Genomic DNA, 57,671 nt, shown 5'->3' with positions numbered 1-57,671 from the left:
TAAGGAAGCAGCATCTTCTGTTATTGATTAATAAAAAGATATGTTTTCAAACGATAAGAACATTGAAACAATAGCGCAACTAGGAGAAGTGCTTAAAAATTACATCGGGCTTCAGACAGAATATGTGAAGCTCGATGTAGTTGAAAAAGTCGTTAAGCTCTTAACGGCTATCACTTTAACAGTTGTTTTTATTACACTATTTCTTATTGCTTTGATTTATTTTTCATTTGCTGCAGCCTACGCTTTAGAAGCTTTATTAGGATCACTTATTTGGAGCTTCTCAATTATTGGTTGCACTTATGTTGCAATATTTTTCTTTACCCTAATTTTCCGTCATACGTTGATAGAAAAGCCTTTAGTAAAATTCTTAGCAAGTTTGCTATTAGCTAAATAATCAGAACAAGTATATGGGTTTAAACATATTTTCCTCGAATACAAATGAATATCGCTCTTTGAAAGATATTCGCTTGCGTAAAGCTGAGCTTAAATCTGAAATTTTGAAGGATAGCAGCAAGATGCAAACTATTTGGAATAGTCTTGTTCATACACCTAAAGACAACACTACCCCTACACAACGCTTTACCAATATGTTTACTACAGGTGCAAACGTTGTAGATGGTTTAATGCTTGGCTGGAAACTTTATCGAAAGTTTGGCGGGCACAAGAAAATAAGCAATAATAAAAAAGGTTTCTTCGGCTGGAAGAAAAAGAAATAGTATTATCACACCACACTATAATAAAAGTAAAAGTGGATTGCTCTTCTAAGGAATGGCAATCCACTTTTATATTGTATAATAAATAGCCCTAAACTATTCTGCTGGCTTCATATTAGTATATACATTTTGTACATCATCGAAATCTTCAAGACGTTCTACCATCTTATCAATTGTAGCACGCTCTTCTTCCATAACCTCCTTTAAATCGTTAGGAATGCGAGTAAATTCGGCTGAAGTAATTTCGAAACCATTTTCTTCTAAGTGTTTTTGGATTTCACCAAAGCTTGTTGGCTCACCATAGATAGTGATTTCGTTTTCTTCCTCATCTTCATCAAACTCATCTTCTACGCCATAGTCGATCAGGTCAAGAATTAGTTCTTCCATATCCACCCCCTCTTTTTTCTTAAAAGAGAATACAGCCTTATGGTCGAACAAGAAACTCAAAGACCCCTGCGTTCCCATGTTACCATTAAACTTGTTAAAAATAGAACGAACCTCACCTACTGTTCGCGTTGTATTATCCGTCAAGGTTTCCACAAACACAGCTATGCCGTGAGGACCATATCCTTCATAAGTTACTTCCTTATAATCGCTCGTATCCTTACCCAGTGCGTTCTTAATAGCACGCTGAATATTATCCTTAGGCATATTCTCACGCTTACAAGTTGCTATGATAGCACGCAAACGTGGATTATTCTCAGGTTCAGGGCCACCTGCTTTAACGGCGATAGCTATTTCCTTACCTAACTTAGTAAATGTACGAGCCATGTGGCCCCAACGCTTTAGTTTTGTCGCTTTGCGATATTCAAATGCTCTTCCCATGGGAATAAAAAATATTATTTTATTAACGGAGTTCTGCTCCGAGTTTTGTTGTTAAGTTCTTAATTAATTTTTGCATGATAGCATCAATAGCTTTATCATTTAAAGTTTTTGTTGCATCTTGAAGAATGAAATTAACGGCATAACTCTTCTTGCCTTCTGGTAAGTTCTTACCCTGATATACATCAAATAATTCTACCTTTTTTAACAATTTCTTCTCTGTTTGACGAGCAATCTCTTCAATTTGTGCAAACTCTACGGCGTTATCTAGCAACAATGCCAAATCACGACTAACCGCAGGATATTTAGAAAGTTCCTCAAACTGAAGCTTATTCTTACGAATAATTTTCATTAGTTCAGTCCAGTTAATCTCTGCAAAGAACACCTTTTGAGCTATTTCCATACGCTTCAATAAAGCAATACTCAATATACCCATTTCCACAATTAGCTTACCACCTCGTGTTTTTAGTGCAATTGCTTTATCAAATATATTATTATCTGAAGCCTCACTTACAAGTACTCCTTGCTGAACACCTACACGGCGAAGAATATTCTCTACATACGCTTTCAGTTCATAGAATGTACTTTCCTCATTAGGATGTACCCAAGAACCTTCAATGTGCTTACCTGTTAGCCACAATGCCATGTGATATTCCTGATTGTATGCCTTTATAGGACTATCTTCTGTATATTTATCTTGTGTGAATTTGTAAACATTACCCACCTCGAAGAAGCGAAGATTAGTAGCCTTACGGTTAATGTTATGTGCAAGGCTCTCGAGTCCACCAAACAATAAAGTTTGGCGCATTACACCAAGATCAGCCGATAGAGGGTTCATTATCTTTACAGCCTCTTCCCAAGGATACTTATTCAAGCCAGTTTGCTCGTAATAAGAAGCTTTCGTCAATGAGTTATTCAATATTTCAGAGAACCCTGCACCTACCAGTTGTTCGCTCACTACGTTCTCGCGATGATAGTTCTTATCAGCTTCTTCAGCTATTGTCAAAGACGATTTTAGTGTAGTAGGGATCTCTACATTGTTATATCCATAAATACGCAAAATTTCTTCTACCACATCACAAGGACGCTTCACATCTACACGATAAGCAGGAACAAGAAGATCAAGCCCCTCTGTATCCTCTTTATCTATCTCCATTTCAAGAGAAGTTACAATATTTTTTATCGTATCTGTGCCAATCTGCTTTCCTATCAAGCGATCACAATATTCATAATTCAATCGAACTGGAAAATCAGCCATCGGAGTTGGATACTCATCGCAAATCTCCATACTTATCTTACCACCAGCCAATTGCTTACATAAGATAGCAGCTTGTTTCAAAGCGTAAACCGTTCCATTAGGGTCAATACCACGCTCAAAGCGGAAACTAGCATCAGTAGATAAACCATGACGGCGAGCACTTTTTCTTATCCATGTTGGATGGAAATAAGCACTCTCCAAGACCACATGTTTTGTAGTTTCGTAGGTTCCACTACCCTTACCACCGAAAACACCAGCAATACACATTGGCTCTTTCTCGTTGCAAATAGCCAAATCGTGTTCACCAAGGGTGTGTTCTTCACCATCAAGGGTAATAAATTTTTTACCTTCGTTTTTATCTTTTACTATAATGTGGTTACCACTTACCATATCTGCATCAAAGCAGTGCATAGGTTGCCCATAGGCCCACATTATATAATTAGTAATATCTACAATATTATTAATAGGGCGCAAACCTATTACGTTCAACTTGTCTTGCAACCATTTTGGACTTTCTTTCACTTCGCAATCAGTTACACTCAAACAAGCATAACGGCGACAAGCATCCGTATTTTCGATGGTAACCTTAATAGGCAAGTCGTGATTATCTACATAAAAAGCATCACATGAAGGGCGATGTAAGCTAGTTTCATAACCATTTTGCTTTAACCATGCGTACAAATCGCGCGCCACACCATAATGGCTCAACGCATCGGCACGATTAGCAGTAATATCAATATCAATTACCCAATCACTATCTAGTTGGTAATATTCTGCTGCGGGCTGACCTACAGGAGCATCTTCAGGCAATACAATGATACCATCATGCGAAGTACCTACACCAATTTCGTCTTCGGCACATATCATACCAAGGCTCTCTACACCACGAAGCTTACTTTTCTTGATAACAAACTCTTTATCGCCATCATAAAGCACACACCCCAAATCGGCTACTATCACTTTCTGCCCAGCGTCCACATTAGGAGCACCACAAACTATCTGCTGCGCTTCACCCTTACCGAGGTCAACAGTAGTAACATGTAAGTGATCAGAATTTGGGTGCATTTCACAAGTAAGCACCTTTCCAACGAATAGCCCTTTTAGTCCACCACGAATGGTTTCTACTTCATCCAATGAACCCACCTCCAAACCAGTTGAGGTTAAAGCCTCAGCAAGCTTTTCTGGGGTTAAACTAAAATCTACATATTCCTTTAGCCATTTGTATGATATCTTCATTATCTATAGATGTATTATTAATTTCGAAATTCATGCAAAATTACTAAAAAAGTCAGATATAGCAAAAATTGTATGACATATCCTTCAATTTTCTTTCTATAGATTTGTCTTATCATTTTTTTCTGTATCTTTGCGTTAAAAACAATCTATTTTATAACAATGAAAAGATACTTATCCCTTGCACTTACTGCTATAACACTAATAGCAAACGCACAAAGTACAGAAAACAAATGTACAGCCGACTTCCAGTTTACAACCATTAAAGCAAATGCTATCTCTCCTATCAAAAACCAATATAAGAGTGGTACTTGTTGGTGTTATGCCACACTAGGCTTCTTTGAAAGCGAGATTATCAAAGCCACTGGCAAGACCTACGATTTAAGCGAGATGTTTGTTGCCAATAAAAATTATCTCGATGAAGCTATCTTTCATACACGCATGCACGGTAAAAGTCGTTTCTCTGAAGGCGGTAGCGCCGATGACGCTCTCGAAATGATCCAAACCTACGGTGTTGTACCCGAAGATGCAATGGCAAAACCGGGATCATTGGTAGGAGATAGCCTTGCTAACTTTGGTGAATTTTTCCCTTGTCTTGAGAAATATGTTGCCACAATAGCCGAAGAAGAACATGAAGAGTTGAGTCCTGCGTGGCAAAATGGTGTACAAGGCATTATTGATGCTTATATGGGAAAATGTCCCGAACAGTTTACCTATCAAGGCAAACAATACACCCCAAAATCATTTGCAGCATCGCTTGGACTAAACTGGGATAACTATGTAAGCATTACTAGTTTTACGCATCACCCTTTCTACAAACCATTTGTAATCGAAGCACCTTATAAATGGCGTATGAAACAAAGCCACAATGTGCCATTATCGGATATGATGAAGATTATCGACGATGCCATTGATGCTGGTTACACCATTGCTTGGGGCGGTGATGTTAGCGAAGATGGCTTCACACGCAACGGCTTAGCAATCGATATAGATAACAGTAAAATGCAATCAATGATAGGATCGGATGCAGCACGCTGGCTCAAGCTCTCTAAAACAGAACGTGCTAATAAGATTGCTGCATTAGGTGCCAACACACCTGAAGTTACCGCTACGCAAGAACGCCGCCAAAAACGTTTTGATAATTGGCGCATGACATACGATCATGTTATGGTGATCTATGGCAAAGCAAAGGATCAAAATGGAAGAATATACTATATGGTCAAAAATTCATGGGGTACTAATAACAAATACAATGGCACGTGGTATATGTCGCGCAACTTCATTGCAGACAACACCGTGTATATTTTCCTCAACAAAAATGCCATTGGAAAGAAGATGTTACAGCAGATCAATCTTTAATATATAGGGCGGTAAAGGAGTTATCATTGCATAAATATTTTCTAGCAATGATGCTCTTTTTCCCTTACTTATACCTACCTTTGTGCTCAGTTTATATGAATTTAGGATAAAGAAAAATGGACACAAATTCTTCTCATGCCAATAAAGCCAACAAGTTGTCTTTATTAGGCATTATGGTTACGCTAGGTATTGTATTTGGTGATATTGGTACCTCCCCACTCTATGTAATGAGTACTATTGTGAGAGCCTATCCACAGTTTGATACCAATTATATTATAGGTGCTGTATCATGCATTATTTGGACACTAACCCTACAAACTTCTGTAAAGTATGTGCTAATAGCACTAAAAGCCGACAATCATGGTGAGGGGGGAATATTAGCACTCTATGCACTGCTACGAAAGCATCGTCGCCGCTGGCTCTATATTGCAGCTATCATAGGGGCAAGCACCTTAGTAGCCGATGGCATTATTACCCCTTCCATTACGGTAGTCTCGGCTATAGAAGGTTTACAAGCCTTCTCACCTGAAACGCCAGTCATTCCCATTTGCATCGCTATTATCTCTGTACTATTCTTCATTCAGCAGTTTGGTACTAACTTAATAGGAAAATCGTTCGGTCCTATTATGTTCGTATGGTTTTCAATGTTAGGACTTGTGGGTATTATCAACTTGCCTCACCACATTGGTATCTTGAAAGCCTTTAATCCTTATTATGCTTTCGAATTATTACTGCATAACCCTGAATGGTTCTTAATACTTGGAGCAGTATTCCTTTGTACTACGGGTGCTGAAGCATTATATTCTGACCTTGGGCATTGTGGCAGAAAAAACATTACTATCAGTTGGCTTTTTGTTAAGTCAATGCTTATCCTCAACTACCTTGGACAAGGAGCATGGATCATTGCACACAGAAATTTGATTACCGATGGTATCAACCCTTTCTATGCCATTGTCCCAAAAGAGTTTCTAATGGTGGGCATTATCATGGCTACACTGGCTGCCGTTATTGCTAGTCAGGCTTTGATAAGCGGATCGTTTACTATCTTTAGTGAGGCTATGAACCTTAATTTTATGCCACGCTTAAGAATAAAATATCCTACCCAAATTAAGGGTCAACTGTATATCCCACGTGTAAATGCTTTCTTATACCTTTTCTGTATCATTACCATTTTGGTGTTTGGTTCTTCTAGCAAGATGGAAGCTGCTTACGGACTATCTATCACGATTACAATGCTTATGACCACCTTACTCCTAGCGTTTTATCTACGTATGAAAGGGACTAAAAAAGCCATTGTCATAACCTTTGCCAGTGTATTCCTTACCATTGAAAGCTTCTTCTTTATAGCCAATCTTTTTAAGTTCTTCCATGGCGGATGGTTTACCATTATGCTGGCAGGTATTCTTTTTGGCACTATGTATATATGGTACACTGCACAAAGAATCAGAAATAGCTATATGGAGTTTCATCCTATTAAGCAATATTTTGATATTATATCCGACTTAAAGCACGATGACACGCTACCTAAGTATGCCACCAATCTCGTATATGTCAGCAAGTCGGATAGCGCTGATATGATTGAGAATAAGGTTATTTATTCCATTATCCATAAACAACCCAAACGTGCTGACCACTATTGGCTATTCCACTTTGAGTATGTCGACGAACCAGAAACACTTGAATATACTTTTGAGCCACTCATAGAAGATACGCTTTTCCGCATTAATGTGCGCATTGGTTTCCGTGTGCAACCCTTCCTCACCGTTTATTTACGTAAAGTGATTGAAGATCTTGTAGCTGAAAAGAAATTTAATATTATCAGTGGTTACAAGTCGCTAGCAAAACGCAACATGGCAGGCGATTTCCGTTTTATCATCGTCCATCGCATTTTTTACGCAGCAAGTTCTAAAAACAAGATGCAAAACTTTATGATGATGCTTTATGCTATTATAAAGCATATTGGTATTCCTGATGTAAAATCATTGGGTCTTGATACTAGCAACACAACGGTAGAGAATGTTCCGCTCATCGTTAATCACATCTCAAGACATATACATACGCTAAAGAAGCAAGAAAAAGTTTAGCAAAATAAGCAGAAATAACAAGTAAAATCCCTATCAGCGGAGTGTTTTTAACCACCTGACTTCGTCATTGCGTCACCCAAAAATCCTCATCAAATAGTTTAGCTATTTTCTGATGCCTTGTCATCAGCATTGTTTGTGTATAAACCTCCTTGTTCAGAGGTAGCTTGATTTGTATCGTTGTGATTGTCTTTGCCAATGCAAGCACCTTGTCTACGCTCATCTTAATCTCTGAGGTCTTCAGCATACGCTCCAATTCCTTGTATACTTTCAAAGCCACGAAACAGATACATATATGGGCCTCGATTCGTTTGCGTGTAAAATGGAACATGGGACGTATCTCTATCTTTGATTTTGCTATACGGAAAGCCCTTTCTACATGCCAAAGGTTGTGATATGCCGTGTATACATTCTGTATCGGCATATCCGTATTGGTGATATATCCTTTTAGGCCGTCCCATTTGGAGTCGTCGGCAACACGGTCATAGTTGATGGCGACTTTCACTTCACCATCCATGGATAAAAACTTATTGTAGCCTCTTTTGTTGATGTTGCCTTTAGTGAGCGCACCATGCTTGTAAGCTTTTTCTAACCTGCGTATACCTTTTTCGCGGTTATAGGCATCTTTCTTTGCACGATCATCAGTATAGCCGACCAAGAGACGCCGTCCGCCTCCTTTGTCATATTCAACCATCTGGCAGTCGCGCTTGGGCTGTTCCAGTATCCAGTTCTTGACCTCCTGACTTTCATTCTTTATCTTCGCACCTATTATATACTTGTAGCCATGCGATTCAAGTTCCGCTATGTTGGCATTGTTCATCAGACCGGAATCTGCCACCACAACGAAGTTTTCCAATCCGTATTTGCTTACAAACTCGTTTATCGTCGGCAGCATCGTATGACCCTCATATTTGTTGCCTTCATGGATGCAATAGGCAAGCGGATAGCCACCAAGGCTGACAAGCAGTCCAAGTATGATTTGAGGATTACTGTGACGTCCCTCTTTCGAGAAACCTGTCTTTCGTAATTCATCCTCATAATCTGCTTCAAAGTAAAGTGTGGTGACATCATAGAATAACACGCCGATATTGCCACCAAACAGTTTAGCGGTATGGTGCACACTTATATCCTGTACAATTTCGTGCTGATGGTCGCTAAGCTTGTCAAGATAGCGATAGATTTTTGAGAGATCCACATCTTCGTCAAAATGGTTTTTCAGGTATTCAACCGTGGCAGCCTTGCTCGTCGGATATGCCAGGCGGGCTTTCACGAGCTTGCGGAACACTTCGTCGTCAATACGGTTGAAGCCAATCCTGTCAAAAGTGCGGTCCAATATCAAGTCGCATCCGTTGAGAAGGATATTGCTGACATTGGACAGAACACGGCGAACCTCTTCACGCTCGCGGTCGCAGGCCTCACGTTCCTCGCCGAATAGATCAAGCTGGGGATGGCGGCGTAAATTCTCTCTAGTAATCCATTCTTTTGCTTCATTCACAAGATTTTCGACCTCGTCTTCATTATATGCTACTCCAATTGTGGCAAGTTCCTTCATTTTACCTCCAATTTTCTCGACAACAATAACTCCAATATTGCCGGAACGATGTCTTTTCTTTCTGACAAACATAGTTAAAAAACCTTTTGCGTCACCCAAAAACAGGTGACGCAAAGATACAAAACTTTGTTTATCAATTAGTTGTAAAATACGTATTTTTTGAGTGACGAAGTCAGGAAAAAGTTTAGCAAAATAAGCAGAAATAACAAGTAAAATCCCTATCAGCGGAGTGTTTTTAACCACTCACCTGATAGGGATTTTCTTTATAACGTTATGACCCTTTTAAGAGCCAATATCGACTTTATTCTGACAAAGGCACAGCAAAATAGCCTTTCTTACCTGTTGGGTAAATACCCTGAATGTAGAGAACAGGATCTTTGCTTGTCGACGACTTCTTCACAATAGCTTGCAAATCGTCAATGGTCTTAACAGGATTGTCGTTTACATTCTGAATAATATAACCACGAGGAATACCTGCTTGTTTCAACGCACCACTGCTTACCTTCATTACTTCTAGTCCATAGCTAATACCAAGTTGTTGTTTTAGAGTCTGACTAACAGGACGGAACTGACCACCTAACACATCAATATCAGCTTGCTCAAGAAGTTTTGTAGTACCTTGTGCATTTTTTAGAACGATTGTCTTTGTGATACTTTTCTTATTGCGAAGATAGGTAATATTAGCCTTATCGCCAGGACGTTTCGCATTGAGTGCCTGCTGTAACTCTGCCATCTTGGTTACCTTTGTGCCATCAAATTGGGTGATAACATCGCCTTTCTGCAAACCTGCTGAAGCTCCATTACCTTCTTCATCTACCTTATCAACGTAAACTCCCTCATTGGTACCCAAATCCACTGTCTTGCCTTCTTCCTTCTGAGCGTTGATATAGTTGAGAACGTCGCCACCTTGAATACCTAGCATCACACGCTGTACACTGCCATACTTTTTTATATCCTCTACCACCTTTGTCATAATAGAAGTAGGAATAGCAAAACCATAACCACTATACGAACCTGTCTGAGAATAAAGCATAGCATTAATACCCACTAGCTCGCCTTGCGTATTGACAAGTGCACCCCCAGAGTTACCCGGATTAATGGCTGCATCGGTCTGTATAAAACTCTCTATACCACCATGTGTAGCACCAAGACCACGCGACTTAGCACTTACAATACCTGCTGTAACTGTAGAACTTAGGTTGTAAGGATTGCCTACAGCGATAACCCACTCGCCTACCTTCAACTTCTCGGAATCGCCAATAGGAAGAGCTGGTAAGTTTTTTGCATTGACCTTTATAAGCGCAAGATCGGTTTGCTTATCTGTTCCTACTATCTTCGCATTATACTCACGATTGTCGTTGAGGGTTACGGTGAGTTCGTCGGCACCTTCCACAACGTGATTATTAGTTACTATATAGCCATCCGATGATATGATAACACCACTACCTGTAGCTTGTCGTTTAGGAGTTTGTATTTGCTGACGACGTGAACCACCTTGTCCACCTTGGAACTGATCGAAAAAGCCGAAAGGATCGAAGAAGCCACCAAACGGATCTTCTTGCACATCAACGGTCTTCGTCTTTGAGTTCTGTACATACTTAATATGAACTACTGCAGGGAGTGCTTTCTCCGATGCGTATGTTAAATCGACTGGTTGACCAGGTCCGGCTGTTACTGAAGAAAACACTGGAGCGGCATAAACCTTCATAAATGCGCCTGTTGATAAGGCGAGGGCGGTAACACAAGTTGCGCCTACAAGAATTTTTGATAAGTTCTTCATCTTAACTCTATCTTTTTTATTTGTTATTTTCGATATTTATTTTTTCGTACTTCGAACGCGTTATACCTCAATTGCTGGGGTTTGATAATGCAAATATAAAGGTAAAAAACGTAATAAGCCTAAAAGCATACTTGTATTTATTCGATTTTAACAGTTTGAATTTAACAATTAACGGCATTTAAAGTACACAAAAGATAATTTTAAATTCGTTTATACTTGCTATTATGTTAATAAAATAGCGAAGCCACCTTAATATATAAGTAAAAAATTAAGTTAACACAAGATGCGAACAAAAGAAAAACAAAATATGTATAAACAAAAATTCGCCGCCATTCCTTTGTGAAATGACGGCAAACCGAATAATATATCTTCTTGCACATTATAGCGTGCTACTGATTGAATAGTAATTTGTTATGGATTAACCGTTTGCACCAAACGAACACCGTAACCACCATCATTAGTATTATAGGTAAGTGTGATAAATTCGTCTCGATTAAAATTAATGTGTCCGATATACGAACCATTTGAAGTAGTACTCCAATAATTAAGATGTGAGTTTAGCTCAACAACAGAAACGGTTGATCCACTTGAATATACATTTCTAGAACCATTTGCAGGGAGAAATACTGCTCCTGAATTAAGAAACTTAGTTTTTGATAGCAAGTTATTTTTGCCGTTAATAGCAAGATTTTTCCTATTTTTCAGAGGCAAGACTTCCCTTTGATTGTAAAACTAATTCTTAACCTCTATCCCATACATCAGCTTTTTAATTGCAAAAGGCTACCTTTTATGATGTAAAAGGTCATCTTTTACGCATTAAAACATCACCTTTTGCATTGTAAAACATCACCTTTTGCAACTATATGTCTATCAGTTTGTTATAGCTAATATTTTAACGAGAAGCACTTTTTATAAAGTAAAATTATTTCATAAGCTAGACCTCTCAATGACTCAGCAGGAAAAAGGTAGGAGAATTATCTATACTTGCTAAACAGTAGAGAGATAGTACCCTTATCCAATTGATCAGATGTGTTGTTATCCAATTGGATAACAACTTCGTCCATAACATCCATAACAAACATATAGAGACAGATAATTATCATTTATCCATTGGATAAGGGGACGGGTAATTATCAACTCTCAATTTTCGGATCAGCGGATAGAAAACGGAATACTTTATAATATTCCGCTTGATGCTTTTTCTATAAATAGTAAGCTTACTTCGTAAGATTAAAACCTACACGCATCCCATCATAGTTCTTTGACAGATCACCAATAGTAGATAAAGTAGCATTTCCACTAAATTTAGCTACAGTTTGGAATAAAGTTAAAATTTTCTTTGATTCAAAAGTCAGCTCTATTCCATTGGTATTCTCACGTACATAACCGTTTAAATTAAACAGCAAAGTATTCAATGTAAGCATCTGTGTTGATTCATTCAATACCCAAGTACCAACTAAAGGTTTACCGTCTATTTTTGCTTTGAATGTTTTATTTTTATTAAAAGTAAACACGGTATTACTACTTGTAATACCTACTTTCTTATATTGTGTCATCAAATTACTCTTTATCTTTGCTGCTGCAACCTCTCCACCAACACTTAGTAACAGGTTGTCTGAAACAAAAGATATACCCGGCTCATTATACTTCCATGTACCTACAAGACTTTCTGCTGTAATTTTATTGAGACCTGTTACTGAACCTAAGACATCTCCAAGTGTTGATCCCTTTGTTGCTGAACTGAGAATATCTCCCAAGATACTATTCGACTTTTTCTTAGTACTAGTAGTTGATGTACTTTGCGCAAGAGTAGTTTGCACACCTAATGTTACTGCCAAAGCAGTTGCCATAAATACTTTTTTCATTTGCTTATTCTTTTATTTTTTATAACTTCTCTAATAATTATACAAAGATAATAGAATTATCTTACCCAACCAATAAATATTTATGTATTGGCATTTATTAGCACTTATACTTCCTTTTTTGTGGCACAAAGTTTGTATCTTTACATACATAACAACAAAATAGATAAAAAATATTTATAACAGAATATGGAAAAAATAGAAACTCCTGTCCTTTTGCTTACTGGTTATCTTGGAAGCGGAAAGACTACTCTCGTAAACAGAATACTCTCAAATGAGAAAGGAATAAAATTTGCCGTTATTGTTAACGACATAGGTGAAGTAAATATTGATGCTAACCTTATAGAAAAAGGTGGTATTGTAGATGAGAAAGATGATTCTTTGGTAGCACTCCAAAATGGATGCATCTGCTGCACACTAAAAATGGATCTTGTACAACAGCTTAATGAAATCATATCACAACATAAATTCGATTATATTGTTATCGAAGCTAGTGGAATTTGTGAACCTGCTCCTATCGCTCAAACCATTAGTGTATATCCACAGATGTACCCAGATATGGCAAAAGAAGGTGTTGCAATAATAGACTCTATCGTTACCGTTGTGGATGCAAAACGTATGTGCGACGAATTTTCTGCAGGCAATACACTTATGAAGAAAGATCTTGGCGAGGACGATATCGAAAACTTGCTTATCCAGCAAATAGAGTTCTGCAATACTGTATTACTAAATAAAGTGGATGAAGTAAGCAAGACAGAACTTCTAAAAGTAAAAAACATCATACATGCGCTTCAGCCTAATGTAGAAATTATTGAATGCAATTATGGAGATGTAGAACTATCTAAAATTATAAATACAAAGGCTTTTGATTTTGATAAGGTGGTAACATCACCAGCATGGATAGCCGCCATTGAAGGTGAAGAAACTCACGATCATGGTCATAAAGACGATGATCACGATGAACAACATCATAATCATGAGAATAACCATCATCATGGACATCACCACCACCATCATGGAATAGAAAATGAAGAAAGCGGAGAGGCTTTAGAATATAACATTCAGACCTTTGTATATTATGCTCGACCAGCTCTCGATATAAATTTCTTTGATGACTTTGTGGCTCGCAAATGGCCTAAAGAAATTATCCGTTGTAAAGGTTTATGCTATTTTGCTTCAGAACCCGATATTTGCTACGTTTTCGAGCAAGCAGGTAGGCAAGTAGAATTACGCAATGCTGGTCAATGGTATGCTACAATGCCACAACAAGAACTCAACGAATTACTCAAAAACAATCCTAAAGTTGCTAAAGACTGGGAAGAACCTTATGGAGACCGCATGCAAAAGCTAGTTTTTATAGGTCAAAATCTTGATGAAACTGCAATCCGCAAAGAATTAGATCTTTGCTTGAAAAAAGAGGTAAAATAGTAGTTGATACTATCAAATATAGTTAGAAGCCCCTTAAATGCTAATGCGTTTAAGGGGCTTCTATCTTGTATGCACAACAAATTAATAAAGGATGACTTGATCACCAATATGCAATCCATTCTCTGCTAGTTGCTTATTCTTTTTTACCAAACTCTTCAAGCGTATACCATATTTCTGCGCAATATCGTATAAACTCTCTGCTCGGCGCACCGTATAAAGACGACCTTTGAAGCTTTTCGGTGCTTTTTTCCTCTTCTTTTGTAACCAAATAAACTCACCTGGTTGTAATTTATCCTTCTTCTTACGCTCATTGTATTTAGCCAACTTATGTGCACTAATCTTCAATTCTCTCGATAATGACTTAAAGGTATCCGATGGGCGAACAACAATATAGTAATTATCATTATACTTATGTAGAGTATGAGCTCCTCTCTCCATAACCATATCATTACCATTAAAGATTGGTTTTCTACTAGAAGGATTAGGCTTATCACCGCTATGCTTCACCATAAAGCTATCATAACTAGTAGCATTATCATATTGATACAACTGATAAAGCTCTATAATATTAATAAGATACTGCGCATAAGAAGGATTTGTAGCGTAACCAGCTTTCTTCAATCCGTATGCCCACCCTCTATAATCGGTACGACTCAACTGGAACAAGCTGCTATAACGAGGACGATTTTTTAAGAAAAGACAATGGTCTTCATAACTTTCCAAAACGGTGTTATACGCTCTGAAACATTCCCCTCGAGCATCATCATCATGATAAACAGTTCTACCTGTCCAACCATGACATTTAATACCAAAGTGATTATTACTACGTTGTGATAAATTACTCATACCAGCACCGCTCTCTAATAACCCTTGTGCCAAAGAGATACTTGCAGGAACACCATACTCTAACATACCCTGAATAGCCACATCCTTATACTTGTTAATATATGACTGGTAAGTTTGATTCCACTTTATTTGCTGCGCAAATGCTGAAAAACAACTTAAACAAAAGGAAAAAGCTATTAAAAGAAATCGTCTCATCAAGAAATAATTATAGTTATCGTTACAAAATTACAAGAAAACAAATACATTCTACACACTATTTGTCTTAAAAACTCACAAACATTTAAAAACTTATGCTTATCTTTGCCTATTATGAAGGTTAAGATTTCATTAGGATCGAATATAAATCAAACAGATAATATTTGTAAGGCTAAGAAACTACTCGCAAATATATTTCCAGATATTCAGTTTTCAAAAACTATCTGGACTGATCCTATTGGTATTAAATCCGACAAATATCTCAACTGTACAGGTAAACTAACTACTACCCTATCGAAAAAACAACTCATCTTAATACTCAAAAAGATAGAGCAAACAATGGGCGATAATCATACCAACCATAAGCTTGGAAAGATTATAATAGATATAGACCTTAACATTTATGGAACAGAACTTGTAAAGCCCATTATTTGGCAAAACAATCACTCTGACGTACATGCGAAAGCATAATAGAAATGATCTCTTAATAGTTCTATATAAAAAAGGTTGCAAATCAATAGATTTACAACCTTCTTCTTTATATCGTTTTAACCGATATTTATTTTACCTTATCAACGATAGCCTTGAAAGCCTCCTGATTGTTAGCAGCGAGGTCAGCAAGCACCTTACGATTGATTTCGATACCGTTTTTGTGAAGAGCTCCCATCAATTGGCTGTAGCTCATATCATATAGACGAGCAGCAGCGTTGATACGCTGAATCCACAAAGCACGGAAATTACGCTTCTTATTACGACGGTCACGATAAGCATAAGTCAAACCTTTTTCATAGGTATTCTTTGCTACCGTCCAAACGTTCTTACGAGCACCATAGTAACCCTTGGTTTTCTTAAGAATCTTAGTTCTCTTTGCCTTAGAGGCAACATGATTCACTGATCTTGGCATAGTTTTTCTTTCCTTTTAAATGTTGTTTGACTAAATAATTAACGAAGATTTAGCAAGTCGCGTACCTGCTTTAAGTTTGTCTGATCTACCAAGGTAGTACCAACAAGATTTCTCTTCTGCTTCTTTGTTTTCTTAGTCAAGATATGACTATGGAAAGCGTGACGACGTTTGATCTTTCCAGAACCGGTGAATGTGAATCTCTTCTTTGCGCCGGAATTTGTCTTTTGCTTTGGCATTTTTTAAAATTTTAAAAATTAATATTTATTACTCTGTGGCAACGTATATACCAGGACGTTACGCACAAGTCGTCTGCTTATTCCTCACTACAAATAGTCAGAAACTTGCAAACATTTTTATTCTTCTACATTTAATTTCTTAAGAGCATCAGCACCATTCTTTGCATTAGCAAATAAGCCTCCGTCTGTAGCAGCCTGCTCTTTGTTAGCTTCTGCTGCCTGCTTAAACTCGGCATTAGCTCCTTCGCGATCACGTTTCTGCTGGCTCTTCTTGACCGTTCCTGTTTTCTTTGGTGCTAGGTATAAGAACATCTTCTTTCCTTCAAGCTTTGGCAACTGTTCTACCTTGGCTAGCTCTTCTAGATCGTTTGCAAAGCGCAGCAATAACACTTCACCCTGTTCTTTGAAAAGGATAGAACGACCACGAAAGAAAACATAAGCACGAACCTTATTTCCTTCATTTAAGAACTCTTGGGCATGTTTAAGCTTAAATTTATAGTCGTGCTCATCAGTCTGAGGTCCAAAACGAATTTCTTTAATTTCTTGCTTCACCTGCTTCTGCTTCATCTCTTTCTGATGCTTCTTCTGCTGGTAAAGGAATTTAGAATAGTCGATAATTCGACAAACTGGTGGTTGTGCATTTGGAGATATTTCTACAAGATCTACACCCTCATGCTGAGCTAATTCTAAAGCTCTACGTGTAGGCATTACTTCTGCACCATCATCACTAAGAACACGTACCTCTTTAACGCGAATTTGCTCATTCACGCGGTACTGCATTTTCATTTTGTCATTCTTCATTCAACTATTTTAAATTGTTTGTTTTGTATTAAACGGCTGCAAAGTTACCCATTTTCAGCGGATTACCCAAATAATTCTACCTTTTTTCGTCTAAAAAAATATAACTTAAAGCTGATTAGTGGCTATATATCCTTTCTAAAAACATTTTATATCTGAATTAAAAGCATTCTTTTAAAACCCGTTGGCGGGATTAAGCTAGTGCATACTTGACTCTTCCAATGGGTTTATTATTAATGTGATTTAAATATTGCATTGCGGTAAACGCATTGATATTTCCTGTGCCATACGTTTTCTTATGGTATTTGCATATAAGTTATGCATACGGATTATTAAACTTAAAGTTTTTGATATCAATAAGTTACAAATAAATTATTGTATGTACAACTTTTCTTTCATATAAATTTATCTATTAGTTTAATTCCGCCAACGGATTAAATTTAGTAACTGTCTATATGGTGTTTGCGTAACTAAGACCTTATAATAGCTAAAAAGTGGTAGAATAAACTTCAACTTTTTTCTACCACTTTCTACTACATTACTTTGAATAAATATTTAGTTATATTTTTTTCAAAAGTTCGCCTAAACCTTGTAATTGTTCTTGCCAAGCTGCTATCTTGCGATTTACTTTATTGACATCAAGATTAACGTTTAGCTCTGGAGTATCACGTTCTTGCTGTAAAAGTTGGATATATTGAGAGACAAGCCCCATCTTACGTTGAACTGTCTTCTTCTTTGGATAACCGCGTTTTTCCATTTCTTTCTGATATTGATCAGATACTTGATTGATATTGCGACCAACTTCCTCATATTTTGACAACCATGCTTGGTAAACAGCACTAACTTTCATGTTTTCAACCTTTGTTTCCTGTATAGGCTCATACTTCTGAGCCATAGCCATCATAGGCATAGCCAATAGGGCTAAAATAATTATTTTTTTAACTCTCATAATTATTATCTTTAAAATGTAATTTGCTTGCAAATATAAAGTAAATAGAAAAAAGAGCCAATTTTTTTTTGTACTTTTGCCTTTTATAAATGATATTTGATCGTTTATGAGTAAGGTTAAGGAGAAAAACAGAAAGTAAGACAATTTTTATGCAAAAATATATTGAGGTAAAAGGTGCAAAGGTTAACAACCTAAAGAACGTAGAGATAAAATTACCACAAGGAAAATTTATAACTATTACGGGAGTCTCGGGATCTGGAAAATCATCATTGGCTTTCGACACCTTATATGCAGAGGGACAGCGTCGTTATGTAGAAAGTTTATCAGCTTACGCTAGACAGTTTTTAGGACGAATGGCTAAACCTGAGGTAGATTTTATTAAGGGTTTGCCCCCTGCTATTGCTATTGAACAGAAAGTAATATCAAGAAATTCACGATCGACCGTGGGCACATCGACCGAAATATATGAATACCTACGCTTGCTATTTGCTAGGATTGGGCGCACCTATAGTCCCATAAGCGGAGCTGAAGTGAAACATCACTCTGTGGAAGATGTAATCGAAAAGGTAAAGGAATATCCTGAAGGCACTAAATTTTGTGTGTTAGCACCACTGCATGTGGCAGATGGAAGAACCCTTGAGCAACAGTTAGAAATGGAGATGCAAGAGGGGTACAATCGCATTTATATAGATAATAACTTTACACGTATAGAAGATTGGCTAGAAGTTAATAAAGAAAATATTGGCAAGGAAAAGGAAATTTTCTTAGTGATAGACCGGCTTTCTATAGATGGCACAAAAGATAGCATTTCGAGACTGACTGATTCATGTGAAACAGCATTTTTCGAAGGGCATGGATTACTCCATCTTTTGGTACTTCCGTCAAATATTACTTATGATTTCTCAACACGCTTTGAAGCTGATGGTATTACCTTTGAAGAGCCTAACGATAACATGTTTTCATTTAACTCTCCACTAGGTGCTTGCCCTACTTGTGAGGGATTTGGTAGCGTGATAGGTATTGACGAGCGTCTAGTAATACCCGACTCTTCGTTATCTGTATATGATGGTTGTGTGCAGTGCTGGCATGGAGACAAGATGAAGCAGTGGAAAGAAGAGTTTTGTCGTCGCGCTGCTAAGGATCATTTCCCTATTTTTGAACCATACTATAAACTCACTATAAAGCAGAAAGAGCAGTTGTGGAAAGGCTTACCTTGCGAAAAAGGTATGGATATTCATGATAAGTTTTGTATAGATGCTTTCTTTCAGATGTTGAAAGAAAATCAATATAAAATACAATATCGTGTAATGCTGAGTCGCTATCGCGGTAGGACGGTTTGCCCTGATTGCAACGGTACACGATTGAAGAAAGAGGCAACATGGGTGAAGATAGCAGGAAAGGCAATTACCGACTTGATAGATATGCCAATAGTAAAGCTTAAAGAATGGTTTGACAAGTTGGAGCTATCGACTAGCGAACAAGAAATAGGTAAGCGATTGTTAGCCGAAATAACAAGTCGATTACATTTTTTGTTAGATGTAGGGTTGGGATACCTTACACTTAATCGACATTCTAACTCTTTAAGTGGTGGTGAAAGCCAGCGTATTAATCTGACTACATCTTTAGGGTCAACATTAGTAGGTTCACTTTATATTCTTGACGAGCCTTCTATAGGATTGCATAGCCGTGATACAGAAAGGCTTATTCATGTATTAAAGGAACTACAAGGTATTGGCAATACAGTGATAGTGGTAGAGCATGATGAAGAAATTATGCGTGCAGCCGATTATTTAGTAGATGTTGGTCCTAATGCTGGCAAATTAGGAGGAGAAATAGTCTTTGAGGGAAATGTTTCGTCTCTTGATGAAAAGTTGTCGGATAAGCAATCTATTAAACAATTATTAGAGCAATATCCACAATCGCACACTATTCAATATTTAACACACAATGAAGTGATAGAAGTGCCTAAGACGCACAGAGCATGGAATATGTCAATAGGCATTAAAGGTGCTCGTATGAATAATTTAAAGGGTATAGATGTAACGATACCATTGAACATATTTACCGTAGTAACAGGAGTGAGTGGTAGTGGAAAATCCTCACTCATTAAAGGAATACTTTATCCTGCTTTGAAACGAAGACTTGACGAAGTTGCAGATATGCCTGGTGAGTTTTCTAGTTTGGAAGGAGATTGGAAAAAGGTAAAGCATGTGGAATTTGTAGACCAAAATCCTATAGGAAAAAGTACCCGATCGAATCCTGCTACATACGTGAAGGCTTACGATGAAATACGTAAACTATATGCAGAGCAGCAGCTATCCAAACAAATGGGCTACACACCACAATTCTTCTCATTTAATGCAGAAGGTGGAAGATGTGAAGAATGTAAAGGTGCTGGTGTAACTACTGTTGAGATGCAGTTCATGGCTGATCTAGTGCTTGAGTGCGAGGAGTGTCATGGTAAACGTTTCAAAAAAGAAATCCTTGATGTGGTGTTTGCGGGAAAGAATATCTATGACATCTTAGAAATGACAGTATCAGAGGCTATAAGTTTCTTCACCGAACAGAAAAAGAAAACTGTAGTAAAACGTTTACAACCTTTAGAAGATGTGGGACTTGGCTATATTAAACTAGGACAAAACTCATCAACCCTCTCTGGTGGTGAGAATCAACGTGTTAAGTTAGCTTACTTCATAGGTCAAGAACAAATAGAACCCACCCTATTTATCTTTGACGAACCCACCACTGGTTTACATTTTCATGATATCAAACGTTTACTTTCTGCTTTCAATGCTCTCATTGAGCGTGGACACTCTGTTGTTGTGATAGAGCATAATCTTGATGTAATAAAATGTGCAGATTATGTTATAGACCTTGGTCCTGATGGAGGTGAAAAAGGCGGAAACCTCGTTGTTGAGGGGATACCAGAGGATATTGTAAAATGCAAGGCTAGTTTAACTGGTAAATATCTAAAGGAGCTATTGTAAGTGATGATATACCCTTAGAAACACCATCTTAGGTATTTAGGGATTAGGATGCTATTAGCTAGAAGTACTTATGCAGATACTACAAAGAAGAAACTCAAACAGATTTGTCTGCTTACCTATGATATGGGGCTTGACTACAATAACAATGCTGCCTTACTCCGTACTTGTATTGTGGTATAGCAATGCTTTATAATGTAAAGAATATTCAAAGTTACTATTCAATACATAAGCGTTTACATCGTAATACACCACCTTTTACAACACAAAAGATGATGTATTACGTATGAAAAGGTTATCTTTTGCACCGCAAAAGACGACCTTTTTATAACACAATGAATATCAAGCTGTTACAAGGTATAAAAGCAGACAATTAAGAAACCTTATTTGTCCTATTTTTTCCTTTGTTAGCCTTACTATTCAACCTATTGATATTGCTATAATAAGTTGGTTGTTAATAAATTGCCTATCAAGTAATGAAAGCAAATTTTGGCGTAGCATTACCTTTATGACAAATGTGCAAGTGCTGTAAGAATACAAACCTGTGCAACGGTTCAATAGGAAAAAGAAGAGATAGAAGTATGAGTTATGAGGAATATTAAGGATTATCTGATACCAATAATATTGTATACATTTATGTTGTAAGAATACAAAAATAGGATATATCAAAGCGATATATCCTATTTTTTTTATTTTATTCCTGATTAGGAATTATTAGTTTATAACCTTTACCATGGATATTGATAATTTCAATATTTGGATCTGGTTTTAGATGCTTGCGAAGCTTTGTGATGTAAACATCCATTGAGCGAGCATTAAAGTAGTTGTCGTCAATCCAGATAGTCTTTAATGCGTAATCACGTTGTAATATTTCGTTTGAGTGGGCACAAAGCAATGCTAACAGTTCATTCTCTTTTGTTGTGAGCTTAGTAATCTTAACAGGGTCATTATCAAGTGTAAGCAATTGCTTCTGAGTATCAAATGCAAAACGACCAAGATTATACAAAGTTTGTTCCTTTACCTTCTTACCACGAACTCGACGAAGAATAGCCTCAATACGGAATACTAATTCTTCCATAGAGAAAGGTTTGGTGATATAGTCATCTGCACCAATCTTGAAGCCTTCTAAAATATCTTCTTTAAGCTGTTTGGCAGTTAGGAAGATAATAGGAATTTCTGCATTTGCTTGACGAATTTCTGTTGCCAATGCAAAGCCATCCATCTTTGGCATCATTACATCTAATACACAGATATCAAATTTACTCTTTACAAAGGCCTTGAAACCTGCTTCACCATCAGGGCAAAGCTCAGCTTCATACCCCTTTGCCTGAAGATATTCACTAAGGAGTGTGCCGAGATTTTCATCATCTTCGCACAATAGAATTTTCAACTTTTCATCCATATCTCTTAAACTTTAAATGTTATTATTTCGTCTTACTAAAAATATTTATTCTTCATTTTCTTCCTCTGGATCACGAATAACTGGTAGTTTTATAATAAATTTAGTACCTTTTCCATAATCGCTTAATACTTTAATCTCGCCTTCATGCAAATCTACCATACGTTTAACATAGGCTAGACCTAGACCGAAGCCTTTGACATCATGCCGATTACCTGTATGAATACGAAAGAACTTATCAAAAATTTTCTTTAAATCTTCTTTTTTTATGCCCATACCTGTATCGCGAACGGAAAGATACAAGTGTTCGTTGGTGTTCCATGTCTTCATATAGACATTTAATGGCTCATCTGGTTTAGCATATTTTACAGCATTATCCATTAAATTGAAAATCACATTTTGGAAATGGGTTTCATCAACATACATTGTAGAATCAATGGCTTCAACATCAGTATAAACTTTTCCTCCTGTGTGTTCTACACGTAGAGAAAAAGAATTAGCAATATTCTCTACCATTTCATTCATATCGCAATAAGTCTTTTTTAACACAGCCTTTTTGCTTTCATACATGCTCATTTGAAGTACTTTTTCCACAAGGAAGCGTAGTCGCTTTGACTCGTCTGCAACTACATTGCTAAGGTGATCGAGCATTTTTGGCGTTTTGCTTAAAGACTTATCGTTTAACATCTGAGCAGCAAGCGAAATACTAGCAATAGGAGTTTTAAGCTCATGGGTCATATTGTTAATAAAGTCATTCTTTATCTCGCTATACTTCTTTTGACGGAAGATAGTAACAATCGTGTAAATAAATGTAACCAATAAGACAAAAATGAAAATAATCGATGGGATCATAAACTGTACACTTGAGAAGATATAACTATTCATATCAGGGAAGTGGATCTTGATAACTCCCATTCTGTTAATGGGGTCATTGCGAAACAATATCTGCGAATATGAATTTTGCTCACCGTCTGAAACGTAGTCAGGACAGCGGTACACCTCTCTACCATCTTGAGTACTCACAGAGAAGTGATAAGGAATATCAATTCCATTATTCATTAGCTCTGCTTTTAAATCTTGATCAAGTAACTTGAAGTTTACTCGTTGCTTAAGGGGCTTATCGGATGCAGAATAAAGAATGTTGTAAACAACCTCATCTAACATTGCCTTTTTATATACATAACGATTTCTCACAATTCCCTGCATATCGCGTTTTGTTGCCGATATGGAATTGCTGTCATTGCGTAAAATTAAAGCTTTTGGTGTTAATGTAGGCTTAGCTTGTGATAGCTTACTTTCAAAAGAAGAGAAAGGTTCACCTTGGATATCTGAAGGAGGAGCTTGGTGTGCCTTTGATGTAGACACTTTTACCGACTTATTCTCATTACAGTCTTTTCGCTCTTTTTTATTAATGTCATTCTCAAGATAACGTAAGGTTTCGTTAAGCTCCATATTTCGTGAAGCTTGATATAATGCCCGATTAACAGACTCGGCGAATTGTTCTTTCTTCATATTAACCATATCTTCAATATAGTTAAACTGAATAAAGAGCAAACCAAGGAATGATAATCCCATGATAACTGCAATAGCCCAAATCGCTTTCTTACTCATAATGTTCTTTTATTACTATAACATACGATAAGATTAATTCTTAAATATGTTTATAGTGCAAATATAATTAAACCTATAATAGATTAACAATTAGAAGTTAAGAAAATAGCTATTATTTTTAGATATTAACTAGATAATAACAATATACTTAATTAAAATCACTTATACAATTAACAGAAGATTACTATTGCTGTAGTTTCTTATTAGCAGATATTAAAAACGAATAGACCTTAAAAAAGCGAATACTCCATAAAGATGGTAGAGTATTCGCCACTATATGATTATTTTAATAGACTATTTTAGATAGAGATTAATTATTCCTGCAATTAGTACTACTATGGTTCATTTTATCCTCTTGGTATTCTAAACATTGAGGGCATATTCCCTTATAGTATAATTGCATATCATCTATTTGAAATCCTTTACCTATAATACCCTTATATTCTGGGAGTTCTATATTTTCAAAATCAAAAACTTTCTCACACTTCTTACAAAAGAAGTGAATATGTGGGTTGGTATTTCCATCATAACAAACCCGATGATCATCAATAGTGATCATTGTGGCAACATTACACTCGGAGAACATGCGTAAAGTATTATATACTGTTGTCTTACTAACAGTAGGAATTTCTTGTTTTACATAGTTATACACCTCCTCTATTGTTGGATGTGTGTGATGTTCTAGAAGATAATTCATAATAGCAACACGCTGCACAGATGGTCTTATCCCTGAGCCCAAAAGCCTTTGATATGCTGTTTCCATTCGATTATTTTTTAAAAACCTCTTTATTTTCAAGCGCAAAGGTAAATAAAATTCTAAATATACTACCGAACATATTGGAAAATATACAATAGAATACTATCTTTAGATATTTTCTATATAAAAACTCCAATACTAGCCTCCTAAGAGATACTAATATTGGAGTTTAATATTTTTGTTCTAAATATGCTTAACTATTGACGGAACCTCCCATAATATCAAGAAGTTCAGAAGTAATAGCAGCTTGTCGAGACTTATTGTATTGCAAATTAAGTGTACGCAATAATTCATCAGCATTATCCGTTGCTGTTTGCATGGCAACCATACGTGCAGCATGTTCGGATGCATTACTATCAAGATTAGCTGTATAGATCATGTGATGCAATAAACGTGGCACCAATGATAGTAGTACAGTTCTTGTATCTGGCTCTACGATGAAGTAGTCATTAAGCAAATTAAGAGGTGCTGGCTTTTCCATAGAGGTATTCTTGTTATTTTGGATAGAAGTACTCTTGAAAAGACTAGAATCCAAATCGCGCTCTTTATCAGATGAGAGTTCCGCGTTAATATCTATTGGTAAGAATGTCTTACGCATTAGAATCTGAGTTCCAGCACTCTTAAAATGATGATAGATAAGTTCCACTTTATCAAATTCACCGTCAGCCCACTTCTGACTAACCTCAACAGCTAGCTTCCGAGCATCTTCAGAGTTTGGCTTTTCTGCTAGTTCTGGATAAGGATAAACGATAGTATATCCTATCTTTTTAGCATTCTCGTAAACTTTACGTCCTATAGGGTAAATTGTAATATTTTCCTTGCTAACACCTTGTTCTTGATAAGACTTGATCGCTTGGTGCATAGCTTTAATAATATTGGTATTAAAGCCACCGCAGAGCGAACTACTAGAAGAGAATACAATAAGAGCCACACGCTTTATAGGACGTTCTACACTAAATGGTGTATCAGCTTCGGGAGTAGCTGCTAAGAAAGAACTTAGCATATGCTCCAACATTCCTTCGTAAGGAAGCATACTCTCTATCGCTGACTGTGCATGATGAAGCTTACTAGAAGCTACCATTTTCATAGCACTCGTAATTTTACGAGTATTATTTACACTAGCTATTCGAGTTTTTATTTCCTTTAATGATGGCATCTATCTTAACCTTTCTATTTAAATTGTCCTGCAATGTTAGCCATTACATCTTCTACAACCTTAGTATCTTCATCGTTCAATGCACCAGAAGCGAATGTATCTAGGATATTTGAATGGGAAGAGCGCATGCTCTCTAGGAACATATCTTGACACTCACGTATTTTATCTACAGGTACTTCTCGCATTAAACCATGCACACCACAGTAAAGAATAGCAATCTGCTCACCTACTGGCATTGGAGAATATTGCGACTGAATAAGTAACTGGTTATTCTTTCGACCTCTATCCAAAGTCATTGCTGTTACGGTGTCCATATCTGAAGAAAACTTGGAGAATGCTTCAAGCTCACGATACTGTGCCATATCAATCTTCAACGTACCAGCTACTTTCTTCATACTTTTAATCTGAGCCGATCCACCTACACGTGATACAGATATACCTACGTTAATAGCTGGACGGAAGCCTTGATTAAAAAGATCAGACTCCAAATAAATCTGACCATCTGTAATAGAAATTACATTGGTAGGAATATATGCAGAAACGTCTCCAGCTTGTGTTTCAATAATAGGAAGAGCAGTAAGGGAACCTCCACCACGAACATGACCTTTCAAAGCTTCAGGTAAGTCGTTCATTTGCTCAGCAATTTCTTGCTCATTATTGATACGTGCAGCACGTTCTAATAAACGAGAGTGAAGATAGAAAACATCACCAGGATAAGCTTCACGACCAGAAGGACGACGCAAAATCAAGGACACTTCACGATATGCTACAGCCTGTTTAGATAGATCATCATATACTACGAGTGCAGAGAGTCCTCTATCACGGAAATATTCACCAATAGCAGCACCAGCAAAAGGAGCATAATATTGCATAGCGGCTGGATCAGCTGCAGTAGCACTTACGATGATAGTATAAGGGAGAGCACCATGATCGCTTAATGTTTGAACTAATGCTGCCACAGTAGATGCTTTCTGACCGATAGCAACATAGATGCAATAAACGGGTTTTCCTTGTTCATAGAAACTCTTCTGATTGATAATGGTATCTATAGCTACTGCCGTTTTTCCTGTTTGGCGGTCGCCAATAATCAACTCACGCTGCCCTCTACCTATAGGAATCATAGAGTCTACTGCTTTCAAACCCGTTTGAAGAGGTTCCTTTACAGGCTGACGATAGATAACACCAGGTGCTTTTCTATCCAAAGGCATTTCAAAGGAATTGGTAAGATCAATATCTCCCTTACCATCTATAGCTTCACCCAAAGGGTTTACTACACGACCTAAGAAATTGTCATTTACGCGGATAGAAGCAATACGGTGTGTACGTTTTACACTTTGCCCTTCTTTAATACCAGTGGTTGAACCTAAAAGAATACAACCAACGTTGTCCTCTTCCAAGTTCATCACGATAGCCATAGTGCCGTTCTCAAATTCCAACAACTCGTTGGCTTCGGCATTGCGAAGTCCATATATACGAGCAACGCCATCACTTACAGTAAGTACGGTACCGACCTCGTCAAATTTTTCTTCAGAGTTGATGCCTTGAAGCTCTTTTAAGAGTACTTCTGACACTTCACTTGGTCTTATTTTATCTGACATTTTCTAATTACTTTTTTAATTGAGAGAGGATACTTCTCAACTTCGATTTGACACTAGCATCCATTTTGTAGGTATCGTATTCCAAGATAAATCCTCCGATAATATCAGGATCAATCTCTGTAACAAATTCTACAGTTCCTTGTGTCTTTGCTTCCACCATCTTCTGCATCTTTGATTCTATATTTCGAGATACAGCTATTGCTGTGGTTAGCTTTCCACGGATAATGTTCTTCTGCTTTCTGTAAAGCGTAACGTAAGAGCGCGCCATGAACTGTAGGATTGCTTCTCTACCCTCTTTAAGAACTAATTTTAAGAAATTTTGCATTAATTCAGAAATGCCTTCACCACCACTTGCTATTATTAGCAATCGTAGTTTAGCATCTTTTTGGAGCATAGGATTATCTATAGTGCTGCACAATTCTGCTACCTGACTATAACTATCTGATAGAGTTTGTGCCTCATTATAGACTTGATTTTCGATCCCTTGTTGTGTAGCACTCTTGAGAAGTGCACGTGCATAGCGAACCGATATAACGCCTAAATCCATAAGCTGTTAGTTACTTTGATTATTTGAAGAAGAAACATCATCCAGCAAACGATTGATGTAATCCATCTGAACATCAGAGCTTGATAGCTTATCACGAAGAATTTTCTCAGAAATATTGATACTTAGTTCTGTCATTTGATTACGAATTTCACGAAGAGCATTTTGCTTTTCGTTTTCAATAGCAATCTTAGCATCGGCTACCAATCGAGCAGCTTCTTCACGTGCCTTATCTTGCGCCTGACTAACAATTGTCTCTCGAGTAGTAGTGGCTTCCTTTAATATTAAAGCCTGTTTCTCACGAGCCTCTTGTAAAATGGATTCACTTTCTTTTTGTATATTGGCAAGCTTCTCATGGGCTTCTTTAGCCTTACGAATACTCCCATCTATGTATTCCTTACGATCGCTTGACATCTTTAAAATCACAGGGAAGCCCCATTTTCTCAAGATAAAGAAAACAATCAAGAAGACAAGAGTCATCCAAAAAAGCAGACCACTACTAGGACTTACTAAATCCATACGCTGTTTTTGTCCTTTCTATTTATTTTTATATAGCTCTAATTACATTACAATTGCCAATAGGGCAATAATAACAGCAAACAAAGCAACACCTTCAACAAGAGCTGCTGCAATAATCATAGACATACGAAGGTCATTAAGTTTTTCTGGTTGACGAGACATAGCTTCCATAGCGCTACCTCCGATCTTACCAAGTCCTATACCTGCACCAATAACTGCCAAACCAGCACCTAGTGCTGCACCTAGCTTTGCGATAGCAACATCTGCTAATAATAATGATAACATAATCTTAATTTTAAATTTTTATTAGTTTTCTATTTAATATCTCTTATTTTCCTATTTTTTATGCTTCATGCTTATGTGGGTGTACATGTGCTAAAGAAATAAAAACGGTACTTAGCATTGTAAATACTAAAGCTTGAATGTAGCATACAAGTAATTCTAGTAACATCATAAATACACCCATTAATACACTCACTATAGAAAAACTAGTTCCTGCAACCCAATTAACAGCTGCATTTTCTGCTATACCATACATTATAAATATAACAGCAGTTAGTGCTAAAGCTATAGCATGTCCTGCAAGCATATTTGCAAATAAACGGATAATCAACGCCATAGGCTTAGTGAATATACCGAATAATTCAATAAAAGGCATCAAAGGAACGGGTACCTTTAACCATGTAGGAACTTCTGGCCAAAATACTTCTTTCCAATATTCTTTTGTTCCTGTGAAGTTTGTTATCAAAAATGTAGTTGCTCCGAAGAAGAAAGTACATGCGATATTACCCGTTAAATTACCTCCACCTGGCGGGAAAGGTAAAATTCCCATTAAGTTAGAAATAAATATAAAGAAGAAACAAGAAAGTAGCCAAGCACCATACTTTGGTGCCTCTTTTCCTAGCGAGGCTACAACTACATCTTCATAAATACTTTGTATAAACATGTGCATCAATCCAATAAAGCCCTTAGGGGCAGGATCGTCTAACTTGTGCTTCTTGCACCATCTTGCAGGAATTAAAATTACAAGTAGAAGTATTATAGCATTGATAAATAACACACAAACTGTCTTTGTTATAGAGAAATCCCAAGGAACAATTTCGTGTCCATTAACTACCTCTACAATCTTGTTTGGATGCGTAGATGCATTACCACTTTTAATAACTAGATTATATGGACCAATTCTGTCTGCTTCAGGATCTTCTGCTTTTTCAAATTGGCTACTACTGAAGATATGCCAACCTGTAGTTGTCTTTACGATAATAGGGAGATGTAAGACAATAGCTGTCTTATGCTCCTTTTCTCCTATATCAGTTATATGCCATTCATACGAATCTTTAATATGCCCCCATAGAATTTCTTTAACATCCACATTTGCTTTTTGGGACATATCTCTAGCATATAGCTGACAACTTGCTAATAGCAGCAATATTAAACAGAGGTGTTGTCTGAATAATTTCATTCTTTATTATTATTTAATTTACCTTCCTTTTCGCATTGATAGAAAAAGGCTGTGTCAAAAAACAGTATGAAAAAGTAATAAGCAGAAAGTATAAGTAAAAAGCTCATCCTTTCATATCTTCCTCTACTAAATACTAGAACACCTATTATTGCAACAACTAATGTTAAAATAAACCTAACGGCTGATGCTCCTAAATAGAATTTTCCAATATATTGCGGAGAATATCTTGCGACAAGTTTCCATACTTTAATATATAAGCCACTCAAAAATAAAGTAAATAGTGCATTAAATATGACAAACTGATAAAAAGAACTCTTTGCAAGTATTTGAGCTACAAGTAATGCCACAAGTGATATTCCTATAATGAGCCAAGTACTTTTTTTTCTGTATTGAGAAACAATTTTATCAATTTCTAGCATATATCAAATTTTCTATCTTATTTTTTAGGCTTTATATTTCAACACACAAATTAACTTCATTCTTCTGAACTTCAACAAACCCACCTAGAATATCTAATTGCAGCTGGCTAGCATTTATGGTATAAACTACTTTACCAGCAACGAGTGTAGAAATAATAGGTGCATGATTGACTAAAATTTCAAAGTCTCCTTTCTCTCCTGGTACAAGTACCCTGTCTACTGTACCATTAAAGATTATCTTTGCAGGTGATATTATTTTCAATGTAAGCATTTCTGTATTCAATAATGTATTTGCCTAAAGAAATTAGCCTTGAGCAGCATCTAGTAAATTCTTAGCCTTCTCTTTTACATCTTCAATAGTACCAACATTCAAAAATGCTTGTTCTGGAAGATCATCAACCTCACCATCAAGAATAGCATTAAAACCTTTGATAGTTTCTTCAATAGGAACCATTATACCCTTAATACCTGTAAACTGTTCTGCTACTGTAAATGGTTGTGATAAGAAACGCTGTACACGGCGTGCTCGGTTTACTACTAATTTATCTTCGTCAGATAATTCGTCCATACCCAAGATGGCTATAATATCTTGAAGTTCATTATAGTGTTGCAAAGTTTCTTTCACGCGCTGTGCACACTCATAGTGATCTTTACCTACGATTAGTGGATCAAGAATACGTGATGTACTTGCCAATGGATCAACAGCTGGATAGATACCAAGCTCAGTAATTTTACGATCCAATACAGTGGTGGCATCAAGGTGAGAGAAAGTTGTTGCAGGAGCAGGGTCGGTTAAGTCGTCTGCAGGCACATATACAGCTTGTACAGATGTAATAGAGCCATTTTTTGTAGATGTAATACGTTCTTGCATAGCACCCATTTCACTTGCTAAAGTAGGTTGATAACCTACAGCAGAAGGCATACGACCAAGCAAAGCAGACACCTCTGAACCCGCTTGAGTGAAACGGAAAATATTGTCAATAAAGAACATAATATCTGCAGCTTCTCCGTCCTTACCTCCATGATCGCGAAATTCTTCAGCAACAGTAAGACCTGATAGGGCTACTGAAGCACGAGCCCCAGGAGGTTCATTCATCTGTCCATAAACCAAAGTAGCTTGCGATTTCTTTAATTCTTCTTTATCGATGAGTGAGAGGTCCCATTTACCTTGATCCATAGCTTCACGGAATTTTTCACCATATTTTATTACCCCCGACTCTAACATATCACGGATCAAGTCGTTACCTTCACGAGTACGTTCACCTACTCCAGCAAAGACAGAATATCCATTATGTCCTTTAGCAATATTATTGATGAGTTCCATGATCAACACGGTCTTACCAACACCAGCACCACCGAACAAACCAATCTTACCACCCTTCATATAGGGTTCTAGCAAGTCAATTACCTTTATACCAGTTGATAGGATTTCTTTGCGCGTAGAAAGTTCTTCAAATTTAGGAGCTTCGCGGTGGATAGGGTATGCGCCTTCCATATTTAAGCTCTCCATACCATCAATTGGCTGTCCTATCACATTCAACATTCTACCCTTTATCTGATCACCAGAAGGCATTACAATAGGAGCACCAGTAGGCATAACTTCTAAGTTACGCTGCAAACCTTCAGTGTTGTCCATTGCTACACAACGTACAGTGTCTTCACCAATATGTTGCTGTACTTCAATGACAAGATCTCCCGTATTTGGTCTTTTTACTCTAAGTGCATCATGAATTCTAGGTAAAATCTTTTCAGGATCTTCACCTTTTGTATCAAAATAAACATCGATAACAGGACCAATGATCTGTGAAATACGCCCGATTATTTGTGACATAATATCTTATATTTTGTTTTAATATTCTAAATTTACTCTTTTATTCCTTGAACCCTTAGATACTTAATTCATCTAAGACTTTAATAAGTTTTTTGTCAAAAGGCTTATCCTTTCTAATGGCTTCAGATAGAGGAACATAAATAAGTTCATTGTTTCTATCACCAACCATAATATTTCTCTGTCCTTGCAAAATTGCTTCTATTGCACCAACACCTGTTCTGCCTGCTAATATTCTATCACGTGCCGAGGGTCTTCCTCCCCTTTGTAAGTGTCCGAGGATAGAAACACGAACATCATAATCAGGAAATTCCTTACGAACACGGTCAGCATAGTACATTGCTCCACACTTTGGACTTTCGGATACTATTACTATACAGCTCTTTTTTGATTTTCGGATACCGCGTTGCATAAAACGAGCTAACTGGTCAACATCAGTTGAGTCTTCTGGAATAATAGCTGCCTCTGCACCACATGCTATAGCAGAGTTTTGTGCTAAGAAACCTGCATCGCGTCCCATTACTTCAACAAAAAAAATACGTTCATGACTCTGTGCAGTATCTCTAATGCGATCCACACTATCCATAATCGTATTCAGTGTTGTATCATAACCAATGGTATTATCTGTGCCATATAGGTCATTATCAATTGTACCAGGCAATCCAATACAGCAAATATCATATTCTTGAGCAAAAAGCATCGCACCCGTAAGTGATCCGTTACCACCAATCACCACAAGTGCGTCTATTTTTTCTTTTTGAATTGTTTCGTATGCCTTTGCTCTTCCTTCTGGAGTCTTAAAGGCTTGCGAGCGTGCTGTTTTTAATATAGTGCCACCTTGCCCTATGATACCACTTACATTTTCAGTAGTAAAAGACTTGATGTCACCAGAAATCAAACCATCATAACCACGATAAATACCCTTTACGGAAAAACCATTATAAATGCCAGCACGTGTAACAGCTCTAATTGCTGCATTCATACCTGGAGCATCTCCTCCTGATGTAAGAATACCAATAGTTTTTATCTTAGCCATTTTTGATGTTTTGTTTTTTTCGATACTTAAATAAAAATCTACCGCAAAGATAACAAAATAAAACCTAGTATTATAGCAAAAACGAGTAAAAATTATCTAAGTTTAACGCAATATTTTTACACTAATATTACAGAAAAACACGTAAATCAGTATATAATAGAACGTTAGTGTCATGGACAACTTATCCAATAAAAATATGAGAAACGAAAAATAAGACTTCACTCTCACAAATAAATAGCTCATTTCTCTATTTTCAATTCTCAATCTTCTATAGTTAAATATCCAATTCTGGTGCTTTTTCAGCTCCTGCTGCTGCTTCAAACTTCACCATCTTATCAAAACCTGTTAAACCTGCAATAAGAGAATTTGGAAAATGGCGAATAGTTTGGTTATAATTTTGTACACTCTCGTTGTAGCTACGACGTGCCTCGTTAATACGATTCTCTGTTCCTTCTTCTTGTATTTGTAACGCTTTGAAATTTTCACTAGCCTTAAGGTCTGGATACCTCTCTGCTACAGCTATAAGTCTTGACATTGCTGAGGCCAACTCTGATTGAGCTGTTTCAAATTGTTTCACCTTTTCAAGCGTCAAGTTTTTTGCGTCCAAATGAATCTGTATAGCATTATTTCTTGCCTTAGCTACTTGTACAAATGTCTCTTGCTCGTGTTTTGCATACGCTTTTACTATCTTAGCTAGTTGTGGCATCATATCAGCTCTACGTTGATAGGCCGCCTCTACATTACTCAACGCCGTAGTTGCAGTTTCTTGCTTATCTACCATGCTGTTATATCCACTAAGCGCCCATAATCCTATTACCACTACTAGAGCTACTATAATCCATAAAGCTTTATTCTTCATTTATTTAATATTTTATGTTCAACTTTTATTTTTTTATCTCGCATTTATAAATTTCTAATTCTATCCGTTTGTGTTTACCATCCTCCGCCAGCACCACCACCACCGAATGATCCACCTCCGAAGCCTCCTCCAAAATTATTATCGTTAATATGTCCAGGGTTTCCCCAGAAGATTGGTCCGAATACTCCTCCGTTTCTATCCTGTCTCCCACCGCGATCATTACCACCTTTTCCTTTATTATTACTCCCACGTGAATACATATAAATGATAAATATAGCTAATAAAATAAAGAAAATTCCAGCAAAACTATCACTACTTTTGTTACTAGTTTCTTCAAAACCAGTTTTACCCGTTTTAAATTTATTGTATATAGCTTTAGCAGTGTTCACCATAGCGGCATTGGGATTATTAGCTCGCATACTCTGAACAATACAAGCACGAGCAATGTCATCACATTCTACATCGGTTAAATCTTTTTCTAAGCCTTCACCTGGAGCTATAAAGTATTTTTTATCACTTACGGCTACAACGACAACAAGTCCGCGATTGGTCTTTTTATCCCCCACACCTTGCTGGTTACCGATGTCCTGAGCAAAACGGAAAACATCCCCTTCCTTTACATTGTTTACAATAACGAACACAGGTTGCACCCCACTCTCTTTATAAAGACGTGAAAGATAACTATCTGCTGTGTCGCGTTGCGATTCCGACATAATTCCTTCAGGATCGCATACGTATTTACGCAAATCTTGAAGATGAACCATTGGAATTTCAGTTGCAGTCCACTCTCTTGCTGATACATCGAATACCATCAAAAGCATTAGACCTAATATGTAAACAATTCCTTTCACTTTCGTTTATATAAAGTAATTCTAGAAGAAATATATATTTACATCACTCCATCTTCCCTTAGCTTCAGTTGCCATTTCCATGCCGATGCCAAAACCTTATCAAGAGGAGTGTCGGCTTTCCACCCAAGAACGTTGTTAGCGCGTGTACAATCTCCCCAAATTTGTTCAATATCTCCTTCACGACGAGGACCAAACTTCCAATTAAGCTTCACACCTGTTGCTTTCTCAAAAGTATTTACTATTTCAAGCGTTGAGTTACCATGTCCTGTGCCTATATTGAAGTATTCTATAGCTTCTGTATCCTTATCTAACACGCGTGTCATAGCTGCCACATGGGCTTTTGCAAGATCTACTACGTATATAAAATCGCGAACACAAGTCCCATCTGGAGTATTATAATCGTTACCAAACAAAGTAAGTTCTTTACGGATACCTATAGCAGTTTGTGTTACAAAAGGGATCAAGTTGTTTGGTACTCCATTAGGTAATTCACCTATCAATGCAGAAGAATGAGCTCCAATAGGGTTGAAATAGCGTAAAATAACACTTTTTATCTTTGCTCCACTATGAATATAATCGTAGATAATTTGCTCATTAATTTCTTTTGTATTGCCGTATGGAGATGTTGCTTTCTGATGTGGAGCATCTTCTGTTACGGGTAAATCTTCATTCTTAGGCTGACCATAAACGGTACAAGAGCTAGAAAAAATGATACCTTTAACATCATATTTTGGCATCAACTCTAGCAAGTTTACTAACGAAATCACATTATTTCTATAATACATTAAAGGCTTCTCTATACTCTCGCCTACAGCTTTAGAAGCAGCAAAGTGGATTATACCTTTAATTTGAGGATACTTCTTGAAAACTTTTTCGGTGGCATCAAAATCGCGCAAATCTATTTGTTCAAAAGCTGGACGTACACCTGTAATCTGCTCAATACCATCAAGAACCTCTAACTTTGAGTTAGAAAGATTATCAACTATTACAACATCGTAACCTGCTTCGATAAGTTCTACTGATGTGTGTGAACCAATAAAGCCTGTACCACCCGTAACAAGAATTGTTTGTTTCATACTTATTTAATTGTGATATTTTATTTATATTCCACGTTTAGTATTTACATATAACGATGCACAAAGATACTAATTCTTTTTAAGCAGGTTCAGAAAAATGACTTAATTTCTAAATTATACCATAAAAAAAACTTTTTCATAAAAAACTTTTGTACATTTGTCCAACTTCCAACTTAAAATGTAATATTGCCTTATGAAACTAACAGAACAAACGCAGCAACAACTAGAACGCTTCATTAAAAAAGTGGCACTAAAGTTTTCGCATCCCACCGACGATCCAGTTGTAACAGACATCCACTTACGTGTGTCTCAAGATACAGGCGATCTTTTTGCTTTTGACGATAACGACGAAGAGATTACACGTTGCATTGTAGACAAATGGATAGAGACAGATGATGACCAATTCTTTAAGAATATTATTCCTCACTTACAAGCCGTCCTTATACAGCTAAGTTCCACTATTGAAAGTATGAATATTATGATGCCTTTTAGTTTTGTTTTGGAGGATGATGAGGGCAATCATATTGCAGAACTTTATCTCGTTGATGATGACATCGCTATTATTGGTGGTGATTTGATGCAAGGATTGAGTAAAGATTTAGATGCGTTTTTTAAGACGCTAGGTATAGATCAGCCAGAGTTATAATTATCTATAAATTTTAGCTAGAGTAAACTATCATAAACTTGAAATGCCTTAACACTATAGATTTTTATGTGGGAAAAAGTCCATAAACCTATTTAGAAATATATAGTTCTTTTTCCTGACTTCGTCATTGCGTCACCCAAAAATCCTCATCAAATAGTTTAGCTATTTTCTGATGCCTTGTCATCAGCATTGTTTGTGTATAAACCTCCTTGTTCAGAGGTAGCTTGATTTGTATCGTTGTGATTGTCTTTGCCAATGCAAGCACCTTGTCTACGCTCATCTTAATCTCTGAGGCCTTCAGCATACGCTCCAATTCCTTGTATACTTTCAAAGCCACGAAACAGATACATATATGGGCCTCGATTCGTTTGCGTGTAAAATGGAACATGGGACGTATCTCTATCTTTGATTTTGCTATACGGAAAGCCCTTTCTACATGCCAAAGGTTGTGATATGCCGTGTATACATTCTGTATCGGCATATCCGTATTGGTGATATATCCTTTTAGGCCGTCCCATTTGGAGTCGTCGGCAACACGGTCATAGTTGATAGCGACTTTCACTTCACCATCTATGGATAAAAACTTATTGTAGCCTCTTTTGTTGATGTTGCCTTTAGTGAGCACACCATGCTTGTAAGCTTTTTCTAACCTGCGTATACCTTTTTCGCGGTTATAGGCATCTTTCTTTGCACGATCATCAGTATAGCCGACCAAGAGACGCCGTCCGCCTCCTTTGTCATATTCAACCATCTGGCAGTCGCGCTTGGACTGTTCCAGTATCCAGTTCTTGACCTCCTGACTTTCATTCTTTATCTTCGCACCTATTATATACTTGTAGCCATGCGATTCAAGTTCCGCTATGTTGGCATTGTTCATCAGACCGGAATCTGCCACCACAACGAAGTTTTCCAATCCGTATTTGCTTACAAACTCATTTATCGTCGGCAGCATCGTATGACCCTCATATTTGTTGCCTTCATGGATGCAATAGGCAAGCGGATAGCCACCAAGGCTGACAAGCAGTCCAAGTATGATTTGAGGATTACTGTGACGTCCCTCTTTCGAGAAACCTGTCTTTCGTAATTCATCCTCATAATCTGCTTCAAAGTAAAGTGTGGTGACATCATAGAATAACACGCCGATATTGCCACCAAACAGTTTAGCGGTATGGTGCACACTTATATCCTGTACAATTTCGTGCTGATGGTCGCTAAGCTTGTCAAGATAGCGATAGATTTTTGAGAGATCCACATCTTCGTCAAAATGGTTTTTCAGGTATTCAACCGTGGCAGCCTTGCTCGTCGGATATGCCAGGCGGGCTTTCACGAGCTTGCGGAACACTTCGTCGTCAATACGGTTGAAGCCAATCCTGTCAAAAGTGCGGTCCAATATCAAGTCGCATCCGTTGAGAAGGATATTGCTGACATTGGACAGAACACGGCGAACCTCTTCACGCTCGCAGTCGCAGGCCTCACGTTCCTCGCTGAATAGATCAAGCTGGGGATGTCGGCGTAAATTCTCTCTGGTAATCCATTCTTTTGCTTCATTCACAAGATTTTCGACCTCGTCTTCATTATATGCTACTCCAATTGTGGAAAGTTCCTTCATTTTACCTCCAATTTTCTCGACAACAATAACTCCAATATTGCCAGAACGATGTCTTTTCTTTCTGACAAACATAGTTAAAAAACCTTTTGCGTCACCCAAAAACAGGTGACGCAAAGATACAAAACTTTGTTTATCAATTAGTTGTAAAATACGTATTTTTTGAGTGACGAAGTCAGGTGGGAAAAAGTCCATAAACCTATTTAGAAATATATAGTTCTTTTTTGTTGTTTATCCACTCAAAAATTGAAGAGCTTTAAATTATAGGCATAAAAAAAGGAGTACCGCTGTACTCCAAACATTGTTAACCTTAAATCTAATACTATGAAAAACACAGTGCAAAGTTACGCATTATTTCTTAATACGCAAGTAAAAGCTTATAAAAATTCTATTTTATAACTTTTATTTCTCACCGTTTACATATATTAACCGTTTCATACTGTGTCCTCCCCATTTTGTTTTGCTATCATACTTAAATCCTAACCGTATATATAGTGCTTCAGCTTTAGAATTACTAGTATCAACGAGCAAACTAGCAGGAAGATGTAAGCCATTTGCCTTTTCTTTTGCGACATTAAGTAATTGAGAGGCTATACCCTTCTTTCTCCACTCCTGATGAACACAAAGGGAGTCTATATAAAATTCTCCAGCTTTCGTTTCGTATGGTAAGTGAGAATAGTCCTTCTCATAAGTTTGTAGCATCTCAATTTCAAACGATTTTCTTAGTTCTTTTACTTTTGCACCATCATAGCAGACACAGATACCTACAACATCGCCATCTTCATTTACAGCAACTAATGTATTATGATAAGAGTAAAGTGAATTATCGCTCTCCACAAGTCTTGATAATAATTTATGGAAACTATCTAAAGTATTGTCTAGTCCTATAAACCATTGACAACAGTCATAGTTCATAGCTTCCATTATAAGCGATGCGATAATAGTTGCTTGTTCTTTTTTTGCTAATTCTATTTTTATCATACTTTCCACTAATTAAAATATTTCAGAATATCGTTCATAAAAGGAGTAATTTCTCTGTTATGTATGTTTCCATACCTATCCACTTGTGATAAGGCATAGGCTATTAGAACACGTTTTTTTGCACGTGATAATGCCACATAAAACTTACGGGCATCTTCTTCATTTTCCTTTGAATTCTTATTATAAGCATTAGGATAACGACCATTAACGGCATCAAAAACAATAATATTATCAAATTCCAAACCTTTAGCCTTATGAATAGTAGTAACGTAAATGCGTTCTTTAATGCTCTTACTATTGCAAAAATCGCTTTCTTTCATAGTATTAATATCCATCATAAAATGAGAGAGCTGATCAACAAGGGCATTATGACCTATATCTTCACCTATTAGATCCAATTTAATATAACGCAAAACATAATCTAAACGCTTCACTGTATCTATTGTTTTATCAGCAACAAAAGCATTATGCGCTTTTACCAAGGAGGTAATAAGAATAGGTTCAGCCGTACTATATATTTCATATAAACTTGCTTTAGCCTCTTTGTAAATCTCTCCATAATAAGCCCTTAACTTATTAGCCACTTTAAAAACCTGTTTATGATTTAAAAAGTCCATCTGCTTTTCTACGACAAGTTGGGCTTTATCTGCACAATAATTTATCAAACTGATAGTTGCTTTAACATCGTCAATAGATTGATGACTATTGATGCCTTCCAACTGAAACCTTTCCAATAAATACTCTAATTTATATGAACGAAGAGAAGGTTCAAGTAACCGAATAAGTTTTAGGGAGTCAAAATATTTATATGAATGGTTATCCATACAGTCATTTGCATAGCGTTTTAAACAATTATCTAGTATATGGTAATCGTAATTAATATTATGCCCAATAAGCGTACTATTGTCCACAAACTCTATGAATTTATTTAACGCATCATTAGCCTTAAGTAATTCCCCACTAGCTAGCTTCTTATGATAAATCTCATATAATGGATTTTCTTTTGTTCCTAACTTTTGCAAAATAGGTTTATCTGTATAGATATAAAGATCAAGTGGCTCTCCTACTATCTTACCTTCCTTTATCTTTATAGCAGAAATCTCTATTATGTCATCTGTAAACACATCTAAGCCCGTTGTTTCTGTATCAAAAACAACAATCTCCTGCTGATGAAAAGCATTGAGAAAATCATTTACGTAAGTATTTTCTTTATACGCTAATAGGTCGGTTGGTGATATGGATAACTGTTTAAGTTTCCTATTAAACCTTCTTGATAAAGCATTTGTATCTAAAGCGTTAACTCCTTTCATTAATCTAGTCCATGCTATGAAATTATGTTCATTAGATAAAATACTAAGATGCGATAAAAGTAATTTCATAGCAGGCGTATCAAATAAATCCTTGCCCGATACTTTGAAATGGGTGAGATGTATTTTTGACATAGCTTTACTAATTTTATCGGCATCAGCATTCGAGTTGACAATAATAGCAGTAGTTTCTTCTTTATTCTTCCGATGTAGTTCCTTTGCTTGTGCTACTATATTGATTATTTCATCTTCGATAGTATTGCTATAAAGTAGTTTTAAACTATCTTCGTCAGCCTCTATATCATTGTCTGTAATCGGTAATAAATCTTTATCTATTTTAAGCTTCTTCTCCGCATAAGTATTAAAAATATCTAGCAGATATTTTGGCGAACGATGGTTTTTTATTAGATGATGAATATTATCTTTGCAACGCAGTTTTAGCAGATTAAGCGTATCTGTTTTTGCACCCATAAAGGAAAATATAGCTTGCTGTTCATCGCCTAAAAACATTACCACTGGATTATCCTTGTCGGTCAGTAAGTCAATAATAGCTAGCTGCATTCCGTTCAAATCCTGAACTTCATCTACTTGTATCCACTTATAATGCTTACTATCTTTATCTTTCTTGTAAACATCGTAGGTAAAGAGTAATAGATCTTCAAAATCAAGCAAATGGTTTTCTGTTTTGTACCGTTCATAGCAAGAAGCAAAATACATTTTATGGAGTAAAGCTAGCATTTTAGACGCAAGGGTATGATCGACGCCAAAGTTGTTTACATCATCCATGTAAACCTCTGCATGTTCATATATATGAATAATAGCGTCCGCATTATACTCTATGCGTTGTGCGTTACAAATATATTTTACAACCTCTCGGTCTTCCCTAGATAAACATTCTGGATGTAGAAATATCTCCCAAGGATGTTTGTGTTTGAGTTGATATATTAAATGAGAAAAGAATATTATTTGTTGATACCCTTTATATCGCTGATAATCACCGATTACTCTCTCATCATCTTCATTTCTATAATCAGCTATAATACTCACAGCTTCTTCATCATCTATGATAGAAGCATCTGCAGGAACCTTGTTCTCTTCAAACAAAAACTTAGAACAAAAATGGTGTACATTTCCTATTTGTAACTCTGATATGTCATCCTCGTGTAATAAACTTTCAATACGTGATTCCATTTCTCGTGCAGCCCGATTAGTAAAAGTAAGACAAAGCATATCTTTAAAAGCTACACCTTCTGCTCTAGCATTCTTAATTCGCTCCGCTAGAATATGCGTTTTCCCACAACCAGGGGGTGCTAAAACTAAATGGTAACCCTTATTAGCTTCCACTACAGGCAATTGGCTTTTATCCAAATTGTTATTCATCAGCATCATTGAGTTTAGTATATTTGTAGGATGTATATTTCACAAAAGTACAAAAAAGAAAATAATTATATCTTATTTAAATACGACTCTTTGCATCTTTCCTTGAATTTTTCTTTGTACATTTGTATCCAATAAGAATATCAAAAAATAAAAAGAGATATATAAACCAAGAACGATGAGAACAATTTATGAGTTTTCTGTAAAAGACAGAAAAGGTAAAAGCGTTTCTTTGAAGGAATATGCAAATGAAGTAGTTTTAATTGTTAACACAGCAACAAAATGTGGTTTTACACCTACTTACGAAGAGCTTGAGGCTTTGTATGAGAAGTATCATACACAAGGCTTTGAAATTCTTGATTTCCCTTGTAACCAGTTTGGTAATCAAGCTCCTGGTACAGATGAAAGTATTCACCAATTCTGTAAGCTTACCTATGGCACAGAGTTTTCTCGCTTTAAAAAGATAAAAGTAAATGGCGAAGATGCAGAGCCATTATTTACATTCCTAAAAGAACAAAAAGGTTTTGCAGGTTGGGACGAAACTCACCCACTCTACCCTATTCTTGACGAAATGCTATCAAAGGCAGATCCTAATTACAAAGAGAATACTGATATTAAATGGAATTTTACTAAATTCTTGATAAATAAAAAAGGACAAGTTGTTGCTCGTTTCGAACCAACAGAGAAAATTGAAAATATTGCTACTCAAATAGAGACATTACTACAGCAATAAAACGCACAATATACGAAAAAGAGACTAGTTTTGTATAACACACAAGCTAGTCTCTTTTTCGTTACGATCATATTGCTACAAAAATCTAAACTTGTAGCGATCACAAATAAACTCATCTTTTTTTATTAAATTTGCATAGATAGATCTTAACTTAGATATAATTATAAAAGTGAGGAAAATGAAAATTTTAAACTTATCTGATTACAAAGTCAATATATGGGGAGGTGGAGTTACACGAGAAATAATGATACTTCCTGCTAATAGCTTATTAGATAATAGAGATTTTGATATAAGAATATCATCGGCTGTTATAGAAAGTCCAGAAAGTACTTTTTCTAACTTTGATGGTTACAAACGTATCATACTTCCTTTAGAAGGGAGTATAACCCTCATAACTCCAACTGGTAAGGTGAGGCTAACCTCTACAGAACCTTTTACTTTTGATGGTTCTGATAAAATAACATCATTAAATAGTGTCGGAGCTATAGATTTTAATGTTATATTTAAGCCCGAAGTAAATGCAAGTGTTAAAATAATAAATAATTATCACCATATAAAATCGAAAAAAAGTTGTATTGCTTTTGCTTTTGAAGATATTAAAATTAATGGTGAGCATATAGCAAAATATAGTAGTGCCTTCCTAACAGAAGATGCTGAAGTTGTAGGGAAAGCCATTATTATTGTGTACTAATACGTTCATTTGATAAAGAACTATAGAAACAGTTTCTTAAAATTACATCTTGCAAAACTTATCTTTATAAAAAGAATGTCGTATTTTTGTAGAGTAGAAAAATAATAGTGTTAGAACACATTATTGTATATTATAGAACAAAAAAGAAAGGATAATAAAGAATGAGTTTAAACGAGATATTAGAACACCGTCGAGCTATTCGTCATTTTGATGAAAACAAGCCACTAGACACTGAGCGCGTGAAGGAATGTCTAAGAATGGCAACACTAGCCCCTACTAGCTCAAATATGCAGCTATGGGAATGTTATCACATTACAGATCAAGCCGTAAAAGACAAACTTACTATAGCTTTGCTTGGACAAAAGACAGCACGAACAGCACAAGAAATTGTAGTGTTCGTAACACGTCAAGACAAATATAAAGAACATGCTAAAGCAAATTTAGATTTTGAACTAGGAAATATCAAGCGCAATAGCCCTGCTGAAACCCACGAAAGACGGTCTAAAGTGGTATACCAATATTATGGCAAACTAATGCCTTTTGTATATAGCAGATGCTTCGGGGGTATAGGAGCATTCAGAAAGCTACTCGCACAAGTAATTGGTATGTTTCGACCTATTATTCGACAAGTTTCCGAACAAGATATGCGAGTTGTTACACATAAAAGTTGCGCACTTGCCGTACAAACCTTTATGCTCGGTATGGCTGAAGCTGGATACGATACGTGTCCACTTGAAGGCTTTGATAGCAAATTGGTAAAGAAAGCACTTTCACTACCTTACAACTGTGAAATTAATATGATTATAACTTGTGGTATTCGAGTACCAGATGGTGTGCATGGTGATCGTTTCCGCCTCCCATTTGATGAAGTTTACCATAGAATATAATTAGAGATATACCGTCTTTCCTCATAAAAATTTATATTTTAGCAAATATTCTTCTCAAAAAGTAGTAAGTGTTTGATAAATCTAGTGAAAGTCAACTATTTTTACTTATAACAACATAAGGATTTATAAAACAGCCAACAACGTATCATGCTGATTAACAGCAATTTAAAATCATAAAATAAAAGGTTATCTTTTAAGAAGCAAAAGGTCATCTTTTACTCATCAAAAGATAACCTTTAACTGTGTAAAAGATGACCTTTTTAAATAAAAAAGATGACAGATTAGTTGGTTGTCAAATATTTTCTAAAAAAAATTAACCGAATATTATTAGTCTTAAAAGAGCGTTTTTAGTAATTGCATTAGGATTATATAATATGTAGGCTATAAAAATCGAAACATTTATAAACAACAATAACTAGGTTCAAAGAAAAGCTTGTTGAACCTAGTTATTATTTTATAGAGCTTTTGCATCAAAAATTATTATGCGCCTTCAAACTCACGTAAGAAGCGAGTATCATTTTCAGAGAAAAGACGAAGGTCGCTTACACGATACTTTAAATTTGCAATGCGTTCTACCCCCATACCAAAAGCATAACCTGTATATACACTTGAGTCAATACCACAAGCCTCAAGGTCGTGTGGGTCAACCATACCACAACCTAATATTTCAACCCAACCAGTATGTTTGCAGAAGCCACAGCCTTCACCACCACAGATATTACAGCTAATATCCATCTCGGCACTAGGTTCTGTGAATGGGAAATAGCTAGGACGCAACCGTATTTTAGTATTAGCTCCAAACATTTCACGTGCAAAGGTGAGAAGAACTTGTTTCAAGTCGGTAAAGCTCACATTTTTATCTACATAAAGCCCCTCAACTTGGTGGAAGAAGCAATGCGCACGGGCGCTAATGGCTTCGTTACGATACACACGACCAGGACAAAGCACACGAATAGGAGGTTCGTGGGTAGACATATAGTGGGCTTCATCATTAGAAGTATGACTACGCAAAAGCACATTCTTAGTAACATCGAGCGTGTTACTACGATCAATAAAAAAAGTGTCTTGCATATCACGTGCAGGATGATCAGCAGCAAAATTTAGCATTGTAAATACATGTTGATCGTCATCAATTTCAGGTCCTTGATATAATGTGAACCCCATACGACCAAAAATGTCGATAATTTCATTCTTAACAAGGGTTAAAGGATGACGTGTACCAAGCTCTATAGGGTAAGCTGTACGTGTTAAGTCGATATCATCACTTTGTGCTTCATTAGTTGCAAGTTGCTCCTTTAGCGCATTTATCTTGTTTTGAGCTTGTTGCTTTAATTCGTTAATGCGGATACCTACTTCACGTTTTTGATCGGCAGGAACATTACGAAACTCGCTCATTAATGCTGTGATTTCACCTTTCTTACTAAGAAATCTCAAGCGAAGCTGCTCTACTTCTTCAGCCTTCTTTGCTGAAAGCTCGCTTACTTCCTTGAGGAGATTATCTATTTTTTCTAAAAGCATACTTCTATAATTTTCTGCAAAGGTAATGATAATCTTTGTAAAATAGTAAGATTAAGGATCGGAAAAAAAGGCTAGTAACCACAATTGATTACTAGCCTCTTAGTTTTTATTCTATCTTTGCTTTCCTTACACGTGATTTTGTAGTCTTTACCTTTGTAGTTGTCGTTTTTGAAACCTTACCTTCAAGTTTATCTACTTTGTTTTTAAGTCTAGCTATTTCTTTATCTTTAATTTCTATTTCTTCACCTTGATTGCGAATAGTAGTGAGCAAGCTATTTAGTTCGTCATTATCTATTTCTGCAGGGTACAGAGCGTCTACCCTATTAAGAAAATCGCCAAGTACATTCATATAGTTAGTAAAAGCATCAAAGGCATCGTTATAAATACCGCGATACATGCCTACATGCGAAGGCTTTGTTGACATTGCTTTAAAGTTATTACTCGCTTGAAGATAATCCCAATCTTGGCTAATACGAGGATCTTGGGCTATACGAATACGATCGGCAACACTATAAAGTTTGTTGAAAGCTTCACGTTGCATAGGGTTGCCAAGCCATGTACTTAAATCACGCTCTTCATCATTCCAACTTAAAGTGTCTGGTACATCTAAGGCACTAACACTATTTAGGGTTTTGCATACCTCTGAAGGATTGCTAAAGCCTATTTCTTTTTCCTTAGCATATAGAGGCAAGGCATGTAGAAATTCTAAGATATTGCTAGAAAGAGGCTGATCTATACCCAGTGCTGACAAATTCATAAACAATCCGATAAACTCTTCTTCCTTTGGTAAAGCAGCAATATCATTGATAAACTTATCTGCAAAAAGTGGATACCCTTCCCATGTGGTATTGCCAAATCGTAAAGAGATGTCATCACTGAGATTAATATCTCGAAGCAGTAATTTCAATTTGGGCTGTAATGCACAATGGTATATATAATGTGGTGATTTCCATCCCAACACTTGCTTAGCACCTTCGGTAAGCATACCCTCAAATCCCATTTGAGCAGCTATTAATCCTATTTCATCATTATAAATTAGTGAGGAATTGCGTAGGACTTTTGGTTTACGTCCGAAGAGTTCATAGATTTTATTAGCTTGACGTTTTACTTCTTCCTTGAAACATTGCTCGTTGATTAAAGATGATAGTCCATGCGAATATGGCTCGGCAAGAAATTCAACACATCCCGTTTCGTTAAGCTCTTGAAGTTTTTCAAGTACTTGTGGAGCATACACTTCTAATTGTTCAATGCCCACACCTGAAAGAGAGAAAGCTACTTTAAAGAATTTACCATTTTCCTTCACCATCTCAAGTATGGTATTAAGGGCAGGTATATAGCTATGCTCTGCTATCTCTCTGATAGAACGTTCATTCTCATAATCATCATAATAATAATGATCAATACCTATATCAAAGAAACGATAACGCTTCAAGTGAGTTATCTGATGTATTTCGAAGTATAAACAAATTGTTTTCATTATTTTTTTTAGTTTAGTTGATTGTGTAATGATAATTTTAGATGATTACATCCAGCCTAAGGTTTGGAAATATAATTGGCGTATCCAAGCACCTACTTTTTCCCATGTAATCTGATCGACTTCTTTCTTGCCTTCTATTGAAAGATAGTTGAACAAGCTATCATTATTACAGATAGAAAATATTGCATCTGCCATAGCATGAATATCCCAATAATCTATCTTTATACAGTTGGTTAATATTTCGGCACATCCACTTTGCTTAGAAATAATCGTTGGTGTTCCACATTGCATCGCTTCTAAAGGAGAGATGCCAAATGGCTCACTAACCGAAGGCATAACATAAACATCTGAGCGTTTCAAACATTCATACACCTCTTTACCACGCATAAAACCTGGGAAGTGGAAACGATCGGCAATACCACGGTCGGCAGCAAGCTTTATCATTGCTTCCATCATATCTCCTGATCCAGCCATACAGAAGCGAACATTTTTCGTTCGATGCAAAACCATATTGGCTGCTTCCACAAAATATTCTGGTCCTTTTTGCATCGTAATACGCCCTAAGAAAGTTACCGTTTTCTCTTTCCCTTGATGGTTAGGACGCTCAACAGCTGCAATCTCATCTTTCAATGGATAAACGGCGTTATGAACAGTAAACACCTTGCGTGGATCTTGGTGATATTGATTAATTACTGTTTGACGCGTAAGTTCTGACACACACATAATGCAGTCTGCATTGTCCATACCATCTTTTTCTATTGCATAAACAGTAGGATTAACCTTTCCTCGAGATCGGTCAAAATCGGTGGCATGCACATGGATGCACAAAGGTTTACCTGAAATACGCTTAGCATGAATACCTGCAGGGAAAGTTAGCCAATCGTGAGCATGAATAATATCATAATTGAAAGTGCGAGCCACGACTCCAGCTATAATAGAGTAATTATTAATTTCTTCATGCAAATTACTAGGATAACCGCCAGCAAACTCTAATGCACCAAGATCATTGCAGTGCATATAATTAAAATCGTCATAAATATGATCGCGCAATTGATAATACAAGTCTGGCAACATAATATTGCCTACACGTTGCTGTATATAATCATAACTAACATCACGGTAAGCAATAGGAACACAATTCATTGCAACGATATTTGCAAAAGTTCTGTCTTCATCTCCAAAAGGGTGAGGTAAACATAAAATAGTTTCCACATCACCTTGTGCATGAAGTCCTTCAGAAATACCGAAATTGGCAGTAGCTAGTCCACCATATACATGAGGAGGATACTCCCATCCAAACATTAATACTTTCATCTAGGTTCTTCCTTATTATATTGATAGGTTTCTAAAAGTTCTAGGGTACGTAAAACTTCGGCTACGTTCATAGCAAACGAGATGGCTCCACGACCATGAAAAGGTGGATTACCATCAAAAAGCTCAGGTAAAGTGCCTATGCAATGATGAAACATTTCATCTTCAAAACCTACAAGTTGGCGCTCTACAAAACTCAAACGTGTTTGCTTATAAAGTTTTAGGCATGCTTCCATATAGAAGCCTCCCAGCCATGGCCATGCTGTGCCTTGATGATAAGCAAGATCGCGTTCTTCTTGTGTACCAATATATCTAGGAGTATATCCAGTACTTTTGGGTGAGAGCGTACGCAATCCCTTCGGAGTAAGCAACTCGCGTGTACAATAATCTAGCACCGTCTTCTTTTGCTCTATATTGAGAGGCGAATAATCGAAAGCAACGGGGAAAATCATATTAGGACGGACACTCCAATCTTGAAAATTAGTATCGGTAACATAATCAAATAGATACCCAAACTCATTATAGAAAGTTGAAACAAAATTCTCCTTACACTTGTCCGCTATAGTATCAAGGTTCGTTGCTAAATTATTATCTCCTCCATCATGTTCAAATGATGCAACAAATTTAAGAGCGTTATACCAAAGAGCATTAAACTCTACAATATATCCAGATCTAGGAATAATTGTTTTTCCTTGACTATGCGAGTTCATCCAAGTAATAGCTTTCCCATTGGCATCAGCATAAACAAGTCCGTTTTCCATCACTTTCAATAGAGGATGCTTACCTGCTAGGATATAGCGTACAATATCTGAAAGCAACTTTCCATAACGTTTTTTACATTTTTCTACTCCTACCGATTTAGCGTATTGCTGTAAGGTCCAAATACACCATAATGGTACATCGGGTTGGTCTATCTCATCAATATCAACAGTGAGTGGTTTACCAATCATAAACTCTCTTAAACCTATCTCTGCCGTCTCCATCACTAATTCAAAGTAATCTTGCTCATTTGTACTAAGGGTTAATCCTGGCAATGAAACAAACTGATCTCTTGCTCTACATTTAAACCAAGGATAGCCTGCAAGAATATAGCGTTCATCATTTTTAGCACGATTACGAAATTGGTGAGCAGCATTGATCAGACAATGAAAAAAATTATCACGAGGATTGCGATCATTTAGCTCTTTTTGAAACAAACGCTTTAAAGATCTCGTCTTACATTCGCTTGTTGAAGCAGAGAATACAATACTTTCACCTTTCTTTATTGCCATCTCAAAATAACCTGGCACATAAAGATCTTCATCTGATAAGTAACCACGCTGTTTTTCCTTAGGATATTCTAATCCACGATACCAATTAGGGTCAAAGTGGAATTCATTTTCCTTGGAGAATTGCATATAAAGAGAGGGATAACCACTATACATACAAGTGCTAATACCATGATCTACTAACTGATAATCACGATTAACAGCACCATTTTCATGTGTAAATTGCTTTACACTTCGGAAAGCCATAAAAGGACGAAACTGTAATGTTGTCTTAGAATGGGCTTCTAATAGTGTGTATCTTATTAAAATTCTATCTTCATAATGCTGAAAAACAACTTCCTTTTTCAACACAACTCCACCAACACGATAGATTGTTGTTGGCACAATATCACAATCAAATTCATGAATATATTTATGCCCATTCGGACTAAATATTTCTCCTTGATATTTATGCAAGCCCAAATTAAACGCAGCTCCATGCTGTATCACGGTAGGATCAAGCGAGCTTAACAAAACATGATTGTCATTATCTAACTCAGGAATAGGGACAACTAATAATCCATGGTATTTTCTAGTGTTACAATCAACAAGCGTTGAACAGGAGTAGGCTCCCGACCTATTCGTTCGCAATAATTCACGCGATAACGAATCTTGTAAGTTGGTCATTAGTGTCTTTTCGAATCTTAGGTAGCTCATAAGCGCATGAGGTTTTTTATTACTTTTCACAAAGATAACAAAAACTATTGATTGTACAATTTTTTATTTAATAAATTATCGGTAGAAAAATATGTGATTGCAATTAGTAGATGTAATAGTAAAATATAACAGCGCATATCAGTATCATTATTATCTGATAATAAAAAAATAAATACTAGCCAATAAAATATGATATTTAGTATAAAACTGTAAGTTTGTTTTTTTATTAAAAATATATTTGAAATAAAAAACTACAACTTATTGAAGCACATACTTTTATAAACAGAAGCTGTGTATGCAAGTTCCAAAACGAAGTGCAATAAAAGAGTAGCCCTCACCGAGAGATGCAGACGTTCTCGAAGCGTAGCGAGAGGTTGTCTGCATCTCTCGGTGAGGAAAAAGAAACAACCAGCAATACAAATAAAAAAAAGGAGACCTCTGTCTCCCAAAGATTAACTAACTTTGTATTGTTTATGTATCATCAATTAATCTCGGAGCAAAGGTCGCAAATTTTCGCCTTACTCCAAAAGAAAACAGGGAGAAAAGAGATTGCCGCAATCGTCGGCATCAGCCAGTCAACACTTTCGCGTGAAATCAAACGCAACAGTACGTCATCGGGAAAGTATATTTGGACAAAGGCACACGATATGGCTATGCAGCGCAGAAAGAGAACGGTAAAGAACGCCAGGCTCTCCGATGAATTAGTCTGGAGGATTAAGGAATATATCACTAATGATCAGTGGTCTCCACGACAAATATCAGGTTATCTGCGCAAGAGTGAGGGGATAAAGGTATCCCACCAATCCATTTATAATATCATCCATAATGATACAACAGGGGAACTTGCCAAACACACAAGACATAAGATGAAATACAGGCATCGTCCCAAGGGCAGACATCTTCCAATTAAAGATAGGTTGAGTATCCATGAAAGAAGTAAGGAAGTTGACGGGAAGAGATTCGGAGATTTTGAGATGGACTTAATCGTAGACCCTGACCAGCATGCCATACTCACACTGGTGGAGAAATCCACCAATATGCTACTTATGCAGAAACTGCCATTTGGAAAGCAGTCAAAGCCTCTGGCAAAGGTAGTTAGGAAACTACTGCTACCATACAAAGACAGTCTGAAGACCATTACAACAGACAACGGACCTGAATTTGCAGCACATAAGGACATTACCAAGTTCTTAGGCGTACCCGTGTACTTCGCTGATCCATATTGCTCATGGCAAAAGGGAGCTATTGAGAATACAAATAAACTAATCAGACAATATATACCGAAAAAGGATTCGTTTGAACATTACACAGACAAGAGAATAATGTCGATACAAAAGAAATTGAACGAAAGACCGAGAGAAAAATTAAACTTTTCTACACCAAAGTGTGAATTCTTCAAATACGTTTTATAATTTTGCACTTGCTAGTTGACTCTACGTGTATAAAAATAAAATAAAAAAAGTCGATAACTTTTGATTAAAATGCTTGTAAGTTCATAAAAAAGTGATAAATTTGCAGCAGCAAATAGACACAGTTAACTAAGTCTAACCTAAACAATAAGAGATAATTAAAAGCAATATTTAAATATTATGAGATAATGTGGTAAAGACATAACTAGCACATATATAATAATTTAGGTATAGCCTAATAAAACATATAAACACCTTATAAGAATATAACAAACAAAACTATTATCATATCCTTTCATTATGAATAACAAATTTGAGCAGCCTAAAAAAGGGTCATTAAACTTACAAGATCTTTTGCAAACAGTGTTGCATCTGATTTCCACAAAAAAGTTTTGGATAGAACTATTTATTATGACCTTTGGCATGTTTATAGCAGCCTTAGGACTTCATTTTTTTCTTATCCCTAGTAAATTGATTGTTGGCTCCATTACAGGCTTATCAATTGTTCTATCAAAACTGGTTGGTTTCATTAGCATAGGGCAAATGATTTTTGGTATTAACGCTATCTTATTAATCCTTTCTTTTATACTAATAGGTAACGAGTTTGGTGCTAAGACTGTATATACAGCATTGATACTAGGGCCTATGATTGACTTTATTAGCAATATCGTTCCTATGAAGGATTCGATTTTTACAACATATATCGGAACACAAGCTATACCCAACCCTTGGTTTGACTTACTCAGCTTTGTACTAATATTAAGTGCTTCTCAAGCTATATTATTTAGTATCAATGCTTCTACGGGAGGACTTGATATCCTTGCTAAAATCTTTAATAAATATTTTCATATACAACTAGGCACAGCTGTTACCATAGCAGGTGGTTTAATCTGTTGCACAGCTTTCTTAATCAATCCTGTACATCTAGTTGTAATTGGCTTAATAGGAACATGGCTAAACGGCTTAATCCTAAACTACTTTATGTCATCAATGAACTCAAAAACGCGTGTGTTCATCATATCGGATGATTATGTTCGTATCAAAACATTCATTACAGAACACTTAGGCAAAGGCTGTACGTTGCACGAAGTTATTGGTGGATATTCTGGCGACCGTAAAATTCAACTGGAAGTAGTACTCGATAAAGATGACTTTGGTAAACTCATTGACTATATGGGTAAAGAACAGATACCAAGCTTCATTTCGTCTGATGTTGTGAGTGAAGTATATGGCCAGTGGAAAAAGAAAGGTTTGCTAAAGACTGGTAATTTTAACTAATTAGTTACCTACACTTTTTATTGCTACAACATTTTTTTTAACATAAAATATAAGACACTGATCCTATGAAATTAAGATCACTACTATTATTAACTGCTTTATATACCTATTCGGTACAGGCGCAGGACTCCAAACAGAAACCTATAAATATTACTTTTGAAGCACGCGGAGATTTCTGCAATGAAAAGGTTGACGGTAAAACCGATCATGAGAATTCAGGATTTAAGGGTACTAATTTAAACCTTATTCTCAAAGGCAACATTGGCAAAAAGTTCTCGTACATGTACCGACAGCGTCTTAATGGTATCAACAAAGATTACTCTTTTTTTGATGCTACTGATTGGCTTTACTTATCATACCACATTAACAACAACTTTACACTAACAGCAGGAAAATGGGCTGTAATGGTAGGTGGTTGGGATTTCGATCCAGCTCCTATTGATGTATTCCAACTCTATGAATTCCCTTATAATTTTCCATGCTATGAATGGGGAGTATGGGGAAGCTATGATACAAACAATAAGAAAGATAAGATTATTGCACAATTTGTTGAAAGTCCGTTTCAAAAGATGTATAATCACAGCCATAACGAAAAAACTAATCTTTATGCCTACAACTTAATTTGGTATGGCAGTCATGGCAGATTTCATACAGATTGGTCAGTAAATATGATGGAATATGCGCCTAATAAATATATAAACTATATAGCACTAGGTACTCGATATGATATTACAAACAAGTTGCAAGTCCAAGTTGATGTAATGAATAGAGCTGCAAAACATCAAGCCTTTTTCTTTAAAGACTGCTCCATATCTGGAAGAGTTGATTATCAGCCTAGCAAGCATTTCAATATATGGACAAAGGCAAGTTATGATGTTAACCAAACAAATACAGATGCTGATAAATGTGTCTTACCTAATACAGAAATAACTCGATTAGGGGTTGGTATGGAATATTTCCCACTTACCGACCAGCGAGTACGTCTCCATGCTAATTATAGTTATGCTTTTGGGAAAAATACGAATGAGAATGGGTATTTAAAAGACAAACAGTCAATGATTGATCTTGGAGTAACTTGGCGAATGAAAGTTCTTTAATTAGTTGATATATTATAATCTTCATTTCACTTAACTAAAACTCAACGAGGGTGTGTCAAAACTGGCACTCCCTCTTTTTTTTGCACAAAGCCCCGACTTTCTCAAGCCAGAGCTTACATATATCAAGTATTTTTACGAAATTTGCATATAAGTTGTGCATACGGATTATTAAGCTTAATGTTTTGGTTATCACCAAGTTACAAATAAAATCTTGTATGTGCAACTTTTCTTTCCTATAAATTTATCCATCATTTTAATTCCGCCAATGGGTAATACCTCTGTTTTTCCTTTGTGATTGAACAGGTCGGTACATCATTATTTATTGTAACTACTCATATTGTTTTCCTTGAACCACTCTCTTAGTCTATCATCATTTGACACCGTAATATCACTGATATTAAGTCGTTTAGCTTCATTTTTTCTGCTTTTTAAGGCTATTCCAGAGATTTTTATTATCTTTGCATAAGATAGATCCATAAGTTAAGCTAATAATATAAGCATACAAGGATAGTAACAAAAAAAAGAAATATCACGATTTAAAGTAACAAATAGATATGTTAGTAGATTATCAGAAGGTCAATATATATCAAGATGAGCGTCTTATATTAAAGGATGTAGATTTACAAGTAAACGAAGGTGAATTTATCTACATCATCGGCAAAGTAGGTTCTGGAAAAAGTTCATTACTTAAAACGATGTATTGTGAGCTTGACATTGACCGTGAAGACGCAAAAAAAGCATCTATACTAGATGTTGATATTACAGATCTGAAACGCAGTCATGTACCTGAATTAAGGAAGCAAATGGGTATCATCTTTCAAGATTTCCAATTGCTTCACGATAGAACGGTTGCTCTAAACCTAAAGTTTGTATTAGGCGCAACAGGCTGGACGGATAGAGAAAAAATTAACCGCCGTATAGAAGAAGTACTTGCTCGGGTAGGAATGCTAGAAAAGAAAGACAAAATGCCTAGCGAACTATCCGGAGGAGAGCAGCAACGTATAGCCATTGCAAGAGCACTCTTAAATAATCCTAAGGTCATCATTGCCGACGAACCTACTGGTAATCTTGATCCTGAAACAGCCACAAGTATTGTTCAATTGCTACAAGACACTTGCAAAAACAACACAACTGTGATTATGTCAACACATAACATCCAGATGATAGAGAAATTTCCAGGCACTACCTATAAATGCGTAAATGGAATGTTCAAGCGAGAGAATGAGGAAGAAATAAAAGCAGAGGCAAAAAGCGAAATCATTGAAACAACAGCAGAAGTGATAAAAGCTGAAAGTGAAGAGGTTGAGGCTGAGAACAGAATAGCAGAAGCTGAAGAGGCATAATAGTTAACGATATACAAAGATAAAAAGCGTATGGAAGTAATGAAGTTTGGTGGAACCTCGGTAGGTTCTCCAGAAAGAATGAAAGAAGTAGCCACATTAATAACAAAATCGGGAAATCCTACTTTTGTTGTTCTTTCTGCAATGAGTGGTACCACAAATACTCTTATAGAGATATCTGACTATTTATATAAAAAAAATCCAGAAGGGGCTAATGAAATTATCAATCGCTTAGAAAGAAAATACCTTGGACACCTTGACGAACTCTTTTTAACTGAAGCATATAAGCAAAAGACAAAGAAGTTTATTACAGAGGAATTTAATTACCTTAGAACTTTTACAAAGGACTTATTTACCTCATTTGAAGAGAAAGCAATTGTTGCACAAGGAGAATTTATCTCAACCAATATGGTAGTGAACTACCTACAGGAACAAGGTATAAAGGCTACACTACTCAACGCTTTAGATTTTATGCGTACGGATAAAAATGCAGAGCCTGACCTTCAATTCATAAGAGAAAAGCTAACTACTATCTTAGAAAATACCCCAGATCAGCAGATCTATATCACACAAGGCTTTGTATGTAAGAACGCTTACGGTGAGATTGATAACCTTCAACGTGGCGGATCAGACTACACAGCTTCGCTCGTAGGAGCTGCTATTAATGCAGAAGAAATACAGATTTGGACAGATATTGATGGCATGCACAATAACGATCCACGAATAGTAGAGCATACAGAAGCTGTTCGCCAATTAAATTTTGAAGAAGCTTCAGAACTTGCTTACTTCGGTGCTAAGATCCTCCACCCTACTTGTATCCAACCTGCAAAATATACAAGTATCCCTGTTCGACTAAAGAACACTATGGAACCAGAGGCTGAAGGAACGATCATCAACAACGAATTAGTAAATAATAAGATCAAGGCTGTAGCAGCAAAAAATAACATTATTGCTATCAAAATTAAATCGAGCCGAATGCTAGGTGCTTCAGGATTTTTACGCAAAGTATTCGAAATCTTTGAAAGTTATCAAACTCCTATTGATATGATTGCTACAAGTGAAGTTGGCGTTTCTATGACTATAGAAAACAATTCCCACCTCACAGAAATCGTTGATGAGCTAAAGAAATATGGCACCGTTACTGTAGATACTAACATGTGTATCATCTGTGTAGTAGGCGATCTTGATTGGAGTAACCTTGGATTTGAAACAGTAGCGACAGAAGCACTGAAGGATATTCCTGTAAGAATGATTAGCTATGGTGGGAGTAACTATAACATTTCTTTCCTTATCAGAGAAGAAGACAAGAAAAAAGCGTTGCAATCGCTCTCCAACAGATTGTTTAATCAATAATATCTAACGATAAGCAAGAGCGCTATTAAAAGATTTAGGATGACATACCCAATAGAGAAATTTAAAGATATAGAGACACCCTTTTACTATTATGATAGCGATATTTTACGCCACACACTAAGAACAATCTCGGAAGAGATTAGTAAACACATAGGATTTCACGTGCATTATGCCATCAAAGCAAATGCTAATCCTGATGTTCTTAACATTATTAAGGAATACAACTTAGGTGCCGACTGTGTGAGCGGAGGTGAGATAGAACGTAGCATTAATAGCGGGTTTCCTGCAAAAAAAGTGGTATATGCAGGAGTTGGCAAAGCGGATTGGGAAATTGAGCTTGCCTTAGACTATGATATTTTCTGCTTTAATGTAGAAAGTTTAGAGGAACTTGCAATCATTAATGAGATTGCAGAAAAAAAGGAAAAGATAGCTAAAGTGTGCTTCCGCATTAATCCAAATGTAGTTGCACACACACATGCTAGCATCACAACAGGCTTAGCCGAAAATAAATTCGGTATTGCATTGCAAGACATACACAAGGCAATAAAGGTAGCAAAGGCTTTGAAAAATATAGAGTTTAT

At 36.4% G+C, this 57,671-nt stretch carries 54 protein-coding genes and 2 pseudogenes (2 of these 56 running past the window's edge); 19 read left to right on the top strand and 37 right to left on the bottom strand.

The window, feature by feature from the left end; translation table 11 throughout:
• The 3 genes in view from PREBIDRAFT_RS01145 to PREBIDRAFT_RS01135 are tightly spaced (at most 13 nt apart) and all read left to right on the top strand, a layout consistent with a single transcriptional unit that may run on beyond the window.
• On the top strand, window positions 1–31 hold the 3' end of the coding sequence (locus PREBIDRAFT_RS01145) for a YtxH domain-containing protein (RefSeq protein WP_004336548.1). Its footprint begins 188 nt before the window's first position; 31 of the gene's 219 nt are visible here — the last part of the coding sequence; its start codon lies beyond the left edge, outside the window; its stop codon occupies window positions 29–31.
• Window positions 32–40: 9 nt separating this feature from the next.
• Window positions 41–394 carry a hypothetical protein gene (locus tag PREBIDRAFT_RS01140; RefSeq protein WP_004336546.1) on the top strand — a complete coding sequence of 118 codons (354 nt, stop codon included), beginning with the start codon at window positions 41–43 and terminating at the stop codon, window positions 392–394.
• Between the two features lie 13 nt (window positions 395–407).
• Entirely contained in the window at window positions 408–716 is a 309-nt protein-coding gene (locus tag PREBIDRAFT_RS01135) for a hypothetical protein (protein WP_004336545.1), read from the top strand.
• Between the two features lie 93 nt (window positions 717–809).
• Here the strand turns inward: PREBIDRAFT_RS01135 and PREBIDRAFT_RS01130 are convergent, their stop codons facing one another.
• Window positions 810–1,538 carry a YebC/PmpR family DNA-binding transcriptional regulator gene (locus PREBIDRAFT_RS01130; protein WP_004336542.1) on the bottom strand — a complete coding sequence of 243 codons (729 nt, stop codon included), beginning with the start codon at window positions 1,536–1,538 and terminating at the stop codon, window positions 810–812.
• A 22-nt stretch (window positions 1,539–1,560) separates the two neighbouring features.
• Window positions 1,561–4,029, bottom strand: coding sequence for a phenylalanine--tRNA ligase subunit beta (pheT, locus tag PREBIDRAFT_RS01125; RefSeq protein ID WP_004336541.1), 2,469 nt, complete (start codon window positions 4,027–4,029; stop codon window positions 1,561–1,563).
• Window positions 4,030–4,188: 159 nt separating this feature from the next.
• Here pheT and PREBIDRAFT_RS01120 point away from each other — a divergent pair, with 159 nt between their 5' ends.
• Together PREBIDRAFT_RS01120 and PREBIDRAFT_RS01115 are read left to right on the top strand one after the other, a co-directional pair.
• On the top strand, window positions 4,189–5,385 hold the full coding sequence (locus PREBIDRAFT_RS01120) for a C1 family peptidase (RefSeq protein ID WP_004336540.1): 1,197 nt from the start codon (window positions 4,189–4,191) through the stop codon (window positions 5,383–5,385).
• A gap of 116 nt (window positions 5,386–5,501) precedes the next feature.
• The gene (locus PREBIDRAFT_RS01115) at window positions 5,502–7,469 is read left to right on the top strand and encodes a KUP/HAK/KT family potassium transporter (protein ID WP_004336539.1); all 1,968 of its coding nucleotides are present in this window, start codon (window positions 5,502–5,504) and stop codon (window positions 7,467–7,469) included.
• Window positions 7,470–7,533: 64 nt separating this feature from the next.
• Here the strand turns inward: PREBIDRAFT_RS01115 and PREBIDRAFT_RS01110 are convergent, their stop codons facing one another.
• The 5 genes from PREBIDRAFT_RS01110 to PREBIDRAFT_RS01095 all read right to left on the bottom strand — a co-directional run bounded on the left by PREBIDRAFT_RS01110 (window position 7,534) and on the right by PREBIDRAFT_RS01095 (window position 12,663).
• Window positions 7,534–9,090, bottom strand: coding sequence for an IS1634 family transposase (locus tag PREBIDRAFT_RS01110; RefSeq protein ID WP_036875431.1), 1,557 nt, complete (start codon window positions 9,088–9,090; stop codon window positions 7,534–7,536).
• Between the two features lie 229 nt (window positions 9,091–9,319).
• A complete protein-coding gene (locus PREBIDRAFT_RS01105) occupies window positions 9,320–10,798 on the bottom strand; it encodes a Do family serine endopeptidase (RefSeq protein WP_004336909.1) in 1,479 nt (492 codons plus the stop codon).
• 411 nt (window positions 10,799–11,209) lie between these two features.
• Complete coding sequence (locus PREBIDRAFT_RS01100) at window positions 11,210–11,461, bottom strand: hypothetical protein (protein ID WP_155114391.1); 252 nt, start codon at window positions 11,459–11,461, stop codon at window positions 11,210–11,212.
• 311 nt (window positions 11,462–11,772) lie between these two features.
• On the bottom strand, window positions 11,773–11,901 hold the full coding sequence (locus tag PREBIDRAFT_RS11780; protein ID WP_262497946.1) for a hypothetical protein: 129 nt from the start codon (window positions 11,899–11,901) through the stop codon (window positions 11,773–11,775).
• A gap of 114 nt (window positions 11,902–12,015) precedes the next feature.
• Window positions 12,016–12,663 carry a DUF4923 family protein gene (locus PREBIDRAFT_RS01095; RefSeq protein ID WP_004336911.1) on the bottom strand — a complete coding sequence of 216 codons (648 nt, stop codon included), beginning with the start codon at window positions 12,661–12,663 and terminating at the stop codon, window positions 12,016–12,018.
• 186 nt (window positions 12,664–12,849) lie between these two features.
• Here PREBIDRAFT_RS01095 and PREBIDRAFT_RS01090 point away from each other — a divergent pair, with 186 nt between their 5' ends.
• Window positions 12,850–14,088 carry a GTP-binding protein gene (locus tag PREBIDRAFT_RS01090; protein WP_004336912.1) on the top strand — a complete coding sequence of 413 codons (1,239 nt, stop codon included), beginning with the start codon at window positions 12,850–12,852 and terminating at the stop codon, window positions 14,086–14,088.
• An 81-nt stretch (window positions 14,089–14,169) separates the two neighbouring features.
• Here PREBIDRAFT_RS01090 and PREBIDRAFT_RS01085 read toward each other — a convergent pair whose 3' ends face one another.
• Window positions 14,170–15,129: a glucosaminidase domain-containing protein gene (locus PREBIDRAFT_RS01085; RefSeq protein ID WP_004336913.1), complete on the bottom strand. Its 960-nt coding sequence runs from the start codon at window positions 15,127–15,129 to the stop codon at window positions 14,170–14,172.
• A gap of 114 nt (window positions 15,130–15,243) precedes the next feature.
• On the opposite strand from PREBIDRAFT_RS01085, the gene PREBIDRAFT_RS01080 reads away from it, so the two are divergent.
• A complete protein-coding gene (locus tag PREBIDRAFT_RS01080; RefSeq protein ID WP_004338981.1) occupies window positions 15,244–15,600 on the top strand; it encodes a 2-amino-4-hydroxy-6-hydroxymethyldihydropteridine diphosphokinase in 357 nt (118 codons plus the stop codon).
• Between the two features lie 88 nt (window positions 15,601–15,688).
• Here the strand turns inward: PREBIDRAFT_RS01080 and rplT are convergent, their stop codons facing one another.
• The 5 genes and pseudogenes from rplT to PREBIDRAFT_RS01060 form a co-directional block, all read right to left on the bottom strand.
• Window positions 15,689–16,033: a 50S ribosomal protein L20 gene (gene rplT / locus PREBIDRAFT_RS01075; protein ID WP_004336915.1), complete on the bottom strand. Its 345-nt coding sequence runs from the start codon at window positions 16,031–16,033 to the stop codon at window positions 15,689–15,691.
• Window positions 16,034–16,071: 38 nt separating this feature from the next.
• The gene (gene rpmI / locus PREBIDRAFT_RS01070; RefSeq protein WP_004336916.1) at window positions 16,072–16,269 is read right to left on the bottom strand and encodes a 50S ribosomal protein L35; all 198 of its coding nucleotides are present in this window, start codon (window positions 16,267–16,269) and stop codon (window positions 16,072–16,074) included.
• 117 nt (window positions 16,270–16,386) lie between these two features.
• A complete protein-coding gene (gene infC / locus PREBIDRAFT_RS01065) occupies window positions 16,387–17,070 on the bottom strand; it encodes a translation initiation factor IF-3 (protein WP_004336917.1) in 684 nt (227 codons plus the stop codon).
• Window positions 17,071–17,260: 190 nt separating this feature from the next.
• Window positions 17,261–17,383: pseudogene (locus tag PREBIDRAFT_RS11925) on the bottom strand (IS982 family transposase); the annotation flags it as partial.
• 243 nt (window positions 17,384–17,626) lie between these two features.
• Window positions 17,627–18,016: a hypothetical protein gene (locus PREBIDRAFT_RS01060; protein WP_004338980.1), complete on the bottom strand. Its 390-nt coding sequence runs from the start codon at window positions 18,014–18,016 to the stop codon at window positions 17,627–17,629.
• A 149-nt stretch (window positions 18,017–18,165) separates the two neighbouring features.
• Here PREBIDRAFT_RS01060 and uvrA point away from each other — a divergent pair, with 149 nt between their 5' ends.
• Complete coding sequence (gene uvrA / locus PREBIDRAFT_RS01055) at window positions 18,166–21,003, top strand: excinuclease ABC subunit UvrA (RefSeq protein ID WP_004336918.1); 2,838 nt, start codon at window positions 18,166–18,168, stop codon at window positions 21,001–21,003.
• Window positions 21,004–21,051: 48 nt separating this feature from the next.
• A complete protein-coding gene (locus tag PREBIDRAFT_RS11775) occupies window positions 21,052–21,183 on the top strand; it encodes a hypothetical protein (RefSeq protein WP_262497947.1) in 132 nt (43 codons plus the stop codon).
• A gap of 511 nt (window positions 21,184–21,694) precedes the next feature.
• Here PREBIDRAFT_RS11775 and rprY read toward each other — a convergent pair.
• From rprY to galE, 16 genes are all read right to left on the bottom strand, one after another.
• Complete coding sequence (gene rprY / locus PREBIDRAFT_RS01050; protein ID WP_004336919.1) at window positions 21,695–22,402, bottom strand: response regulator transcription factor RprY; 708 nt, start codon at window positions 22,400–22,402, stop codon at window positions 21,695–21,697.
• Between the two features lie 45 nt (window positions 22,403–22,447).
• Window positions 22,448–24,010, bottom strand: a complete 1,563-nt coding sequence (locus tag PREBIDRAFT_RS01045) for a sensor histidine kinase (RefSeq protein ID WP_004336920.1) — start codon at window positions 24,008–24,010, stop codon at window positions 22,448–22,450.
• Between the two features lie 310 nt (window positions 24,011–24,320).
• A complete protein-coding gene (locus tag PREBIDRAFT_RS01040; RefSeq protein WP_004338979.1) occupies window positions 24,321–24,773 on the bottom strand; it encodes a Fur family transcriptional regulator in 453 nt (150 codons plus the stop codon).
• Between the two features lie 187 nt (window positions 24,774–24,960).
• Window positions 24,961–25,923: a F0F1 ATP synthase subunit gamma gene (locus tag PREBIDRAFT_RS01035; RefSeq protein ID WP_004336923.1), complete on the bottom strand. Its 963-nt coding sequence runs from the start codon at window positions 25,921–25,923 to the stop codon at window positions 24,961–24,963.
• Window positions 25,924–25,937: 14 nt separating this feature from the next.
• Window positions 25,938–27,521: a F0F1 ATP synthase subunit alpha gene (gene atpA, locus PREBIDRAFT_RS01030; protein WP_004336924.1), complete on the bottom strand. Its 1,584-nt coding sequence runs from the start codon at window positions 27,519–27,521 to the stop codon at window positions 25,938–25,940.
• A gap of 7 nt (window positions 27,522–27,528) precedes the next feature.
• On the bottom strand, window positions 27,529–28,068 hold the full coding sequence (locus PREBIDRAFT_RS01025) for a F0F1 ATP synthase subunit delta (protein WP_004336925.1): 540 nt from the start codon (window positions 28,066–28,068) through the stop codon (window positions 27,529–27,531).
• A 6-nt stretch (window positions 28,069–28,074) separates the two neighbouring features.
• Window positions 28,075–28,584, bottom strand: coding sequence for a F0F1 ATP synthase subunit B (gene atpF, locus PREBIDRAFT_RS01020; protein WP_004336926.1), 510 nt, complete (start codon window positions 28,582–28,584; stop codon window positions 28,075–28,077).
• A 42-nt stretch (window positions 28,585–28,626) separates the two neighbouring features.
• Window positions 28,627–28,869, bottom strand: coding sequence for an ATP synthase F0 subunit C (gene atpE / locus PREBIDRAFT_RS01015; RefSeq protein WP_004336927.1), 243 nt, complete (start codon window positions 28,867–28,869; stop codon window positions 28,627–28,629).
• Window positions 28,870–28,927: 58 nt separating this feature from the next.
• On the bottom strand, window positions 28,928–30,046 hold the full coding sequence (locus PREBIDRAFT_RS01010; RefSeq protein WP_004338978.1) for a F0F1 ATP synthase subunit A: 1,119 nt from the start codon (window positions 30,044–30,046) through the stop codon (window positions 28,928–28,930).
• Window positions 30,043–30,465 carry a hypothetical protein gene (locus tag PREBIDRAFT_RS01005; RefSeq protein WP_004336929.1) on the bottom strand — a complete coding sequence of 141 codons (423 nt, stop codon included), beginning with the start codon at window positions 30,463–30,465 and terminating at the stop codon, window positions 30,043–30,045. Before PREBIDRAFT_RS01005 ends, PREBIDRAFT_RS01010 begins: the two co-directional genes overlap by 4 nt.
• A gap of 31 nt (window positions 30,466–30,496) precedes the next feature.
• Window positions 30,497–30,736 (bottom strand): F0F1 ATP synthase subunit epsilon, encoded by a 240-nt coding sequence (locus PREBIDRAFT_RS01000; RefSeq protein WP_004336930.1) that lies wholly within the window; start codon window positions 30,734–30,736, stop codon window positions 30,497–30,499.
• Between the two features lie 33 nt (window positions 30,737–30,769).
• Window positions 30,770–32,296, bottom strand: a complete 1,527-nt coding sequence (gene atpD, locus PREBIDRAFT_RS00995) for a F0F1 ATP synthase subunit beta (RefSeq protein WP_004336932.1) — start codon at window positions 32,294–32,296, stop codon at window positions 30,770–30,772.
• 55 nt (window positions 32,297–32,351) lie between these two features.
• The gene (gene pfkA / locus PREBIDRAFT_RS00990) at window positions 32,352–33,329 is read right to left on the bottom strand and encodes a 6-phosphofructokinase (protein WP_004336934.1); all 978 of its coding nucleotides are present in this window, start codon (window positions 33,327–33,329) and stop codon (window positions 32,352–32,354) included.
• Between the two features lie 274 nt (window positions 33,330–33,603).
• Window positions 33,604–34,188 (bottom strand): LemA family protein, encoded by a 585-nt coding sequence (locus PREBIDRAFT_RS00985; protein ID WP_004336936.1) that lies wholly within the window; start codon window positions 34,186–34,188, stop codon window positions 33,604–33,606.
• Between the two features lie 74 nt (window positions 34,189–34,262).
• On the bottom strand, window positions 34,263–35,009 hold the full coding sequence (locus PREBIDRAFT_RS00980) for a TPM domain-containing protein (protein WP_004336938.1): 747 nt from the start codon (window positions 35,007–35,009) through the stop codon (window positions 34,263–34,265).
• 68 nt (window positions 35,010–35,077) lie between these two features.
• The gene (galE, locus tag PREBIDRAFT_RS00975) at window positions 35,078–36,115 is read right to left on the bottom strand and encodes a UDP-glucose 4-epimerase GalE (RefSeq protein ID WP_004336941.1); all 1,038 of its coding nucleotides are present in this window, start codon (window positions 36,113–36,115) and stop codon (window positions 35,078–35,080) included.
• Between the two features lie 193 nt (window positions 36,116–36,308).
• Between galE and PREBIDRAFT_RS00970 the strand changes: the two genes are divergently transcribed.
• Complete coding sequence (locus PREBIDRAFT_RS00970; protein WP_004336942.1) at window positions 36,309–36,761, top strand: hypothetical protein; 453 nt, start codon at window positions 36,309–36,311, stop codon at window positions 36,759–36,761.
• A gap of 124 nt (window positions 36,762–36,885) precedes the next feature.
• Here the strand turns inward: PREBIDRAFT_RS00970 and PREBIDRAFT_RS00965 are convergent, their stop codons facing one another.
• The 3 genes from PREBIDRAFT_RS00965 to PREBIDRAFT_RS00955 form a co-directional block, all read right to left on the bottom strand.
• On the bottom strand, window positions 36,886–38,442 hold the full coding sequence (locus PREBIDRAFT_RS00965) for an IS1634 family transposase (RefSeq protein ID WP_004339611.1): 1,557 nt from the start codon (window positions 38,440–38,442) through the stop codon (window positions 36,886–36,888).
• A gap of 327 nt (window positions 38,443–38,769) precedes the next feature.
• Window positions 38,770–39,348 carry a GNAT family N-acetyltransferase gene (locus tag PREBIDRAFT_RS00960; protein ID WP_004336795.1) on the bottom strand — a complete coding sequence of 193 codons (579 nt, stop codon included), beginning with the start codon at window positions 39,346–39,348 and terminating at the stop codon, window positions 38,770–38,772.
• Window positions 39,349–39,356: 8 nt separating this feature from the next.
• Window positions 39,357–42,035 carry a 3'-5' exonuclease gene (locus PREBIDRAFT_RS00955; RefSeq protein ID WP_004338976.1) on the bottom strand — a complete coding sequence of 893 codons (2,679 nt, stop codon included), beginning with the start codon at window positions 42,033–42,035 and terminating at the stop codon, window positions 39,357–39,359.
• Window positions 42,036–42,210: 175 nt separating this feature from the next.
• Between PREBIDRAFT_RS00955 and PREBIDRAFT_RS00950 the strand changes: the two genes are divergently transcribed.
• The 3 genes from PREBIDRAFT_RS00950 (at window position 42,211) to PREBIDRAFT_RS00940 (ending at window position 44,343) form a co-directional block, all read left to right on the top strand.
• Window positions 42,211–42,765 carry a glutathione peroxidase gene (locus PREBIDRAFT_RS00950; protein WP_004336798.1) on the top strand — a complete coding sequence of 185 codons (555 nt, stop codon included), beginning with the start codon at window positions 42,211–42,213 and terminating at the stop codon, window positions 42,763–42,765.
• A gap of 178 nt (window positions 42,766–42,943) precedes the next feature.
• The gene (locus tag PREBIDRAFT_RS00945) at window positions 42,944–43,456 is read left to right on the top strand and encodes a HutD family protein (RefSeq protein ID WP_004336799.1); all 513 of its coding nucleotides are present in this window, start codon (window positions 42,944–42,946) and stop codon (window positions 43,454–43,456) included.
• A 161-nt stretch (window positions 43,457–43,617) separates the two neighbouring features.
• Window positions 43,618–44,343, top strand: a complete 726-nt coding sequence (locus tag PREBIDRAFT_RS00940; RefSeq protein WP_004336800.1) for a nitroreductase family protein — start codon at window positions 43,618–43,620, stop codon at window positions 44,341–44,343.
• A gap of 480 nt (window positions 44,344–44,823) precedes the next feature.
• On the opposite strand, the gene pheS is transcribed toward PREBIDRAFT_RS00940, so the two are convergent.
• The 4 genes from pheS to PREBIDRAFT_RS00920 all read right to left on the bottom strand — a co-directional run bounded on the left by pheS (window position 44,824) and on the right by PREBIDRAFT_RS00920 (window position 50,613).
• The gene (pheS, locus tag PREBIDRAFT_RS00935) at window positions 44,824–45,861 is read right to left on the bottom strand and encodes a phenylalanine--tRNA ligase subunit alpha (RefSeq protein WP_004336801.1); all 1,038 of its coding nucleotides are present in this window, start codon (window positions 45,859–45,861) and stop codon (window positions 44,824–44,826) included.
• 106 nt (window positions 45,862–45,967) lie between these two features.
• Window positions 45,968–47,338 carry a glycoside hydrolase family 57 protein gene (locus PREBIDRAFT_RS00930; protein ID WP_004336802.1) on the bottom strand — a complete coding sequence of 457 codons (1,371 nt, stop codon included), beginning with the start codon at window positions 47,336–47,338 and terminating at the stop codon, window positions 45,968–45,970.
• A 45-nt stretch (window positions 47,339–47,383) separates the two neighbouring features.
• The gene (locus tag PREBIDRAFT_RS00925) at window positions 47,384–48,652 is read right to left on the bottom strand and encodes a glycosyltransferase family 4 protein (protein WP_004336803.1); all 1,269 of its coding nucleotides are present in this window, start codon (window positions 48,650–48,652) and stop codon (window positions 47,384–47,386) included.
• Entirely contained in the window at window positions 48,649–50,613 is a 1,965-nt protein-coding gene (locus tag PREBIDRAFT_RS00920; RefSeq protein WP_004338975.1) for a glycogen debranching enzyme N-terminal domain-containing protein, read from the bottom strand. The genes PREBIDRAFT_RS00925 and PREBIDRAFT_RS00920 overlap by 4 nt, the downstream gene beginning before the upstream one ends.
• A 473-nt stretch (window positions 50,614–51,086) precedes the next feature.
• On the opposite strand from PREBIDRAFT_RS00920, the gene PREBIDRAFT_RS00915 reads away from it, so the two are divergent.
• The 3 genes from PREBIDRAFT_RS00915 (at window position 51,087) to PREBIDRAFT_RS00905 (ending at window position 54,397) form a co-directional block, all read left to right on the top strand.
• A complete protein-coding gene (locus tag PREBIDRAFT_RS00915) occupies window positions 51,087–52,025 on the top strand; it encodes an IS30 family transposase (RefSeq protein WP_036875421.1) in 939 nt (312 codons plus the stop codon).
• Window positions 52,026–52,322: 297 nt separating this feature from the next.
• Window positions 52,323–53,300: a YitT family protein gene (locus tag PREBIDRAFT_RS00910; protein WP_004337229.1), complete on the top strand. Its 978-nt coding sequence runs from the start codon at window positions 52,323–52,325 to the stop codon at window positions 53,298–53,300.
• A gap of 65 nt (window positions 53,301–53,365) precedes the next feature.
• Window positions 53,366–54,397 carry a porin gene (locus PREBIDRAFT_RS00905; RefSeq protein WP_004337227.1) on the top strand — a complete coding sequence of 344 codons (1,032 nt, stop codon included), beginning with the start codon at window positions 53,366–53,368 and terminating at the stop codon, window positions 54,395–54,397.
• Window positions 54,398–54,503: 106 nt separating this feature from the next.
• Here PREBIDRAFT_RS00905 and PREBIDRAFT_RS11920 read toward each other — a convergent pair.
• Window positions 54,504–54,638: pseudogene (locus tag PREBIDRAFT_RS11920) on the bottom strand (IS982 family transposase); the annotation flags it as partial.
• 313 nt (window positions 54,639–54,951) lie between these two features.
• Between PREBIDRAFT_RS11920 and PREBIDRAFT_RS00900 the strand changes: the two are divergent.
• The 3 genes in view from PREBIDRAFT_RS00900 to lysA are tightly spaced (at most 39 nt apart) and all read left to right on the top strand, a layout consistent with a single transcriptional unit that may run on beyond the window.
• Window positions 54,952–55,740, top strand: a complete 789-nt coding sequence (locus PREBIDRAFT_RS00900; protein ID WP_004337224.1) for a cell division ATP-binding protein FtsE — start codon at window positions 54,952–54,954, stop codon at window positions 55,738–55,740.
• 30 nt (window positions 55,741–55,770) lie between these two features.
• Window positions 55,771–57,090 (top strand): aspartate kinase, encoded by a 1,320-nt coding sequence (locus PREBIDRAFT_RS00895; protein ID WP_004337221.1) that lies wholly within the window; start codon window positions 55,771–55,773, stop codon window positions 57,088–57,090.
• Window positions 57,091–57,129: 39 nt separating this feature from the next.
• A protein-coding gene (gene lysA / locus PREBIDRAFT_RS00890; protein ID WP_004337219.1) for a diaminopimelate decarboxylase crosses the window boundary here: on the top strand, window positions 57,130–57,671 show its beginning. The gene runs 610 nt beyond the window's last position; the window shows 542 of its 1,152 coding nt (coding positions 1–542); its start codon is at window positions 57,130–57,132; its stop codon lies off the right edge, out of view.

Source organism: Prevotella bivia DSM 20514 (genome assembly GCF_000262545.1).
Classification (GTDB): domain Bacteria; phylum Bacteroidota; class Bacteroidia; order Bacteroidales; family Bacteroidaceae; genus Prevotella; species Prevotella bivia.
The sequence above is the reverse complement of the archived record's forward strand: the minus strand, read 5'-3'. Positions and strand labels throughout refer to the sequence as shown.

What these genes read in the sequence shown, in the direction of transcription:
- PREBIDRAFT_RS01085 (WP_004336913.1), bottom strand. Translation starts at nt 15,129, where the DNA reads ATGAGACGATTTCTTTTAATAGCTTTTTCCTTTTGTTTAAGTTGTTTT.
- PREBIDRAFT_RS00925 (WP_004336803.1), bottom strand. Translation starts at nt 48,652, where the DNA reads ATGAAAGTATTAATGTTTGGATGGGAGTATCCTCCTCATGTATATGGT.
- rplT (WP_004336915.1), bottom strand. Translation starts at nt 16,033, where the DNA reads ATGCCAAGATCAGTGAATCATGTTGCCTCTAAGGCAAAGAGAACTAAG.
- PREBIDRAFT_RS01140 (WP_004336546.1), top strand. Translation starts at nt 41, where the DNA reads ATGTTTTCAAACGATAAGAACATTGAAACAATAGCGCAACTAGGAGAA.
- rprY (WP_004336919.1), bottom strand. Translation starts at nt 22,402, where the DNA reads ATGGATGAAAAGTTGAAAATTCTATTGTGCGAAGATGATGAAAATCTC.
- PREBIDRAFT_RS11780 (WP_262497946.1), bottom strand. Translation starts at nt 11,901, where the DNA reads ATGATAATTATCTGTCTCTATATGTTTGTTATGGATGTTATGGACGAA.
- atpD (WP_004336932.1), bottom strand. Translation starts at nt 32,296, where the DNA reads ATGTCACAAATAATCGGGCGTATTTCACAGATCATTGGTCCTGTTATC.
- PREBIDRAFT_RS00930 (WP_004336802.1), bottom strand. Translation starts at nt 47,338, where the DNA reads ATGAAAACAATTTGTTTATACTTCGAAATACATCAGATAACTCACTTG.
- PREBIDRAFT_RS01000 (WP_004336930.1), bottom strand. Translation starts at nt 30,736, where the DNA reads ATGCTTACATTGAAAATAATATCACCTGCAAAGATAATCTTTAATGGT.
- PREBIDRAFT_RS01130 (WP_004336542.1), bottom strand. Translation starts at nt 1,538, where the DNA reads ATGGGAAGAGCATTTGAATATCGCAAAGCGACAAAACTAAAGCGTTGG.
- galE (WP_004336941.1), bottom strand. Translation starts at nt 36,115, where the DNA reads ATGAAACAAACAATTCTTGTTACGGGTGGTACAGGCTTTATTGGTTCA.
- PREBIDRAFT_RS00945 (WP_004336799.1), top strand. Translation starts at nt 42,944, where the DNA reads ATGAAAATTTTAAACTTATCTGATTACAAAGTCAATATATGGGGAGGT.
- PREBIDRAFT_RS01090 (WP_004336912.1), top strand. Translation starts at nt 12,850, where the DNA reads ATGGAAAAAATAGAAACTCCTGTCCTTTTGCTTACTGGTTATCTTGGA.
- PREBIDRAFT_RS00965 (WP_004339611.1), bottom strand. Translation starts at nt 38,442, where the DNA reads ATGTTTGTCAGAAAGAAAAGACATCGTTCTGGCAATATTGGAGTTATT.
- PREBIDRAFT_RS11775 (WP_262497947.1), top strand. Translation starts at nt 21,052, where the DNA reads ATGCTATTAGCTAGAAGTACTTATGCAGATACTACAAAGAAGAAACTC.
- atpF (WP_004336926.1), bottom strand. Translation starts at nt 28,584, where the DNA reads ATGGATTTAGTAAGTCCTAGTAGTGGTCTGCTTTTTTGGATGACTCTT.
- PREBIDRAFT_RS00905 (WP_004337227.1), top strand. Translation starts at nt 53,366, where the DNA reads ATGAAATTAAGATCACTACTATTATTAACTGCTTTATATACCTATTCG.
- PREBIDRAFT_RS01110 (WP_036875431.1), bottom strand. Translation starts at nt 9,090, where the DNA reads ATGTTTGTCAGAAAGAAAAGACATCGTTCCGGCAATATTGGAGTTATT.
- PREBIDRAFT_RS00915 (WP_036875421.1), top strand. Translation starts at nt 51,087, where the DNA reads ATGTATCATCAATTAATCTCGGAGCAAAGGTCGCAAATTTTCGCCTTA.
- PREBIDRAFT_RS00940 (WP_004336800.1), top strand. Translation starts at nt 43,618, where the DNA reads ATGAGTTTAAACGAGATATTAGAACACCGTCGAGCTATTCGTCATTTT.
- PREBIDRAFT_RS01135 (WP_004336545.1), top strand. Translation starts at nt 408, where the DNA reads ATGGGTTTAAACATATTTTCCTCGAATACAAATGAATATCGCTCTTTG.
- PREBIDRAFT_RS00950 (WP_004336798.1), top strand. Translation starts at nt 42,211, where the DNA reads ATGAGAACAATTTATGAGTTTTCTGTAAAAGACAGAAAAGGTAAAAGC.
- infC (WP_004336917.1), bottom strand. Translation starts at nt 17,070, where the DNA reads ATGAAGAATGACAAAATGAAAATGCAGTACCGCGTGAATGAGCAAATT.
- pfkA (WP_004336934.1), bottom strand. Translation starts at nt 33,329, where the DNA reads ATGGCTAAGATAAAAACTATTGGTATTCTTACATCAGGAGGAGATGCT.
- PREBIDRAFT_RS01045 (WP_004336920.1), bottom strand. Translation starts at nt 24,010, where the DNA reads ATGAGTAAGAAAGCGATTTGGGCTATTGCAGTTATCATGGGATTATCA.
- PREBIDRAFT_RS01010 (WP_004338978.1), bottom strand. Translation starts at nt 30,046, where the DNA reads ATGAAATTATTCAGACAACACCTCTGTTTAATATTGCTGCTATTAGCA.
- PREBIDRAFT_RS00960 (WP_004336795.1), bottom strand. Translation starts at nt 39,348, where the DNA reads ATGATAAAAATAGAATTAGCAAAAAAAGAACAAGCAACTATTATCGCA.
- PREBIDRAFT_RS01035 (WP_004336923.1), bottom strand. Translation starts at nt 25,923, where the DNA reads ATGCCATCATTAAAGGAAATAAAAACTCGAATAGCTAGTGTAAATAAT.
- PREBIDRAFT_RS01040 (WP_004338979.1), bottom strand. Translation starts at nt 24,773, where the DNA reads ATGGAAACAGCATATCAAAGGCTTTTGGGCTCAGGGATAAGACCATCT.
- PREBIDRAFT_RS00955 (WP_004338976.1), bottom strand. Translation starts at nt 42,035, where the DNA reads ATGAATAACAATTTGGATAAAAGCCAATTGCCTGTAGTGGAAGCTAAT.
- atpE (WP_004336927.1), bottom strand. Translation starts at nt 28,869, where the DNA reads ATGTTATCATTATTATTAGCAGATGTTGCTATCGCAAAGCTAGGTGCA.
- PREBIDRAFT_RS01025 (WP_004336925.1), bottom strand. Translation starts at nt 28,068, where the DNA reads ATGGATTTAGGCGTTATATCGGTTCGCTATGCACGTGCACTTCTCAAG.
- pheT (WP_004336541.1), bottom strand. Translation starts at nt 4,029, where the DNA reads ATGAAGATATCATACAAATGGCTAAAGGAATATGTAGATTTTAGTTTA.
- PREBIDRAFT_RS00910 (WP_004337229.1), top strand. Translation starts at nt 52,323, where the DNA reads ATGAATAACAAATTTGAGCAGCCTAAAAAAGGGTCATTAAACTTACAA.
- PREBIDRAFT_RS01095 (WP_004336911.1), bottom strand. Translation starts at nt 12,663, where the DNA reads ATGAAAAAAGTATTTATGGCAACTGCTTTGGCAGTAACATTAGGTGTG.
- PREBIDRAFT_RS00980 (WP_004336938.1), bottom strand. Translation starts at nt 35,009, where the DNA reads ATGCTTTTGATGGTATTCGATGTATCAGCAAGAGAGTGGACTGCAACT.
- PREBIDRAFT_RS00970 (WP_004336942.1), top strand. Translation starts at nt 36,309, where the DNA reads ATGAAACTAACAGAACAAACGCAGCAACAACTAGAACGCTTCATTAAA.
- uvrA (WP_004336918.1), top strand. Translation starts at nt 18,166, where the DNA reads ATGCAAAAATATATTGAGGTAAAAGGTGCAAAGGTTAACAACCTAAAG.
- PREBIDRAFT_RS01105 (WP_004336909.1), bottom strand. Translation starts at nt 10,798, where the DNA reads ATGAAGAACTTATCAAAAATTCTTGTAGGCGCAACTTGTGTTACCGCC.
- PREBIDRAFT_RS01005 (WP_004336929.1), bottom strand. Translation starts at nt 30,465, where the DNA reads ATGCTAGAAATTGATAAAATTGTTTCTCAATACAGAAAAAAAAGTACT.
- atpA (WP_004336924.1), bottom strand. Translation starts at nt 27,521, where the DNA reads ATGTCAGATAAAATAAGACCAAGTGAAGTGTCAGAAGTACTCTTAAAA.
- rpmI (WP_004336916.1), bottom strand. Translation starts at nt 16,269, where the DNA reads ATGCCAAAGCAAAAGACAAATTCCGGCGCAAAGAAGAGATTCACATTC.
- PREBIDRAFT_RS00985 (WP_004336936.1), bottom strand. Translation starts at nt 34,188, where the DNA reads ATGAAGAATAAAGCTTTATGGATTATAGTAGCTCTAGTAGTGGTAATA.
- PREBIDRAFT_RS01060 (WP_004338980.1), bottom strand. Translation starts at nt 18,016, where the DNA reads ATGAGAGTTAAAAAAATAATTATTTTAGCCCTATTGGCTATGCCTATG.
- PREBIDRAFT_RS00920 (WP_004338975.1), bottom strand. Translation starts at nt 50,613, where the DNA reads ATGAGCTACCTAAGATTCGAAAAGACACTAATGACCAACTTACAAGAT.
- PREBIDRAFT_RS01080 (WP_004338981.1), top strand. Translation starts at nt 15,244, where the DNA reads ATGAAGGTTAAGATTTCATTAGGATCGAATATAAATCAAACAGATAAT.
- PREBIDRAFT_RS00895 (WP_004337221.1), top strand. Translation starts at nt 55,771, where the DNA reads ATGGAAGTAATGAAGTTTGGTGGAACCTCGGTAGGTTCTCCAGAAAGA.
- PREBIDRAFT_RS01115 (WP_004336539.1), top strand. Translation starts at nt 5,502, where the DNA reads ATGGACACAAATTCTTCTCATGCCAATAAAGCCAACAAGTTGTCTTTA.
- PREBIDRAFT_RS00900 (WP_004337224.1), top strand. Translation starts at nt 54,952, where the DNA reads ATGTTAGTAGATTATCAGAAGGTCAATATATATCAAGATGAGCGTCTT.
- PREBIDRAFT_RS01120 (WP_004336540.1), top strand. Translation starts at nt 4,189, where the DNA reads ATGAAAAGATACTTATCCCTTGCACTTACTGCTATAACACTAATAGCA.
- pheS (WP_004336801.1), bottom strand. Translation starts at nt 45,861, where the DNA reads ATGCTTTTAGAAAAAATAGATAATCTCCTCAAGGAAGTAAGCGAGCTT.